A 56,709-nucleotide genomic window follows, 5' to 3' on the forward strand; every position below is an offset into this window, starting at 1 on the left:
ACGAGCAGGTCGGCGGGGAGGAGACCTTCCGTCGGCTCGTCCACCGTTTCTACGAGGGAGTCGCCGAGGACCCGCTGCTGCGGCCCATGTACCCCGAGGAGGACCTGGGCCCGGCCGAGGAGCGCCTCACGCTCTTCCTCATCCAGTACTGGGGCGGCCCCACGACGTACAGCGACAACCGCGGCCACCCGCGCCTGCGGATGCGGCACGCGCCCTTCACGGTCGACCGTGCGGCGCACGACGCCTGGCTGAAGCACATGCGGGTCGCCGTCGAGGAGCTCGGGCTGTCCGAGGAGCACGAGCAGACGCTGTGGAACTACATGACGTACGCGGCGGCGTCGATGGTGAACGCCCCGGGCTGACACGCGGGGGCGTGGTGACGGTCAGCGGACGCTGACGTCCAGCGCCCCGAGCCCGGCCTGCCGTACGGCGATCGACCCGTACGGCGTGCGCAGCCTGAGCCACGCGCCCGACGAGAACAGGCCCAGTGGCACGCCGGGCCGCAGGAAGCCGAGCGACTGCGCCGCGTGCACGGCCCGGACCGGGAGCCGGGTGTCGCCGACCGTACGGGACCAGATGTCCCGCCCGATCCGGTCCAGCTCGGCCCTCGTACGCCGCTCGTCCGGCAACTCCTGCGTACGGGAGCGGAACTCGGCGACGGCGGCGGCCACGAGGGACCGCAGCGCCTCGGGCGCCGGCAGCCCCGGCTCGGGCCGCCAGCCGCCGCGCGGCGGCAGCACGCCCGCCCACGGCGGCCCGGTCACCGCGCCCGGCACGACGGCCGTGGCGCCCCTCTCGTCCACCGACTCCAGCAGCTCACCGGCGGACACGGTCACGTCCAGCGTGACGTCGAGCCCGTCCTCGTACGGCTTCGCCAGCCGCACCGCGCGCACGGCCAGTACCTCGAAGGACGGCGGCCGCCCGAACACGGCCAGGGCGGTGCCGGCCGCCTGGAGGCGTACCGCGGCCCCGCGGTCGTAGTGGAGCAGCCGGGAGAGGAAGGCCGCGAGATCCGCCGCCTCCCCCTCGTCGGCCAGGTGGAGCACCGTCATGCGGCGACGGCCTCTTCCTCGTCGTCGTCCGTGTACTCCCGGAGGAACTCGCGTTCCTCCGAGGTGAGCCGGCGCGGGCGCTGGGCTTCGAAGTCGAACGGCACTATCACCGTCGAGGCCCGGACGTAGACCAGGTCGTCGTCCTTCACCTCGTAGGTGAGGGTGAAGGACGCCGCCCTGATCTCCGTGACCCACAGCTCGATGTCCACCGGGGTGTGCCGGTGGACCAGCTGCCGCTTGTAGTCGATCTCATGGCGTGCCACCACGGACCCCTGCTTGAAGTCCTTCTCCGGACGGAACAGGAAGTCGATACGGGCCTCCTCCAGGTAGCGGAGGAACACCACGTTGTTGACGTGGCCGTACGCGTCCATGTCCGCCCAGCGCAGCGGGCAGCGGTAGATGTGCCGCAAGATCAGCCCCGGGTCAGCTTCTTGTAGGTGGCGCGGTGCGGACGCGCGGCGTCCGGGCCGAGCCGCTCGATCTTGTTCTTCTCGTACGACTCGAAGTTGCCCTCGAACCAGAACCACTTGGACTCGCCCTCGTAGGCGAGGATGTGCGTGGCGACCCGGTCCAGGAACCACCGGTCGTGGGAGACGACCACGGCCGCACCCGGGAACTCCAGCAGCGCGTTCTCCAGGCTGGAGAGCGTCTCGACGTCGAGGTCGTTGGTCGGCTCGTCGAGGAGCAGCAGGTTGCCGCCCTGCTTGAGGGTGAGCGCGAGGTTCAGCCGGTTGCGCTCACCGCCGGAGAGCACGCCCGCCGCCTTCTGCTGGTCCGGCCCCTTGAACCCGAACGCGGAGACGTAGGCACGCGACGGCATCTCGACCTGGCCCACGTTGATGTAGTCCAGCTCGTCGGAGACGACGGCCCACAGCGACTTCTTCGGGTCGATGTTCTCGCGGCTCTGGTCGACGTAGGAGATCTTGACGGTGTCGCCGACCTTGATGGCGCCGGAGTCCGGCTCCTCGATGCCCTGGATCATCTTGAAGAGGGTGGTCTTACCGGCACCGTTCGGACCGATGATCCCGACGATCCCGTTCCGCGGCAGCGTGAAGCTGAGGTCGTCGATGAGCAGCTTGTCGCCGAAGCCCTTGCTGAGGTTGCTGACCTCGACGACGACGTTGCCCAGGCGCGGGCCCGGCGGGATCTGGATCTCCTCGAAGTCCAGCTTCCGCATCTTGTCGGCCTCGGCGGCCATCTCCTCGTAGCGGGCCAGACGCGCCTTGGACTTGGCCTGCCGCCCCTTGGCGTTGGACCGCACCCACTCCAGCTCTTCCTTGAGCCGCTTCTGCCGCTTGGCGTCCTTCTGCCCCTCGACCTTGAGGCGGGCGGCCTTGGTCTCCAGGTACTTGGAGTAGTTGCCCTCGTAGGGGTAGAGGCGACCGCGGTCGACCTCGCAGATCCACTGGGCGACGTTGTCGAGGAAGTACCGGTCGTGGGTGACCGCGACGACGGTGCCGGGGTACTTGGCCAGGTGCTGCTCCAGCCAGTTCACCGACTCGGCGTCAAGGTGGTTGGTGGGCTCGTCGAGCAGCAGCAGGTCGGGCTGTTCCAGCAGCAGCTTGCACAGCGCGACGCGGCGGCGCTCACCGCCGGACAGGTTGGTGACGGGCCAGTCGCCGGGCGGGCAGCCCAGGGCGTCCATGGCCTGCTCCAGCTGGGCGTCCAGGTCCCACGCGTTGGCGTGGTCGAGGTCCTCCTGGAGCTTGCCCATCTCGTTCATGAGCTCGTCGGTGTAGTCGGTCGCCATCTGCTCGGCGATCTCGTTGAACCGGTCGAGCTTGCCCTTGATCCCGGCGACACCCTCCTGGACGTTCTCCAGGACGGTCTTGTCCTCGGTCAGCGGCGGCTCCTGGAGCAGGATGCCGACCGTGTAACCGGGCGTGAGGAAGGCGTCACCGTTGGACGGCTGCTCGATGCCGGCCATGATCTTGAGGATGGTCGACTTGCCGGCGCCGTTCGGGCCGACGACGCCGATCTTCGCCCCCGGCAGGAAGCTGGTCGTCACGTCGTCGAGGATCACCTTGTCGCCGTGCGCCTTACGCGCCTTGCGCATGGTGTAAATGAACTCAGCCAAGAGAAACCGTCCGGCAGCTTGAATACGGCAGTGGGCAGATACACCCCATCTTGCCGTACCGCCACCCCTGGGTGGAAACGCGTATGGCCGGGTGGGCCTGACCTGCGTCTTTGTGATGGACGGCTGAGACTCGATGGCAGCGTTGTACGGGGTGGGCCGCCGTCGCCACGTGAACGGCAGGGCTGACCGCCCTCACCTCTTGACGGACGTGGACACGCCGATGCACCGCCCCAGCGCGCCCGCGAAGCCTGCCTACCGGCTGATCGGGATCTCGTAGACGATCTCGCAGTGAGCGGCGGGCACGGCGATGTCCGCCGTCTCGACGGGCCGCCCCTGGTCGCTGTAGTACTCGGCATCGATCATCAGACATCCGCCAATCGCATGAACTTACCTAGTCGCAAAGGCGTGAACATGCCGGCAATGGTGGATACGCCTAACCTGCAAGCATGAGTACAGAAGACGGCTACGTTCCTTTTCCAGGTTCCGAGTGGTTCAAAAGTGAGCCGAGTAGCCCGATCATCAGGATGATGGCAATGCGCCTGGCTGAAGAGGGATGCACCGAATTTGGTCCGGGCGGCCCACCCTCGGCCCACCCTCTCAGTGGACGTCTGTGGACGACGCACCACCGTGACTCCTACGCCAGGTGGCAGCGGAAGCTCGGATACCAGGGTGCGGACGCGGATGGCTGGCCGGGAGCAAAGTCCTGGGCCAAGCTCAGGGTGCCCTATTCGGAGTGACGGTAACTCAACGTGCGTCTGTACCCACCTCATGCCAGCCGGTCGCGCTCATGACGGCCCAGAGACGCCGGCTGGCCCAGAGACGGCCCAAGCCGCCTGAGACGGCCCCTCATCGGCAGGGAAACCGCTGGTGAGGGGCACTTTCATGCCCTCTCGACGAGGGGGCCCGAGCCTCACCACGCGCACGTGGCGGCCGGTCGTGATGCACTGGATTCATGGGAGGTGCGTCATGTCAGGTCGCGCTGGAAAAACCCGCAACATATTCCTTGTCTGGCTGATCTGGCCGCTGATCACGGTGGGCATCTACCATCTGGTCTGGTATTACAAGGTGAATCGCGAAGCCCAGGACTTCGATCGCCGCATTGAGGTCAATCCGGTGATGGCGCTCCTGGCTCTGGCCGTCGGCTGGCTGCTGATCATTCCGCCCTTCGTGTCGGTCTACAACACCGGTCTGCGTATTGCCCGTATGCAGCAGTCGGCCGGGATGGAGCGGAGCTGCAATCCGTGGATCGGCCTCGTCCTTTTCTTCGTGGCCGGCCTGTACTCGCTCTACTATCAGCACGAGTTGAACCAGATCTGGGCTCACTACCAGGTCGAGGAAGAGGGCGAGCAAGTGCCTCTGGCGGCCTGACGCGAGTTCACCGTGCCACGGTCGCGAGGACATCGTGGCCCAGCCGCTGGATGACGTCCGTGGCGAGCCGGTGCCGCACCAGTTTGCCGTCTCTCGTGGAACGCACCAGGCCCGCGTCGCGCAGGGTCCGCAGGGCGCGGGAGACCTGTGGCTCGCTGGAGCCGAGTCGGGCGGCGAGCTCCGAGGTGGTGATGGGCTCGCCCAGCAGATGGCGGCACAGTTCCATCCGGGCGGGCGAGGTCAGCGCCATCAGCCGGTGGTGCAGATCCCGCAGGGTCAGCTGTTCGGCCGTGGTGGTGCCGCGCACCGCGTACTGCACCACCACGCACGACGGGTCCTCGTTCTTGACCGTCAGATGCGGCCACACCCGGGCGGACGGGACGAGAACGAGGGGGCGCGGGGCCACCTTCACCTCGTCGGTCTGCAGTTTGTCCAGCCGGACCCGCTCTCCCGGCCCGACCCGGGCCGCGGTCGGCAGCAGCTCGGTGAGTACATCCGCCGGCGAGCGCGTCGCCAGCCGGCGACGTACTTCCCGCGCGTGGTGCTCCAGGGGCGACCGCAGGGTGTGCCAGTCCTCGGCGAAGAACGCGGTGTCGGCGGCCCGCAGTACCGCCAGCAGCCGGTCCCGCAGCTCCAGTGGTGCCGCCACCAGCTGTCGCGCCAGCTCGCCGCGGGCGTAGGAGCGGCGCAGGCAGCGGCGTGCGTAGTGTTCCGCGGCGGCGGCGCCCGCGCGCAACTCACGGGCCGGCGGCACGGGCTGCGCGTTGGTGCCGAGGACCCCGGGCGCCACCAGATCGAGGAAGTCCTCGACCGGCAGCGCAGCGATGGCCGCCAGCTCCTCGTTCAGGCTCGAAGCGAGCGGCAACGTACGAGGAAAGAACAGGCGGCAGCGGTAGCGGGCCCACAGCGGAGCGAACACGGACAACTCGTCGCGCAGGTCCGGTCCCGCCGCGGCGGCGCGGGCCGCCCAGTCGGCGGCCTCCGGGTGGTGCTCGGGTTCGGCGAGCACGTGCAGACTCGCCATCAGTTCCGACAGCGCGGAGGGCCCGGCCGCGATGTCCGCGGGGCCAAGCCCTCCGAGGTCGAGGACGATGCTCACGCCGTCAGCGTACGGCCGGGGCTCACCGCACGGGTGCGCCCGGGCCGAGCGGGATGCCCAGCAGGTACCAGGCGAAGAACAGCAGCACCCAGACGAGCAGCATGATCATGGCGAGGGGCAGGGTGAAGGAGACCAGGGTGCCGATGCCGGCCTTGCGGCGGAGGGTCTGGAGGTAGCCGACACAGAGCATGAACGAGGTGCTCATCGGGGTGATGGAGTTCGTGCAGGAGTCGGCGATGCGGTAGAGCGCCATGGTGGTGGCCGGGTTGGTGCCGAGCAGCATCAGCATCGGGACCAGCGCCGGGGCGACCAGGGTCCACAGGGCGGAGCCGGAGGTGATGACGAGGTTCATCAGCGCGACCGCGACGATCAGCAGGGTGAACAGCACCAGCGTGGGCGCACCCAGCTGCTTGAGGAAGCCGGCGCCTTCTACCGCGACGACCGTGGCGATGTTGGTCCACTTGAACAGGGCGAGGAACTGCGACACCGCGAAGAAGAGCACGAGCAGCGGCGCGATGGAGCGCACTCCGTCCGCCATGAACTCCGGTATCGCGCGGCTCCCGCTGATCCGCCCGGTGAGCCGCCCGTACACGGCGCCGATGAGCAGGAAGAAGACGGTCAGGAAGACGGCGATGGCGTTCATGAAGGTCGACTCCACGATCGCGCCCCCCTCGCCGCGCAGCGGTGACGAGGCGGGCAGCATCGCGAGCACGACCAGCGTGGCGTAGCCGAGCACGGCAAGACCGGTCAGCTTCAGGGCCCGCAGCTCGGTGGCGTCGTCGACCCCGGTGGCCGCCGCGCGCCCTGCCGCGGCGGCCTCCAGGTCCGCGTCGGGAACCAGGTGGTGCTCGCGCTTGGCGAGGATCTTGTCCACGACCAGGGCGATGGTGCCGGCCAGCACGAACGCCGAGACGGTGGTGAAGTACATGTTGTCCGTCGCGCGGACCACCACGCCCTTGTCGACGAGCTGCGCGGCCTCGGTGGCCACGGAGGCGAACAGCGCGTCACCGGGGGCGATCAGCGGGTTGGCGTCGCCCGCGGCGTTGATGGACACGAACGCGACGATCATGCCGAGCATGGGGGAGCGGCCCACGGCGCGGAAGGCCACGGCCCCGAGCGGGATGAGGACCACGTACGCGGAGTCGGACAGGAACTTCCCCAGCACGCCGCCCAGAGCCACGCCCAGGACGACCGTGCGCGGGGACAGGCCCGACAGCATGCGGCGGGCCAGTGCTTCGAAGAGCCCCGAACGCTCGGCGACCGCGACGCCGAGCATCACCATCAGCACGACGCCGAGCGGGCCGAAGGTCACGAAGGACTCCTCGGCGCCGGTGATCAGGTCCCGTACGGCGTCCGCCGACAGGGCGCTGCGTACGCCGACCAGGTCCCCCGAGGAGGGGTCCTCGACCTGCAGGCCGGAGGCGTTCAGCGCCCAGCTGACGAGGGCGACGACCCCGCACAGGATCCAGAACAGCCAGAACGGATGCGGCAGTGCGTTGCCCGCGCGCTCGACCAGGTCGAGGAGCCGGGAGCCACGGCCCCCCTCGCCGGGCTCGGTGGCCTGCACCTCCTCGGTGCGGCTGTCGGGTGTGCTCATGGCGGCCTCCTGTGAGGACTGGGAGAGGACGGGGCTGGGGAGGGGGGTGAGGGGGAGGGGGAAACGAGGGCATGGCGCGGCTGCGCCACGAGCAGTGCGAAACGGGACCCGGAGCCGCGAGGGATCACGATCCGTCGCGGTGGAACGCGGGGCGCTCTCGGGTTGCGCTGACAGTAGGTCCCGTGTGCGGTCCCGTCACCGTCCGGCGGCACAGTTGACCTGATGACGTCAAGTGATCGCCATGATCCTGGCCGTTGCCTAGCGTCACGGGAGTGACCTCGTACGACACCTCCCACGCCCGCCGGCCCGAAGCCCTCCCGGGGCTCGAGCCGCTCCAGGGCGGTGCGCTGTGGCGCCGCATCCTGCGCATCCCCGTGCGGGACGGCATCCATCTCGCCGCCGATCTGTACTCCGCCTCACCCGAGCCGGAGACGACCCCGCTCCCCGTGCTCCTCGAACGCACCCCGTACGGTCGGCGCGCGCAGCGTGGTTCGGACCAGGACCGCAGCGACGCGCCGGTGCCGCGGCCCGAGGACATCGCCCGGCATTTCACCGAGGCCCGCTACCACGTCGTACGGCAGGACTGCCGGGGACGCGGCGACTCCGAGGGAACGTTCGTGAAATACCTCGGCGAAGGCCCGGACGGGGCGGACACGATCGCCTGGCTCAGGAACCAGCCGTGGTGTGACGGCAGGGTCGTGATGACGGGGGTGTCCTACTCCGCCCACGTCCAGGCAGCCGCGGCCGCCGAAGGGGCGACGGGACTGGCCGCCATGTTCCAGGACTCGGGCGGCTTCTCCTCCGCGTACGACGCGGGGATGCGGATGGGCGGCGCCTTCGAGCTGAAGCAGGTGACGTGGGCACTGCGCCATGCGGTGCAGAGCCCGGAGGCCGCGGCGGATCCGGTCCTGGCCGAGGCGCTGCGGCGCGTGGATCTGACGGGCTGGTTCGGCGCGATGCCCTGGCGGCCGGGTTGCACGCCCCTGCGGCACCTGGCGGCGTACGAGGACTTCCTGCTGGAGCAGTGGCGGCAGGACACCTTCGGGGACTACTACCGCAACCCGGCGATCTACGGGCGAGGCTTCTACGAGCGCTTCCCGGACGCGCCGAGCCTGCACATGGGCAGTTGGTACGACCCCTACGTCCGCTCCACCATCGAGAACTTCACCGCCCTGCGGGAGCTGAAGTCGGCACCCTCCTACCTGGTCATGGGCCCGTGGACGCACGGGCACCACTGCGAGACGTACGCCGGAGACGTGGATTTCGGTCCGCGGGCGACACTGGACGGCAACCTCGCCCCGTCGTACCTGGAGTTCCGCCGCCGCTGGTTCGACCGGTCGCTCGGCCGGGAGGACGACGGTGAGGCGGTGCCCCCCGAGTACGGAGATCTCCCCGCCGTCCAGTACTTCCTGATGGGCGGCGGCGACGGCCGACGGGATGCGGCAGGGCGGATGCGGCACGGCGGCGTATGGCGCACCGACACCCGGTGGCCGCCGGCGTCGACCGCGCCCGTCGCCTTGTACCTCACCACCGACGGCGCTCTCACCACCGCCCCGCCCACCGTGGCCGCCGCGTCGGTGACCTACGACTTCGACCCGCGCCACCCGGTCCCCACCATGGGGGGCCAGGTCACCTCGGGCGAGCCGGTGATGACGGGCGGGGCATACGACCAGAACGCCCCGGACGCCCGGGTGTACGGGGCGAGCGAGCCGTTTCTGCCGCTGGACTCCCGCCCGGATGTGATCAGCCTGAGCACCCCGCCACTCGAGCGGGATGTGGTGCTGGCCGGCCCGGTGTCGGCGAAGCTCTACATCTCGACGACGGCCCCGGACACCGATTTCACCATCAAGCTGATCGACGTCCATCCGCCCAACGCCGATTATCCGCACGGTTTCGCCATGAACCTCACCGACGGCATCGTCCGCTGCCGCTTCCACCGCTCCTACGAGCGACCGGAGTTGCTCATTCCGGGCGAAGTGTACGAAATCGAGGTCACCGCCCCCGACACGGCGAACCTGTTCGCCGCCGGCCATCGCATCCGGCTCGACGTCTCCTCCAGCAACTTCCCCCGCTTCGACGTCAACACCAACACCGGCGAATCGGAGGCGGCAGCCCGCCGCACCGCCATGGCCACGAACACCGTGCACATGGATGAGGGGCGCCCCTCTCACCTGAGAGTGTGGCTGCAAGGATGAACGGTCTGACTCATGGCGGGTGCGCGTCGCCATGGAGCCGGCCGGCCTCGCGTGTCCGGGGCAGGTGGTCTAGGGGTGGGGCTGATGGCTCAGGGGAGGAGTGCGATGGATGCACGTCGGACCGGGGTGGGCGTGGTGACGGTGCTGGCGTGCCTCGCGCTGACGGCTTGCGGAGCCGAGATCGCTGTCCGGGACGCGGCACCCGGACGGGAGAAAACCGCCATCGACGTACCCGTCGGCAAGGTGCTCGACCCGGCGCGCTGGCCGGACGCCTGCTCGTTCGTCACCGACGCCGAGATCAAAGCGATACTGCCGCAGGCGAAGCAGCTCAGCCGGGAGTCGGACTGGGTCAAGCTCTCCGAGCAGGGCGCCCTCGGCGGGAAGGCGGGCGCCGGGCTCGCCTCCGACGGCAAGTGCGACTACTCGTTCGAGCTGCCGCAGAACGGCGGGTACAAGGGTCACATCGAAGGCTGGGGCGCCTTCGAGGTCGAGATCCTCGCAGTGGCCGACCCGAAACTGCTCGCCCGGTACGTCGCCGAGTCCAAAGCCGCGCACCAGAGGGATGCGGTCGTCCTCGAAACAGACGCCAGGACGTTCGGAGCCGATGAGTGTTACTCCCATGCGAGGTCCAAGAAGGAGATACCGGCCGTCGTCTGCCGCAAGGGCCCGCTCATGTTCCAGAGCAACGGCGTGAGCTTCAACTACATCGACTTCGAGGGTGCGGAAGAGGACACCGCCGCCTTCGACAAGATCGTCAAAGAACGGGTGACCCCGGCCGTCTTCCGCGCCATTACCGCGAACCTCTGACAACGGCCCCTCATCGGCGAGGAAAACCGCTGGTGAGGGGCATTTTCATGCCCCTTCGTGACAAGTTTTGGGTGTCAGTGCCGGTCGCCGTTGAGGGGCTCCGGTGCCGTCGCGCCGTCGTCCTCTCCGAAGTCCGGGGCCTGGAAGGGGTTCGTGGCCGGGGGCGGTGACGCCGTGGCCGCGGAGTGGGGCGCCCCTTCCGGGGCGGAGAAGAGCGAGGTCAGATCGATGGGAGGTCTCCTTCTGGTGCCAGGGCCCGGGAGGGACCTGGTGTGCCGTGACCGGGCACAGCGGTGTCAGAGCTTGGTCATCTTGGCGTACGGGCTCAGGATCCGGTGCTGGGCAGAGCCGAAATCCACGAGGACCGCGATGCCGTCCTCGATGCCGATGACCCGGCCGAGGCCGTACATGTCGTGGGTGACCTGGTCGCCCACAGCGAAGTGCTTGGGAGCTGGAATGACCGGGGCCCTGAAGGGGCTGGTGGGCAGATGGCGCTTCGGTGCAGCAGGCTTTGTCATTGCCCCTAGTATGCGCCCTCGCGTGTCCGGGTGCCTCAGTCCGTCCATCTCCGCTGTCCCACAGGGCTCCGGCCGGTCTTGTGAACGGGCCTCTCCCAGGGCCCGTGCTGCGCCCCTCACGCCCCGAAGTGCGCCCGCAACCGGTCCTGTGCCCCCTCCACGGCACCCACCCTGTCCAGCCCCAGCAGCGCCGCCCCGAGGACGGGGCCGGCCGTGACGACCTGCGGGGTCGCCTTCGGCGCTCTGGCGGACAGCACCTCGGCGATCCTGCCGTTGAGCTGCGCGTGCTGGGCGGCCAGGACCCCGCCGCCCAGGAGGACGGGTGTCGGCTCGTCCAGCAGGTCCAGTCGGGTCAGGGCCACCACGGCCATCGCGACCACCTCGTCCGCCTGCCGTTCGACGAGGGTGCGGGCGACCGGGTCGCCGTCCGCCGCCGTCGCGAAGAGGACCGGCGTCAGCTCGTGGCGTCGGGATTGTTCTACGGCGCCCAGGTGCAGCGCCTCGATGAGGGCGTACATGGACGGCAGGCCGAAGTGGGCGGGGAGGGTGCGGGCCAGGGCCGTGGGGCTCCCACGGCCGTCCTCCGCGCGTGCCGCGTGCCACAGGGCCTCCTCCGACAGGCCCCAGCCGCCGCCCCAGTCGCCCGAGACCCTGCCCAGTGCCGGGAAGCGGGCCGTGCGGCCGTCGGGGCGCATGCCGACGCAGTTGATGCCCGCGCCGCAGACGACCGCGACACCCCGTGGCTCCGTCACACCGGCCCGGAGGATGGCGAAGGTGTCGTTCCGGACCGTCACCGTCCGGCCCCAGCCGCGCGCCTTCAGCGCGGCCGCCAACTGGTCCTCCTCGACCGGGAAGTCGGCGTTGGCGAGACATGCCGAGACGTGGTCGACGGTGGTGAGTCCGGCGGTGGTCAGGGCCTGGGTGACCGTGTGGGTGAGCGTGGTCACCGCCGTCTCCAGGCCCACCGCGGGCGGGCGGAAGCCGCCGCCGCGTGCCGTGGACAGGACCTCTCCGGCCGCCGTCACGATCGCGACGTCCGTCTTGCTGTTGCCGGCGTCGATGGCGAGGACACGTGCGGTCAGGCCCACGCGAGGTGCTCCCGGTTGTGTGCGATCAGTCGGTCGGTGAGCGTCTCGGCGTACTCGTACTGGCCGATGAGGGGGTGCGAGAGGAGGGCCCGGAAGACACGGGTGCGGCCGCCGCGCAGAGCCGCATCCAGGGCCAGGTCCTCGTACGTCGTCACGTTCGCCATGAGGCCCGCGTAGAGGGGGTCCGCGGACGGGACCGGGAGGGGGGAGGCGCCTTGCGGGCCCACCGCCGCCTGGACCTCGATCACCGCGTCGTCGGGGAGGAAGGGGAGCGTGCCCCGGTTGTACGTGTTCACCACCTGGTACGGGCTGCCGCCACCGCCCAGGAGGGCCGCCGCCAGGTCCACCGCCGCCTCCGAGTAGTAGGCGCCGCCCCGCTCGGTGAGCAGGGCCGGCTTCTCGTCCAGGGACGGGTCGGCGTACAGGGTGAGCAGTTCGCGTTCCATGGCGGCCACTTCGGCCGCGCGGGACGGCTTCGTCCCGAGTTCCCGTACGACCTCGTCGTGCGCGTAGTAGTAGCGCAGGTAGTACGACGGGACCACGCCCAGGCGGTCGAGGAGCGGACGGGGCAGGCGCAGGTCCGCCGCGATCGTGTCGCCGTGGTCGGTCAGCAGCTTGGGCAGGACGTCCTCGCCCTCCGGGCCGCCCAGGCGTACTCCCGTCTCCCAGGTGAGGTGATTGAGGCCCACGTGGTCCAGGTGGACTTCCGGGGGCTCGACGCCCAGCAGGCCCGCGAACTTGCGCTGGAGGCCGATCGCCACGTTGCACAGGCCCACCGCCTTGTGACCGGCCTGGAGCAGGGCGCGAGTGACGATGCCGACCGGGTTCGTGAAGTCGATGATCCAGGCGTCGGGGTTCGCACGGCGTACCCGGTCCGCGATGTCCAGGACCACCGGGACCGTGCGCAGGGCCTTCGCCAGGCCGCCGGCGCCCGTCGTCTCCTGGCCCACGCAGCCGCACTCCAGGGGCCAGGTCTCGTCCTGTTCCCGGGCCGCCTGGCCGCCGACGCGGAGTTGGAGCAGCACGGCGTCCGCCCCTTCCACGCCCGCGTCGAGATTGTCGGTCGTGACGATCCGGCCGTTGTGGCCCTGGCGTGCGAAGATGCGGCGGGCCAGTCCGCCCACCAGCTCCAGCCGTTCGGCCGCCGGGTCCACCAGGACCAGTTCCTCGACGGGGAGGGTGTCCCTCAGGCGTGCGAAGCCGTCGACGAGTTCCGGTGTGTAGGTCGAGCCTCCGCCGACCACGGTGAGTTTCATACGTGCTTAACCCTTCACTCCGGTGAGCGTGACGCCCTCGACGAATGCCTTCTGGGCGAGGAAGAACACGAGGATCACGGGGGCCATCACCAGCACGGTGGCCGCCATGGTGAGGTTCCAGTCCGTGTGGTGGGCGCCCTTGAACGACTCCAGGCCGTAGGAGAGGGTCCAGGCACCCGGGTTCTCCGAGGCGTAGATCTGGGGTCCGAAGTAGTCGTTCCACGCGTAGAAGAACTGGAAGAGGGCCACTGCGGCGATGCCCGGCTTCGCCATCGGGAGGACGACCTTCAGGAGGGTGCGCAGGTCGCCGCAGCCGTCCACGCGGGCCGCGTCCAGGTACTCGTCGGGGATCGTGGTGAGGAACTGGCGCAGCAGGAAGATCGAGAACGCGTCGCCGAACGCCATGGGGATGATCAGCGGCCACAGCGTGCCGGACAGGTCCAGCTGCTTCGCCCAGAACAGGTACATCGGGATGATGACCACCTGGGGCGGCAGCATCATCATCGAGACGACCAGCATCAGGGCCAGGTTGCGGCCCCGGAAGCGGAACTTCGCGAGGGCGTAGGCCACCGGGATCGAGGAGACCACCGTGAGTGCCGTGCCCACGACCGCGTAGAACAGGGTGTTCCGCCACCAGGTGAGGAAGCCGGGGGTGTCGAAGACCCTGCGGTAGTTGTCCCATTCCCAGGTGTGCGGGATCAGGTCGCGGCTGAGCGCCTGGCTGTCGCTCATCAGTGAGGTGAGGACGACGAAGAGGAAAGGGAGGGTGAAGAACAGGGCCGCCGCGATGCCCAGGGAGTGGATCGCGATCCATTCCAGGAACGCCCTGCGGTGGGCGGTGCGCTGCGCGGGGGAGGGCGGTGCCTTCGGTTCCGCCGGCTTGTCGAGTAGTCGGGTCATCGGTCACCTGCCTGGATCAGACCGCCCTTGCGGCGCATCAGCAGTGCGGTGAAGGCCATGGAGAGGGCGAAGAGGACCAGGGCGACCACGCAGGCGGAGCCGTAGTCGAAGCGCTGGAAGCCCAGGTTGTAGACGAGTTGGGGGAGGGTGAGGGTCGACTTGTCCGGATAGCCGGGCTCGAACTGGGTGCCCGCGCCCTGGATCACGCCCGAGGCGACCTTTCCGGCGATCAGCGGCTGTGTGTAGTACTGCATGGTCTGGATCACGCCGGTGACGACCGCGAACATGACGATCGGGGAGATGTTCGGGAGCGTGACGTACCGGAAGCGCTGCCAGGGGGTCGCGCCGTCCAGTTGGGCCGCCTCGTACTGCTCCTTCGGTACGTCCAGCAGCGCGGCCATGAAGATGACCATCAGGTCGCCGATGCCCCACAGGGCCAGGAGCGTGAGGGCCGGTTTCGACCAGGTGGGGTCGTTGAACCAGCCGGGGGCGGGGAGCCCGGTCTTCTCCAGGATCGAGTTGACCGGGCCCGTGCCGGGGTTGAGGAGGAAGGCGAAGGCCATGGTGGCCGCCACGGGCGGGGCCAGGTACGGCAGGTAGAAGAGGGTGCGGAAGACACCCGTCCCCGTCTTGATCTTGGTGATCAGCAGGCCCACGCCCAGGCCGAAGGCGACCCGGAGCGTGACCATGATGACGACCAGCCACAGGGTGTTGCGCAGGGCGGGCCAGAAGAACGGGTAGTGCTCGAAGACGTACGTCCAGTTCTTCGTGCCCTCCCACACCGGCGGCTTGAAGCCGTCGTAGTGCATGAAGGAGAAGTAGACGGTGGAGAGCAGGGGGTAGGCGAAGAAGACCGAGAAGCCGATCAGCCAGGGGGAGAGGAAGGCGAGGGTGCGGAGCGTCGAGCGGCGGTGTTTCGCGCGCAACGTAGGAGTGCTCATGGGCTACTTCGCCTGCGCGATGTCCGTGTCGATCTGCCGGGCCGTCTTCTTCAGACCGGCCTCGAGGTCGGTGGCCTTGCCGCTCTCGTAGTCGTAGCCGAACTCCTGGATCGTGGTGAGGTAGACGCCGCCGTTGACGGAGGCGGGGGCCGTGGTGGAGTGCGGGTTCGCGGCGATCTCCAGGAACGTCTTGAAACGCGGGTCGTACGTCAGCTTCGGGGACTTCAGCGCCGCGAGCGTCGACGGCACGTTGTGGATGGCGTTGGAGAAGTTCACCACCGCGTCCGTGTCGGTGGTCATGTACTTCACCAGCTCCCAGGCCGCGTTCTGCTTCGTGCTGGTCGCCGCGACACCGGCGATGGTGCCGGTGATGTAGCCCTTGCCGTACTGGCCGGCCTGGTCGTCGGGGACGGGCAGCGGGGCCACGCCGATCTCGAACTTCGGCTTGGTGTCCAGGGCCATGCCCAGGCGCCACTCACCGTCGAGCTGCATGGCGACCTGCCCGGTGTGGAAGGGGTGCTTCGGGCCCCACTCGTCGCCGAGCTTGGAGCGGTACGTCTCCAGCTTGCGGTAGCCGCCAAGGGCGTCGACCAGCTTCTTCTGGACCGTGAAGGCCTTCTCGAAGGCCGGGTCCTTACCGACGTTCGACTTGCCGTCCTTGTCGAAGTACGTCGGGGAGAACTGGCCGAGGTAGTGCTCGGTGGTGGTCTCCCAGCCGTGGTAGTTCGGCATGAAGCCGAGCTGCTTGTAGGAGCCGCCCTGGGGGATCGTCAGCTTCTCGGCGACCTTCTCGAACTCGGACCAGGTCTTCGGCGGGCCGGTGATGCCCGCCTTCTCGAACGCGGTCTTGTTGTAGTAGAGGCCGTACGCGTCGCCGAGGAGCGGGACCGCGCAGCGGTTGCCCTCGAACTGGGTGTACTCGTTCATCGCCTTCGGGAAGGTCTGCTCCGGGTCGATGCCCGACTTCTCGAAGAACGGGTTCAGGTCCACCAGGGCGCCGGAGGAGCAGAACCTCCCGACGCTGTTCGTGGTGAAGGACGAGATCACGTCCGGGGCCTTGCCGCCGCCGGTGCGCAGGGCCTGGTTGATCTTGTCGTCGGTCATGTTGCCGACGACGTTCACATGGATGTGGGGGTGCGTCTTCTCGAAGCCGGCGACCAGGTCCTTGACGGCCTTCACCTCGGAGGGCGCGCTCCAGGCGTGCCAGAAGTTGAGGGTCGTCTCCTTGGACGCGTCGTCGGAGGCGCCGGAGTCCGCCTGGCCCGTACAGGCCGTGGCGAGGAGGGCGAGGGAGGCGGATACGGCGAGGGCGATAGCCGCTTTTCTGGATATTCCGGGCATGGCAGAGCTCCCTGAGGTACGGAGGAGGAAGGGAAATACCGGGGAGGGGGGTGGGGTCAGCGGGAGGTGTCGAAGACCTCGTCGCGCGTGGTCGCGAGCGCGCTCTCCAGCGCGCCGCGCAGCACGGGGTGTTCACGGACGTCGCCCACGACCAGGCGTGGGCGGGACGCGGCCAGTTCCTCCAGCTCGGCCTGGACGAGGGCGCGCAGCGTCTCGCCGCCCGAGGTGAGGGAGGCGCCGCTCAGTACGACGAGCTCCGGGTCGAGGACCGAGACCAGGGAGGCCAGACCGGTGGCGAGCCGGGTCGCGTAGGTCTGGAGGAGGCGGCGGTGCGGTTCGTCGTCGCTCTCCGCGGCCCGGGCCACCAGGTGTGCGGCGGCCTCGGCGTGCGGGCCCGCGGGGATGTCCTGGATGCCGAGTTCGCGGGCGAGCCTCGGGACGGCCTGGGAACCGGCCAGCTCCTGGTAGCCGCCGCTGTTGGCCTTGGTGACCTGGCGGACCAGGGGCGTGCCCGGCACCGGCAGGAAGCCGACCTCGCCGGCGCCGCCGGTCCAGCCGCGGTGCAGCCGGCCGCCCAGGACCAGGGCGGCGCCCAGGCCCTCCTGGTTCCACAGCAGTACGAAGTCCGTGTGGTCCCGGGCCGCGCCGAGGCGCTGTTCGGCGAGCGCGACCAGGTTGACGTCGTTCTCGTACTCGAACGGCATCGGCAGGGCGGCGGCGAGCTCGTCCAGCAGGGTGGGGGAGTGCCAGCCGGGGAGGTGGGAGGCGTAGCGCAGGCGGCCCGTGGTGGGGTCGAAGGCGCCGGGTGTGCCGATGACGAGGCGGTGGATGTCGCCCCGGGCGAGGCCCGCCGCCTTCACCGCGCCGTCCAGGGCGTCGGTGACCTGCTGGACGACGGGGGTGCCGGTGCGCCTGCCGGGGGTGGGCAGTTCGTGGCGGCCGACCGTACGGCCGGTGATGTCGGCGACCGCGGCGAGGATCCGCTGGGGGGTGACGTCGAGTCCGGCGGCGTAACCGGCCGCCGGATTGACCTCGTACAGCTGGGCGTTCGGGCCCGGCCGGCCTTCGGTGGTGCCGGTGGCCAGGACGAGGCCCGCGGCCTCCAGGCGGGCCAGGAGCTGGGAGGCGGTCGGCTTCGACAGGCCGGTGAGCTTGCCGATCCGGGTGCGCGACAGCTGTCCGTGCTCCAGCAGCAGGTCGAGGGCGGCCCGGTCGTTCATGGCGCGCAGGACGCGCGGGGTGCCCGGCGTGCCGGCGGTTCCTGCCATGCGTGTCCACACCTGCCCTTCGGCTGCTCAGCTTCTCAGTGATCAGGCGGGGAAGTCCATCGGCCGACCTGCGGCTGATCACTGTTAGGAAAGTTTCCTATCGGTGGGAGGAAGGTAAGCCCGGCGCCGCGCGGGCGTCAATAGGGGACGGTTCAGGCAACGCAGTCGTTACCCGGGCATGCGAAAAGGGCGGCACCCGAAAGCCCGGGTGCCGCCCTCTTCGTGCGGCGGGTCGGCTACTTCGTCGTGCTCGTCGGAGGTGCGACGGGCGTGAGCGGGGACGCCGCCGCCGACTGCGGGGAGGCCGAGTTCGCGTACACCGACGGGGGTGCCATCCCCGCCGTCGGGTCGGCGGGCGTCTCCTCCGCCGTGGCCGTGGCGCCGCCGACGATGCGGATGCCCGCCGCGTCGAACGCCCGCTTGATGCGCCAGCGCAGCTCGCGCTCCACGGTCAGGGACTTGCCGGGCATGGTCTTCGCCGAGACGCGCACGACCATGGAGTCCAGCAGGACGCTGTCCAGGCCGAGCACCTCGATCGGGCCCCACAGCAACTCGTTCCAGGGCTCCTCGGCGCCCATCTTCTCGGCGACCTCGTCCAGGGTGGCCTTGACCTTGTCCAGGTCCTCGCCGGAGTGGACCGTGACGTCGACGTTGGCCGTGGCCCAGCCCTGCGAGAGGTTGCCGATGCGCTTGACCTCGCCGTTGCGGACGTACCAGATCTCGCCGCCGTCGCCGCGCAGCTTGGTCACGCGCAGGCCCACCTCGATCACCTCGCCGGAGGCGACCCCCGCGTCGATCGTGTCGCCCACGCCGTACTGGTCCTCGAGAATCATGAAGACACCGGAGAGGAAGTCCGTGACCAGGTTGCGGGCGCCGAAGCCGATCGCGACACCGGCGACACCGGCCGAGGCCAGCAGCGGGGCCAGGTTGATCTGGAAGGTGCCCAGGACCATCAGCGCGGCCGTGCCCATGATCAGGAACGACGCCACCGAGCGCAGCACCGAGCCGATCGCCTGCGAGCGCTGGCGACGGCGCTCCACGTTGACCAGCAGCCCGCCGAGCCCGGAGCCGTCCACGGACTGGCCGGTGCGGTTCATGCGGTCTATGAGCTTGGTGATCGCACGCCGGACGACGACCCTCAGCACCGCCGCTATCACCACGATCAGCAGGACCCGCAGGCCGATCGCGAGCCACGTCGACCAGTTCTGCTCGACCCAGCCGGCGGCGTTCGTCGCCTTCTCCTGAGCGTCCTGGAGGGAGGGCACTCTCGGGGTCTCCGTATCCGAGGGGACCGGCGACGGCGACGGGCCGACGGCGAGCAGGACAGCGGACAGGGACACGGCAGGTACCTCCAAGTACAGCGGTCCGCCCCGGTGCGGTGGTTCAAGGGGGTCAAGGTCACGACTGGGTCACCGAAGGGGCAGAACCACCACACTAACGGGGCATTGTGTGTGCTCTCGCGGGATGTGTGAAGGAGAGACCGTGCTCACCTGGGCTTGAACAGGCCATGATCCTGGGGATGAATGAGATGTGGTCGAAAACACTCCCAGCCCGTTACGGGGACATGGTGGCGCTTTCACCAGGCATGAGGGGAGACTGGCTACGAATCGTCCCGGCGCGAGCCACGCGCCGCCGGCGTCCAAGGAGGCATCCGTGCCGCACGTCCTGGTCCTCAACGCGTCGTACGAGCCGCTAGGTGTCGTACCGCTCCGCCGCGCGCTCGTCCTCGTCCTCGAGAACAAGGCCGTCTGCCTCGAGGAGTCCGGCGCCTATCTGCACAGCGCGACCGTCACAGTCCCCGCACCCAGCGTGGTCCGGCTCAAGCGATTCGTCCGGGTCCCCTATCGGGGGCCCGTTCCACTGACCCGCCGGGCGCTGTTCGCCCGTGACGGGGGCCGGTGCATGTACTGCGGTGGCGTCGCAACCAGCGTCGACCACGTCATCCCGCGCAGCCGCGGGGGCAAGCACGTCTGGGACAACGTGGTGGCGTCCTGTCGCCGCTGCAACCACGTGAAGGCCGACCGTCACCTCTTCGAGATCGGCTGGCGGCTGCGCCACAAACCCGCTCCGCCCTCCGGCCTGGCCTGGCGCATCATCGGGACCGGCCATAGGGACCCGCGCTGGCTGCCGTACTTGCAGCCGTACGGCGCGGACGACGCCTTGGCCCGGATCGACGGCATTTCCGCCTGACGAGGATCCGGGCCTTCGTATTGCCGCGTGCGGCCGGCCGACCGGCCCGGGGGAACCCCCGTTCCCCCGGGCCGGCCCGTCATGAGGAGGGGCGCTCAGGCGTACCGCAGCTCCCCCGGGCGTACCGAGCGGCGCAGCAGGGGCAGTGAGGTGGCCGCGGCCAGGAGGCAGGCGGCGTAGACGGCGACCGGGACCAGAGCGATCGCCCAGGGCACCGGCCGGCCGACGAGCAGGGCGTACCAGATGCCGATGGCCGTCCCGCCCACGCCCGAGAGCAGCACGGCGGGGGCGAGCGGCAGCGCGGTCTCCAGCAGCAGGGCCCGGCCGAGCACCGTGCGCGGCACCCCGGCGGCGGCCTGCGCGGCCAGGCCCCGGCGGCGGGTGGCCAGGGACTCGGCGGTGCCGACGGCGAGGCCGGACAGGGTGATCGCGAAAGCGATGGCGATCGCGGCGCCGGTGAGGTCGAGGCCGGTGGTGTAGTAGGACGCGGGTGCGGAGAATCGCTGGGTGCGCACCGCGTCGCTCAGCACCTGCCGGATGCCCAGGAAGCCGGTACCCACGACCGTCACCAGCAGCACCGCCGCGTGCGCGCGGGCGGCCGACCAGGGGTCGTCGCGCAGCCGTTCCGCCGCGATCAGCGTCGCCGCCGACCGGGCCCGGACCGCGAGGACCCGCCCGGTCGCCTTCGCGGTGGCCCCGGAGAGCCACACCGCGCCCGCGCCGACCGCGAGGACCACGCCCATCAGCTGCAGCGGCGGCCCTCCGTTCGGCCGGTTGGGGGCGGTCGTGGACGTGGTGGCCACGGTCAGCAGCGCCAGCACCGCGACGAGCAGCACCCCGGCCAGGAACAGCAGCCCGGGCCCCCGTCCGCTGCGCGGCCCGACCCGGCGCACCCAGCCGAGCGGGGAGGCCACGACCCTGCGCAGCGCCAGTGCGCCCGCCGTCGCGCCCAGCACCGGTACGGCGACGGCGACCAGGGCGATCCCCACCCAGGCCAGGGCGGTCGGCCGGTCCCACTGGCGCAGCAGGACCAGCACCGACAGGACGGTGGCGACCGCCGAGCCCAGCAGACAGGCCAGCCCGGTCTCCAGCGCGGTGATCCGCCGCACTTGCCAGGGCGTCGCCCCGGCCAGCCGCAGCCCGGCCAGCCGCCGGTCGCGGTGCACGGCCCCGATCCGGGTGCACTGGCCGAGGAACCCCAGCACCGGCACGAGCAGAAGCAGCAGGCCGACGATCACACCGGACCGCGTGCCGGGCTCGTCCAGCAGGCCCGCGGCGACGGGCACCCGGTAGCTGCCCCGCAGCGAGGCCAGGGCGACGGCGCCGAGCGCGAACCCCGTCGCGAGCGCGGCACCCGTCGCCGTCAGCGCCACCCGCCACCACTCCCCGCGGTCGGAACCACGCGTCAGCTCCCAGGCGAGGCGCAGATCGGTACGCAGCGCCTTCATGCCGTCACCCCCAGCGGTGCCACGGCGCCGTCCCGCAGCTGGACCTCCCGGTCCGCGTACGCCGCCACCTGGGCGTCGTGGGTGATGAGCAGGACCGCCGTGCCCGACTCGCGGGCCGTGGTGACCAGGGCCGTCATGACCTGCTCGCCGGCGAGCGAGTCCAGAGCCCCGGTCGGCTCGTCGGCGAAGACCACCCTCGGGCCCGTGACCAGGGCCCGGGCCAGCGCGGTCCGCTGGGCCTGGCCGCCGCTCATCTCGCCCGGCCGCAGGTCCTGCTGCCCGCGCACGCCGAACCGCTCCAGCCACTCACCGGCCAGGGCCCGGGCCAGGGCGCGGCCGGTGCCGGCCAGCAGCAGCGGCAGGGCGACGTTGTCCAGGGCCGTCAGCTCGGGGATGAGCTGCCCGAACTGGAACACCAGGCCGAACTCGGTCCGCCGCAGCCGGCTCAGGTGCTTCTCGGGCAGGTCCGCCAGCCGCCGGCCGTCGTAGGACACCGAGCCCTCGTCGGGCCGGACGATCCCGGCCAGGCAGTGCAGCAGCGTCGACTTCCCGCTGCCGCTCGCGCCGGTGACGGCGAGGATCTCACCGGCGTGCAGCTCGACCGACGCCCCGCGCAGGGCGGGCGTCCTGCCGTGCGCCTTGGTGAGGCCACTGGCCGTGAGAAGAGGCACGGGTCTGTTCATGCTGCGTCGACCTCCGCGGTCAGGGTGGTGAGCCGGGCCGCCGTGGTGCTCATCCAGCGGAGGTCGGCGTCGAGGTGGTTGAGGGCGTAGTCCGCCGAGAGCACGGTCGCCAGGTCCGCGCCCTTCGCGGCCTTGAGGGCCGTGAGCTCCCGCATCCGCTCCATGTGGGCGGCGCGCTGGGCGCTCAGATACGCGGCCGGGTCGCCGCCCGAGAGGATCGCGACGACGACCTTGGCGAAGATCTCGTTCGCCACGAAGGGTGCGGGCGGCGTGATCTGCCCGGCCCAGCGGGACAGTTCGCGCGTCCCCTCGTCCGTGGCGCGGTACGTCGTCCGCTCCGGGCCGCCGTCCGAGTCGGTGCCCTCGATCTCGGCGAGGCCGTCCCGGACGAGGCGCTGGAGCGTCGTGTAGACCTGCCCGTAGGCCAGCGGGCGGGCCTGCGGGAAGCGTTCGTCGTGGCGTCGCTTGAGGTCGTAGCCGTGGCTCGGACCCGTGGCGAGCAGGCCCAGCAGAATGTGGCGGGTGCTCATGCCGATCATTATGTACTCAGTACATGTACTGAGTGAATAGTCGGCGGCCCAATTTCCCGGCCCGGGCCCGAGGGGTGGGTTCAGTCCGTGACGGCGTACGCCTCCACCGACCACAGCGAGTACCCGTACGGCGTGGCCCGCTTCTCGCCCTGCACCCGTACGAAGCGCACGTCGCGCTCGTCCATGCGGACGCTCTCCCGGCCGCCCCTGCCGTCCCGTACCGCCGCCGCCGTGCGCCAGCGGCGGCCGTCCGGCGACACCTGGACGCGGTACGCCGAGGGGTGGGCGTCCTGCCAGCGCAGCACGACCCGGCCGAGCCGCGCCGGGCGCGGCAGGTCGACCTGCCACCAGGCGCCGTCGTCGGCCGGGGACGACCAGCGGGTGTCCGGGTCGCCGTCGTTCGCCGCCGACGCGGGGAAGTCGGGCGTCTCGTCGCCCGAGGAGCGCGCCGTGCCGGCGCGGGCCAGGTCGGGTCCGCCGGTGGGCGGGAACGCCCGGACGGTGAGGGTGCGGGTCGCTCCCGCGAACCCCAGCCGGATGTCGTAGGAGCGCTTCGGCGCACCGCGTTCCACGGTCACCTCGACGGGGACCTCCACCTTCGTGCCGCGCGGCACGGACAGTTCGGTCCCGGGGACCTTCACCCGCACGCCCTCGGGCGCCTCGACCGTGAGCCTGCCGCGGGCGTCGGCGGGGCGCAGCGAGCTCAGCCCGGCCGACAGCCGCCGCGGCCTGCCGGTCTCGGCGTCCACGCGGTCCCGCGTCAGCTCGAGGGAGGTGGCGGGGGAGTCCGCGAACCACGGCACCAAGTGGCGTACGCGGGACGGGGCGGGACCGGTGACCCGTACGGCGTCCACGCGCTGCCCTGCCCGCACCTCGGTCGCGCCCGAAGCGGCCAGCCGGCCGGCCCGCTGCCAGCCCCGGCCCGGCACGTGCACCTCGACGTTCCCCTCGGTACCGGGGTCGGTGAGGGCCGTCACGGCCGTGAGGGACCGGGGGCCGGGGAAGCGCAGGGTGCGGCCGTCACCCGGGTCGCCGGGGCTCGGGGGCGGCTCGTGGTCGATGCCCGACCAGGCCGCGTACGCCTTCTGCGCCCGCCGCAGGAAGGCATCCAGGACGTCCGTGCCGACCTCGACCGGTGCCGGCTCCAGCCGGTCCCGCAGCGCGCCGAGCCTGCGGTACGCCGTCCAGGCCGCCGCCGCGTCCCCGGCGCGCTGCGCGTCCAGCATGTCGAGCGCGGCCGTGCCCGCCTCGCCGTAACGGGCCAGCTGCCGCGACCAGGGGGCGACCTCCGGGCCGAGGGCGGTGCCCGACAGCCGCCGGGGCAGCTCGCGCAGCACCGTGAACGCCTCGCGCAGCCGCCGCGCGGCGTCGTCGCCGGTGGCGGTGCCACCGGCTGTACGAGCCCGCCAGTACGCCTCGGTCAGCGGGCGCAGGTACGCCGACTCCTCCTCGCCGAGGACCGACGAGGCGTCGTTCCCGGCGAGCGCGGTCAGGGCCTCCTCGCGGCGCCGGTCCCCGCCCGCCAGGTCGGCGATCGCGGCGCGCCAGGACTCACCGGGGCGGTAGGCGCGGGGGTTCCAGGCGTAGTCGGCGGCGGTGAACAGCGGGATGCGGGACGCCTCGGGCTGCTGCATCGCATTGGCGAGCAGGGCCGCCGAACCGGTGGCGACGGCCGGCTCGCGGCCCCGGTAGGGGCCGAGGAAGAGACGGCCGGGCTCGTAGTCGTTGACCGGGTAGTTGTCCATCGTGACCAGCGGATGCCGGAACGCCTCCCGGGCGTCGGCCAGTTCACCGCCCGTGATGGTGCGCGGCACCACCCCGACGCCCGTCCACGCCACCTCGACACCCGGAGCCAGCGTGCCGGCCAGGGCCCGCCGGTAGTCGGTCGTGCCGTCCTCGTAGTACTCGGTCGGCATCAGCGACAGACCCGCCGCGCCGGGGTGCCGTTCCGCCAGGTGCCGGGCCACCGCGTTCGCCACCCGGGCCTGCGCCCGCGCGGCCGCCCGCGGGCCGGACCCGAACCGGTCGGCGTCCGCGTCGCAGTGCCACTCGCTGTAGCTGACGTCCTGGAACTGGAGCTGGAAGGCCCTGAAGCCCAGCGCCCACATCGCGTCGAGCTTGCGGGTCAGCGCGCGCACGTCGGAGTCCGACGCGAAGCACATCGCCTGGCCCGGGGCCACCGCCCAGCCGAGCGTGACGTGGTTGCCGCGGGCCCGCTCGGCCAGCTCCCGGAACCCGGCGCGCTGCTCCGCCGGGTACGGCTCACGCCAGCGTGCCTGCCGGTACAGGTCGTCCCCCGGGGCGTACAGGTAGCGGTTCTGCTTGGTGCGCCCCATGAAGTCGAGCTGCTCCAGCCGCTGCCGGTGCGTCCACGCGGTGCCGTAGAAGCCCTCGGTGATGCCCCGCACGGCGGTGCCCGGCCAGTCGCGTACGACGGCGGCCGCGATCGTGCCGTCGGGGCGCACGAGTTGCCGCAGCGTCTGCACCGCGTGGAACAGGCCGTCGTCGCCGGTGCCGGTGAGGGAGACGCCGTCCCCGCCCACGGACAGCTCGTATCCCCCGGCCGGGAGGGCGTGGCGGTCGCCCCGGCGGACGGGCTCCGTGCCCACCCGCACGACCAGCGCCCCGGGCCGGGCGGAGTCGGTGATGCGACGGGCCCCGGCCTGCCGCAGCAGCGCACGCAGGGCTTCGAGGGCGTACCCGTCCGCCGACGGGCCGGTGACCAGGGCGACCTCGTCGGTGACCGCGACCGGGGCGCCGTTCGCGCGCAGGGACTGGGGGCGCGGCCAGACGGAGAGGTTCGGCCCGGCGGTGTCGGAGGCGGGTGTCGCGGCCCGGCCCGGGACCGGCGGGGCCGCCACCGCGGCGGGCGCCGAGCCGAGGGTTCCGGCGACGACGGCGACGGCGAGAACCGCCGCCCGCTTCCCACGCCGCAGTCCCACAGGCCCCCTCCAGGTGTGTTCGACCGGGAGAACGAGCCCACCACCCGTCCGGTGAAGGTGTCAACGAGAGTGGCCGTTATCACTGGATTGCCGGAATCTGGAAGGAGTGGAGGGCAGTGGAATGTGAGCAGAAGCACGATGTCCGGCCTGGGGTGTCTGCCTTCGCGCCGACTGGGTAGGGCTGCGATAACCGTTGAACGTCGTACCCGACAAGGAGGCCCCCGTGGCTGCGATGACTTTCCTTCCGCTCCCCGCCCAGTCCAAACCCGTGGCGGACCCGTCCAAACCCGTGGCGGACACGTCCGCCGACCTCGACCCCCACTATGACGATCCCCGCTACGAAGACCCCCACTACTGCGTCTTCAGCTCCGAGAACACCTGCGCCGAGCCCCCGCTGACCAGCGAGACGCCGCTGCCCGACGCCGGGCCCCTCACCAGCGAGCCGCCGCTCGCCGAATCAGCCCCCCTCACCAGCGAACCCTTCGCCTTCACCTTCGTCCCGGACTTCTCGAGGTCGTAGATGACCGAACCCCGGCCGGCCGAACCGCCTTCCGAGGACCTGTCCCGCCTCGCCGAACTGCTCGGCGTCGCCACTTCGTACAGCCCGTCCCCGGACCGTACGGTCGCGGCCTCGGCCGCCGCGGTCACCCTCACCCTGGCCGCTCTCGGCGTGGACGCGAGCACGCCCGGCGCAGTCCGCGCCGCGCTCGCCGCCCGGGAGCGGGACCGGGGCACCAGGCTGCTGCCGCCCACGGTGGTCGGCTGGGGTACCGGCCCCCCGGCCGCCCTGGCGGCGCTCCCCGACGGAAGCCGGCTGCTCATCGAGACCGAGCAGGGCGAGACCCGCGCCTCGGCCGAGCACCTCCCGCCCGGGGTCCACCGGCTGACCGCCACCGTCCCCGACGGCCGCACGGCCACCGCCCACCTGGTCATCGCCCCGGCCCGACTGCCCACCCCGACCGGACGCTCCCACGGACTCCTCGTCCAGCTCTACTCCCTGCTGTCCCGCCGTTCCTGGGGCATGGGCGACCTGGGCGACCTCGCCGAGCTGGCCGGCTGGGCCGGACGGTCGCTCGGCGCCGGATTCGTCCAGGTCAACCCGCTGCACGCGGCCGTGCCCGGCGCCCCCACCGACCCCTCCCCGTACCGGCCCTCCTCCCGCCGCTTCCCCGACCCGGTGCACCTGCGCATCGAGGACGTCCCGGAATGCGCGTACGTCGAGGATCGTGAGCGGCTGCGCGCCCTGCTGGAGCGCTCCGGCCGACTGCGCGAAGCCGTACTGGAGAAGGGCGCGCTGATCGACCGGGACGCCGTGTGGGAGCTCAAGCGGGAGGCGCTCGAGCTGCTGTGCGAGGTGCCGCTCGGCCCCGGCAGACGCGCCGCCTACTGCGACTTCCTCGCCGAGCAGGGCCAGGCCCTGGAGGACCACGCCACCTGGTGCGCGCTCGCCGAGGTGCACGGCTCGGACTGGCACCGCTGGCCGACCGGCCTGCGCGACCCGCGCTCGGCCGAGACCGCCCGGGCCCGCAACGGCCTGATGGACCGCGTGGACTTCTGGTCCCGCCTCGCCTGGCTCACCGACACCCAGCTGACCGCCGCGCAGCGCGCCGGGCGCGAGGCCGGGATGCTGGTCGGGATCGTGCACGACCTCGCGGTCGGCGTCCACCCCGGCGGCGCCGACGCCTGGGCCCAGCAGGAGTACTTCGCCGCCGGCATGTCGGTGGGCGCCCCGCCGGACGCCTTCAACGCCCGCGGCCAGGACTGGGGCCTGCCGCCCTGGCGCCCCGACCGCCTGGCCGAGTCGGGCTACGCCCCCTTCCGCGAGCTGCTGCGCGCCCTGTTCCGCTACGCCGGAGCCCTGCGCATCGACCACGTCATGGGCCTGTCCCGCCTGTGGTGGGTGCCGCAGGGCCGGCCCCCGACCGAGGGCACCTACGTCCGCTACGACGCCGAGGCCATGCTCGCCGTCCTCGTCCTGGAGGCCTCCCGGGCCGGGGCGCTGGTCATCGGCGAGGACCTGGGCACCGTCGAACCGGGTGTGCGCGAGGCGCTGCGCGAACGCGGGGTGCTCGGCACGTCCGTGCTGTGGTTCGAACGCGACTGGGACGGCGACGGCCGACCCCTGCCCCCCGACCGCTGGCGCGCCGACTGCCTGGCCACCGCCACCACGCACGACCTGCCCTCCACGGCCGCGCGCCTCACCGGCGAGCACGTCGAACTCCGCGACCGCCTGGGCCTGCTGACCCGCCCCCTGGAGGAGGAGCGCGCCGAGGCCGCCGCCGACACCGCCGAGTGGCTGGCCCTGCTCACCCACCTCGGCCTGCTGGACGGCACCGGCGGCACCGACACCTCCTCGGAGGAGGCCGAGATCCAGGCCGTCCACCGCTTCCTGCTGCGCACCCCGGCCCGCATGGTCGGCGTCTGGCTCCCGGACGGGGTGGGCGACCGCCGCCCGCAGAACCTCCCGGGGACGTGGGACCAGTATCCGAACTGGCGGCTGCCGATCGCGGACGCTCAGGGACGTCCCGTGACCTTGGAGGATCTGGCCGCCTCGCCCCGGCTGCACGCCCTCGTCGAGGTACTGCGGCAGCCGGGTGACGGACCGGGCGGCTGAGGACGACCCTTGCGCCACCGCCTACGGCGCCTCTTACGGCACCCCGGGCGCGCGGCCCCGACCGGCGTTGGATACTTTTGGCACCGTGGACAAGAAGAACGCCCTGCGCGCCGGCGCCCTGGCCGCCGGTACGACGCTGATGATGCTGCTCATGTCGTCGCCCGCCTCCGCGCTCACGCGCGACGACGGTGACGACCCCGGCCCGGGCCTGAGCGTCATCGAGACGCTGGGCCTGTTCGTCGTGGCCCCGATCGCGCTGTACCTGGTCATCCACGCTCTGGTGATGATCGGCGACAAGTCGCACAAGAAGAAGGACCCGACCAGCTCCAACATCACGACCAAGGCTGACGGCAAGGCCGGCACCGAGGCCGACGCGAAGGCCTGATCAGGGCTCGTTCGCGAACGCCTGATCAGGGCTCTTCCCGAGTCCGCCGCGCACCTTTTCCGAGGGCGCCGTCCCCGTCGTACGTACGCCGCGCATGCGGCCGTGCGGCGACCGGGGCGGCGCCCTCGGCTTTTTCCGACGGCCGTGAGCCGGTCGTGAGCCGGTCGTGAGCCGGCCGGGAGTCAGGGATGCGCTGCCGTCAGATAGCGCTGCACCGTCGGTGCCAGCCACGCCACGATCTCCTGGCGGCTGAGCGCCACGGCCGGCGGGAGGCGCAGGACGTACCGGGCGAGAGCCATTCCGAGCAGCTGCGTGGAGGTGAGCGCGGCCCGCGCCGGGACCTGTTCGGGGTCCGGGCACACCTGGCGGGCGACCGGGAGCAGCTGGTCCTGGAAGATGCCCTGCATGCGCTCGGCCCCGGCCTGGTTGGTGGCACCGACCCTCAGCAGGGCCGTGAGGACCTCGTTCTCCTCCCACATGGCGAGGAAGTGGGTCACGAGGGCGGACCCGACCTCCTCGCGGGGCAGCGGGCCCAGGTCGGGCAGTTTGAGATCGATGGCGACGGCGGCCGCGAACAGGCCCTCCTTGCTGCCGTAGTACCGCATCACCATGGACGGGTCGATGCCCGCGTCCCGCGCGATGGTGCGGATGGTGGCGCGCTCGTAGCCGTCGGCGGCGAAACGCTCGCGGGCGGCGTCGAGGATGGCGGCGCGGGTGGTGTCCGAGCGTCTGGCGGGGGCGGTGGGAGCGGTGGGCTTGTTGTCGGGCATGCCAACGAGCGTATGCCAACATCTGTAGGCCAACAAGCGTTGACGAAGTCTGTGTGCGGCTCTACGTTGGTCGACGACCGTGGGTCAACGTGTGTTGGCAAACGTGTGTTGGCCAACGGTCGTCGACCAACTCGTGTTGGCCTACAGGGAGGCCCTGATGAGCGACACCACCCGTACCGTGATCGTCGTCGGTTCCGGCCCCACCGGCCTTCTCCTGGCCGGGGACCTGGCCACCGCCGGGATCCCCGTCACCGTCGTCGAGAAGCGCCCGCACAAGATCAGCAACCTGTCCCGCGCGTTCGTCCTGCACGCCCGCACGCTGGAGCAGCTGGACGCCCGAGGGCTGGCCGAGGAGCTGGAGGCGGTGGGCCGGCGGCTCGGCCGGTTCCGCCTCTATGGCCGCCTCAGCCTCGACCTCTCCACGCTCCCCTCCCGCTTCAACCACCTCCTCGTCCTGCCGCAGTACGAGGTGGAGAAGGCCCTGGAGCGGCGGGCGCGGCAGTCCGGGGTCGAGTTCCGGTACGAGACCGAGGTGACCGGGCTGACGCAGGACACGCAGGGCGTGACGGTCGAGGTCCGTGGGCCCGGCGGCGGCCCGGAGGCGCTGCGCGCGGCGTACGTCGTCGGTGCCGACGGGATGCGCAGCACGGTGCGGAACGCGATCGGGCTGCCGTTCCCCGGCCGTTCGGTGATTCGCTCGGTCATGCTCGCGGACGTACGGGTGACCGAGGAGCCCGGGGAGCTGCTCACCTTCAACGCCGTCGGCGACGCGTTCGCCTTCGTCGTCCCCTTCGGCGACGGTTACCACCGCGTCGTCTGCTGGGACCGCGGCCGCGAGCGCCCCGACGACGCGCCGGTCGGACTCGACGAGATCAGGGAGACCACCCGGCGGGCCCTCGGTCGTGACTTCGGCATGCACGACCCCCGCTGGATGTCCCGCTTCCACAGCGACGAGCGGCAGGCGCCCGCCTACCGGGTCGGCCGGGTCTTCCTCGCCGGGGACGCCGCGCACGTCCACACCCCGGCCGGAGCCCAGGGTATGAACACCGGCCTCCAGGACGCGGCCAACCTGAGCTGGAAGCTGGCCGCCGTCGTCGAGGGGCACGCGGCCGAGGCGCTCCTCGACACCTACCAGGCCGAACGGCACCCCGTCGGCAGGTCGGTGCTGCGCAGCAGCGGCGGTATCGTGCGCGCCGCCATGGCCAGGCGGCCCTGGACGATCGCCCTGCGGACCGCCTTCGCCGCCTTCCTCGGCACCGTCGGCCCGGCCCGCCGCAAGGCGCTCGGCCAGGTCACCGGCATCGGTTACCGCTACGCCGCGCCCCGCGGGTCCCACCGCTTCACCGGCCACCGCGTCCCGGACGTCGCCCTGGCCGGAGGCGGTCGCCTCCACGAGGCGATGCGGGGCGGCCGGTTCGTGCTGATCACCCCGGAGCCGTACAAGGCCGGGGCCGGCCGCGAGGACCGGCTGGCCGTGGAGCGCTGGGCGAGCGACCGCCGTACGACCGTGCTGGTGCGGCCCGACGGGTACGCGGCGTGGGCGGCCGACGCGGCGGACGCGCGGGCGATCGAGGCGGCCGTCACCGCCCACGTGGGGTAGTGCCTCGGCGGGCCGGCACCGCCGCAGGGGCAGGCCGGTGGACGCGCGGGCGCCGGGTCAGTCCTGCCGGCCCTCCGTCGTCCGGAGCAGCTCCCTGAGCAGTTCCGCCAGCTGTCCGGCCTGCTCGGCGTCGAGGCCGGACAGCGCCTCCGTCTGGACGGCGAGTCCGGTGCCGACCGCCTGGTCGATCAGCTCCAGGCCCTTGTCCGTGAGGGTGACGTGCAGGCCGCGCCGGTCGTGCGGATCGGGGGAGCGGCGCAGCAGGCCCGCGCGCTCCAGCTTGTCCAGGCGCCCCGTCATGCCCCCGGTCGTGAGCATCAGCGTCGCGGAGAGCTGGCGGGGCGAGAGCGTGTAGGGCTCACCGGCGCGGCGCAGTGTCGCGAGGACGTCGAACTCGCCGCGGCCGATCCCGAACTGCGCGTACGCCTTCTCCGTCCGGTCGCCCATCGCGCGTGAGAGCCGGTAGATGCGGCCGAAGACCTCCATGGCGGCGGTGTCGAGGTCGGGCCGCACCGTCGCCCACTGGTCGATGATCGCGTCGACGGGGTCCTTGCGCTGCTCGGGGCGTTCGCTCATGGCACGAGTATCCGGCCCCTCTGGGTCACCCGCAAGAAAGTAGCTTGACGGAAAGTTGCTTAGGGCTAAGCTACTTTCCATCGACCTACTTGAAGGGCGCGCTCATGGCCATCTCCCGCCCGGCTCTCATCACCCTCACCGCCCTCGCCCCCGTCTCCTGGGGCACGACCTACGCCGTCGCCACCGAGTTCCTCCCGGCCGACCGCCCCCTGTTCACCGGCCTCATGCGCGCTCTGCCGGCCGGTCTGCTGCTGCTCGCCCTGGCCCGGGTGCTGCCGCGCGGTGCCTGGTGGTGGAAGTCGGTGGTGCTGGGCGCGCTGAACATCGGCGCCTTCTTCCCGCTGCTGTTCCTCGCCGCGTACCGGCTGCCCGGCGGTATGGCGGCGGTCGTCGGCTCCGTCGGCCCGCTGTTCGTGGTCGGCCTCGCGGCGTTGCTGCTGGGGCAGCGGCCGACGCCGCGCACGCTGCTCACGGGGGTCGCGGCCGCGTTCGGTGTCAGCCTGGTCGTGCTCCAGGCGGCCGGGGCGCTGGACCTGCCGGGCGTGCTGGCGGCCCTCGCCTCCACCGCGTCCATGTCCACCGGCACCGTGCTCACCAAGCGGTGGGGACGCCCCGAGGGCGTCGGCCCGCTGGCCCTCACCGGCTGGCAGCTGACCGCGGGCGGCCTGCTGATCGCGCCCCTCGCCTTCCTCGTCGAGGGCGCGCCGCCGGCACTGGACGGCCGGGCCGTCGGCGGCTACCTCTACCTCGCCGTCGCGAACACGGCGATCGCGTACTGGCTGTGGTTCCGCGGCATCGGCCGTCTCACCGCCACCCAGGTGACCTTCCTCGGCCCGCTCTCCCCGCTGACCGCGGCCGTCGTCGGCTGGGCGGCACTCGGCCAGGCGCTGACGCCGGTGCAACTGGCGGGCATGGCGCTGGCGTTCGGGGCGACGGTGGCGGGCCAGATCGGCCCGCGGCGGAAGGTGGCGGCCCCGCGCATCCCCGCCTTCGGCCGGGCGACACGGCCTGCTGTGTCCCGGCGCGACACCAGGCCCGAGGCGTACGTCAGCGCGGACCCCGGTCCGCGGCGATGACGGCCTGGATCAGCCCGGGGAACCGGTGGTCCAGGTCGTCCTTGCGCAGGCGCATGTACAGCCGGTTGCCGGCGTCGCGCTGGTACACCAGACCCGCCTCGCGCAGCACTCGCCAGTGATGGGTACGGCTGGACTTGCTCACCGGCAGCTCGAAGGAGGCGCACAGCCGCTCCTCGTCCGGCCGTGCGGCGAGTTCGGCCACGACCCGGCGCCGGTTCTCGTCGGCGAGCGCCGGCAAAAAGAGGGGCGCCCGGCACAAAGCCGGGCGCCCCCGCAGCCGTGATGACTTGAACGGCTACTCCGCCGCCGCGTCCGCCCGCTGGGCCCGCAGCGCGCGCTCCACGCCCGCGCGGGACTCCGAGACCAGCCGCCGCAGGGCCGCGTTCGGCTCGGCGGAGGTCAGCCAGGCGTCCGTCTTGTCCAGGGTCTCCTGGGAGACCTGGACCGTCGGGTAGAGGCCGACCGCGATCTGCTGGGCCATCTCGTGGGAGCGGGACTCCCAGATGTCCTTGACCACCTCGAAGTAGCGGTCCGCGTACGGGGCGAGCAGCTCGCGCTGGTCGGTCTGGACGAAGCCGGCGATGACCGCCTCCTGCACGGCGTTCGGCAGCTTGTCGGAGTCGACGACCGACGCCCACGCCTCCGCCTTGGCCTCCGGGGTGGGCCGGGCCGCGCGGGCCGTGGTGGCGTGACGCTCACCGGCGGCCGTACGGTCACGGTCGTACTCGCCCGCGATCTCCGTCTCGTCGAACCGGCCCACCGCCGCGAGCCGCTGGACGAACGCCCAGCGCAGCTCCGTGTCGACGACCAGGCCCTCGATCGTCTGCGAGCCGTCCAGCAGGGCGTCCAGCAGGTCCAGCTGCTCGGGCGTGCGGGCCGTCGCGGCGAACGCGCGCGCCCACGCCAGCTGGTGGTCGCTGCCCGGCGCCGCCGCCCGCAGATGGGCCAACGTCGCGTCGGTCCAGCGGGCCAGCAGCGCCTCGCGGGCGGCCGGGTCGGCGTACAGGTCGACCGCCAGCTTCACCTGGCGGTGCAGCGACTGCACGACGCCGATGTCGGACTCCTTGCCGATGCCGGACAGCACCAGCGAGAGGTAGTCGCGGGCGGGCAGCTCGGCGTCACGGGTCATGTCCCAGGCCGACGCCCAGCACAGGGCGCGCGGCAGGGAGGACTCGAAGTCGCCGAGGTGTTCCGTCACGAAGGCCAGGGACTGCTCGTCCAGGCGGACCTTCGCGTAGGACAGGTCGTCGTCGTTGAGCAGGATCACGGCCGGGCGGCGCTTGCCGACCAGCTGCGGTACGGCGGTCAGCTCGCCGTCCACGTCCAGCTCGATCCGCTCCTCGCGGACCAGCTTGCCGCTCGCGTCGTCCAGTTCGTACAGGCCGACGGCGATCCGGTGCGGGCGCAGCGTCGGTTCGCCCTTGGCGCCGGAGGGCAGGGCCGGGGCCTCCTGGCGGATGGCGAAGGACGTGACGACACCGTCCGCGTCCGTCTCGATCTCCGGGCGCAGGATGTTGATCCCGGCCGCCTGGAGCCACTTCTCCGACCACGTCTTCAGATCGCGGCCGGAGGTCTCCTCCAGGGCGCCCAGCAGGTCGGACAGGCGCGTGTTGCCGTAGGCGTGGCGCTTGAAGTAGGCCTGCACGCCCCGGAAGAACTCGTCCATGCCGACGTAGGCGACGAGCTGCTTCAGGACGCTGGCGCCCTTGGCGTACGTGATGCCGTCGAAGTTGACCAGGACGTCGTCCAGGTCCCGGATCTCGGCCATGATCGGGTGCGTGGACGGCAGCTGGTCCTGCCGGTAGGCCCAGGTCTTCATGGAGTTGGCGAAGGTGGTCCACGCGTGCGGCCACCGGCTCCCGGGCGCGTGCGCCTGGCAGGCGATGGAGGTGTACGTGGCGAACGACTCGTTCAGCCACAGGTCGTTCCACCACTCCATGGTCACGAGGTCGCCGAACCACATGTGGGCCAGCTCGTGCAGGATGGTCTCCCCGCGCACCTCGTACGCCGCGTCCGTCACCTTCGACCGGAACACGTACTGGTCGCGGATGGTCACCGCGCCCGCGTTCTCCATCGCGCCCGCGTTGAACTCCGGCACGAACAGCTGGTCGTACTTCTTGAACGGGTACGCGTAGTCGAACTTCTCCTGGAACCACTCGAAGCCCTGCCGGGTCACCTCGAAGATGGCGTCCGAGTCGAGGTACTCGGCGAGCGAGGGGCGGCAGTAGATGCCGAGCGGCACGGACTGGCCGTCCTTCTCGTACACGCTGTGCACCGAGTGGTACGGGCCGACGATGAGCGCCGTGATGTACGTCGAGATGCGCGGCGTCGGCTCGAAGACCCAGACGCTGTCCTGCGGTTCGGGCGTGGGCGAGTTGGAGATGACGGTCCAGCCCTCCGGCGCCCTCACGGTGAACTGGAAGGTCGCCTTGAGGTCCGGCTGCTCGAAGCTCGCGAACACCCGGCGGGCGTCCGGCACCTCGAACTGGGTGTAGAGGTAGGCCTGGTCGTCGACCGGGTCGACGAAACGGTGCAGGCCCTCACCGGTGTTGGTGTACGCGCAGTCGGCGACCACCCGGAGGATGTTGCGGCCCTCCAGCAGGCCGCGCAGGGCGATCCGGGAGTCCGCGAAGACCTCGGCGGGGTCGAGGGAGTCCCCGTTGAGGGTCACCTCGTGCACGGTCGGGGCCACCAGGTCGATGAACGACTCGGCCCCGTTCTCCGCGACGTCGAAGCGCACCGTGGTCGCGGACCGGTAGGTGCCGCCCTCCTGCGCGCCGGAGAGGTCGAGTTCGATCTCGTACGAGTCAACGGCGAGCAGCTTCGCCCGCTGCTGCGCCTCTTCGCGGGTCAGGTTTGTGCCAGGCACGCGGTCATCTCCTCGGTATGGGTGGGTTGCGCCATCTTTCCACGGCAGCCTGTCATCAGGCGACGACCTGGGTATCTCCCAGGGATACCGTTCCGGAGACGGTGTCCTGTGTGGTGAGGTGATCGCTCGTCCGGACTGCCCCTGGCTCTCCGAGGACATCGCCATCGGCAGTCGGTTGATCCTCAGGCGGCCGTCCGCGGCCGTTCCTCCCGTGGTTGCCACAGTGCGTTGCGGTAGGCCGCGAGGCGGCTCGTCCGGCCGATGGTCAGGGCGCCGATCAGCCGGCCGGCCCGGTGGTAGGCGATGTCGAGGCGGCGGGCGGCGAGGTCGTACTCGACGACGCGGGCCTCGTCCGCCACGGCGGGCAGACCGACCGAGCGGATCTTGACGGCGTGCAGGTCCGACCAGAAGGTCGGTACGCCCTCGTAGGGCCGTGGGGCAGCCGGGTCGAGGAGCGTGTGCGCGGCGGTGGCCGCGTGTTCCACGGCGTTGGTCCAGTGGCCCAGCGCCAGTGGCTCACCGTCGGCCAACGGCTGCGGCACCTCGGCGACGTCTCCGGCGGCGACCACACCGGGCGCGACCGTCCCGTCGGAGCGCAGGGCGCGCAGATACGGATCGCAGCGCACGCCGCCCTCGGCCGCGAGACCGGAGCCGGCCAGCCAGCCCGTGGCGGGGACCGCTCCGAGGGCCAGCACGGCGGTGTCGGCAGGCAGTTCGGAGCCGTCCGAGAGCCGGACGGCGGTGATGCGGCCGTCGGCCGACGAGCAGAAGTCCGTGATCGTGGTGCCGGTCCGCAGGTCGATGCCCGCCTCTCGGTGCAACGCGGCCATGTATGCGCCGCCCTCGGTGCCGATGGCGCGTTCCAGCGGCTGGGAGCCCGCCTCGATCAGGGTGACGTCGAGGCCCCGGCCACGGGCGGCGGCCGCGATCTCGCCGCCGAGGAAACCCGCTCCCACGACGACGAGCCGGCGCCCCGGCACCAGTTCGGCCCGCAGCGCCAGCGCGTCGTCCCGGCCGCGGAGGGTGAACACACCCCGCGGCGGTGCCGGCCGGTCCGAGGGCCAGCCGCGCGCGGTGGAACCGGTCGCGATGACCAGCCCGTCGAACGGCAGGCGCGACCCGTCGGACAGGGTGACGGTCCTCGTGCGCTCGTCGAGGGCGACCGCCGGCCGGCCGAGCAGCCAGCGGGCCCCGAGATTCCCGGGCAGCGGCAGTTCGGTGCCCGGGGGCGGGCCGTCGGAGGTCAGCACCTGCTTCGACAGCGGCGGACGGTCGTAAGGCCGGTGAGGTTCCTCGCCGACGATGGTCAGCGCCCCGGTGAAACCCTGGGCGCGCAGCGCCTCGGCCGCCCGCAGGCCGGCCAGGGAGGCGCCGACGATCAGCAGTTCGCGGAAGTCGGTGCGGCTCACGAGGCGGCCGGACCGACGGTGATGGCACGCACCGGGCAGACGGCGGCGGCCTTCTCGGCCTTGTCGCGCAGGGCCTCGGACGGACCGGCGTCGTACACGAGGTAGTCCTCGTCGTCGAAGGAGAAGATCTCGGGCGCCGCGAAGACGCACTGCCCGTGGCTCTCGCAGAGCTTCATGTCCACGGTGATCTGCATGTCTGGCTCCGTTGCGGGTGCAAGGTCGGGTGAAGGGGCCGGGGCCGCTCAGGCCACCGGCGGGTTGAAGCGTGAGTAACCGGGCGCCGTCCAGCGCAGGGGTGAGGCTGCCGAGATCTCTCGTACGGCCTCGACGGAGAACTCCACCAGTCGCTGCGCGCCGGGAATCCGCGCGATCTCCTCGGCGTCCCACACGATGCGTGCGGTGCCGGTCAGCTGGAGCGTGGAGCCCGTCTCCCAGTCGGGGACGACGATGCCCGCGGCCGGGTTGAGCATCAGGTTGCCCAACGTGAGGAACATGGCGTTCCCCACGTAGTCGGGCCAGCGCAGCAGCGTCGGGGAGAGAACCCGTACGAAGCCGGGGTTTCCGCCGCGGTGTGAGGCGTCCGCGTCGCCGCGGTCGGAGGCGGTGGCGATGAAGAAGGTGTCCGCGGCGCTCACCGCCCTGCGCTGGGCTGCGCTGAGTTCCGTCCCGTCGGTGACGGTACGGGCGCCGGCCGCCTGCGCCTCCTCGCCGAGCGGCAGGGCGTGGTGTTCGCGCTTCTGTATGTACTTGGGGCAGTTGGCGATGACCTGGTCGAGGTCGACGCGCAGGCCGCCGGCGTCCCGGACGGCCGTGCCGTTCATCCGCATCCGGCGCCGGGTGGCGGGCTCGATGGCGATCATCCCGATCCGGGCCGGACCGTCGGCCCCGGCTTCCGCCAGTACCGCCGACAGCGGGTCCTCGGGGAGCGGGAGCGCGTCGATGACGAGGGTGCGGGGGTCGGGCACCCGGAGGAACCCGGGTGCCCCCGTCAGCTGGGTGGCCCAGACGCGACCCGTGCGCTCGGTGCTCCCCACGACGATCATCGGCTGTTCGGCCAGGAATGCCGCCGCGACGTCGGGAACGGAGTCGCCGATCCCGCCGAGGGAGAAGTGCGCCTGGTCAGTGAGGGCCGCACGCTTCTGCACCGCGATTTCACCGCTGTGATACGTGGCCACGGCATTCCTTTCCGATGGGTCCGACATGGGGGAGCGGCCGACGCCGGGTGTGGCGGCTTCCTAGAAGAAGCCGCAGGTCGGCGCGCCGGTGGTGGGAGCGTCGGCCGGGTTGGCTCCAGTGGGCGCGTAGACCTCCAGACGGATGCCGTCGGGGTCGGTGAAGAAAATGCCGCCGGAGGTGGCGCTCTCGCCGTGCGGCACGACGCCGTCGTAGCTGAACTCGGCGCCCAGACCGCGCAGCACCTCTTCGGTCGCCCTGACCTCCTCGATGGTGTCCACCTGGAAGGAGAGGTGGTGCAGGCCGGCCCGGTCCGCGGCGAAGCCGGTGTCGCTCTGCTGCCAGAGCGTGACGAGCAGGCTGGAGCCACGGCCGAGGAACGCCCAGCGGCGGCCTTCGTCCTTGCCTTCGGCCAGCACGTCGAAGTCGAAGACCTCGCGGTAGAAGGGCAGCGAGCGGTCCATGTCGGTGACGTTCAGTCCGACGTGACCGGTCTGCAGGTCGGGTGCCTTGCTCATCGTCGATCACATGCCTTCTGTAGGGGCCACGAGGCGTTCTCGTAACCGTTGAAAATGAAGTTAATGGTTATGTTCAGGGTCGTCAACCGGTGATCAAGGGATGACCGGTTATCGTTGGCGGGGTGATGCCCGTCTCCGCCTCGCAGGAAGGACCTGGCCCGTGTCGTCACCCATCGAGGCCGACCCCCGGCCGCTGACCGGCGAGCCCCTCTCCATCGACCTGCTCAACACCCGATGGATCGATGCCGAGGGCCGCCACGACCTGCTGGACTCCGTGGCGGGCCTGGCCGTGTGGCTGGGCAGCCCGCCCGTCCGCGCAAGCCTCGGCGACCGTCCCGTACCGGCCGACGAGAGCACGTTGGAGCGGCTCCTGCAGACGCGCGCCGCCCTGGACGAGGCCGTCACCACCGCTCTGGAGGACGGTCCGGCCCCGGCCGCGGTGACCGCCGTCAACGACGTCCTGGCGCACGGCCTGGTCCGCCACCTGCTGCGCCCCGACGGCCGGCCGGACACCCTCGTCGAGGTGGACGCGCCGTCCTGGCTGCCGGCCTGGTCGGCGGCCGAGAACTTCCTGCGGCTGCTCGCCGACCGCCCCGACCGGATACGCCCCTGCGCCAACGACGAATGCGTGCTGCACTTCTACGACGTCTCGAAGAACGGAACCCGGCGTTGGTGCTCGATGGCGGGCTGCGGCAACCGCGCCAAGGCCCGCCGCCACTACGCCCGCCACAACTCCCCGTGACCCGCGCCCACCCGGTTCCGCGATGCCATGGAGCCACCCCTCGGGCGGCGTACGACCGTGGGGCGGCCAGGGGCCGGTCCGGCGGCCGGCCGCCGGGTGCACGCCGAAGGGCCGGGGGCCTCGTGAACATCCGAGTTCCCGGCCATCGGCGCGATGGCCGCGGCCCGTACACCGCACTCGCCCGCCGCCGCCACCTCGGTCATCGTGGTCCTCACCGAGCCGCAGACCGCCCTGTTCCTGCTGCTCCTGCTGCTCGCCACGCTGGTGATCGTCGGCGTCGGGATCGTCGCAGGGCGCAGCGGCAAGACCGCTCGCTACCCCACCTACTGGTGGTAGGCCGCGCCCGATGACAAGCCGCTACGGACAGCTGCTGTTCACCGAACAGGTGCGCAGCCACCAGGAGAGGCACGGCAGCCGCCTCAACTACGCGCACATGACGGCGGGCCCCGAGACCGCCGACCGCCTGACCGAGCACGAGGCCGAGTTCGCCGCCACCAGGACCAGCTTCTATCTCGCCACGACGGGCTCCACGGGCTGGCCCTATGTCCAGCACCGTGGCGGCCCCCCGGGCTTCCTGCGGGCCCTCGACGACCGGACGCTGGGCCTCGCCGACTACCGGGGAAACAAGCAGTACATCACCGCCGGGAACCTCGACACCGACGACCGTGTCTCGCTGCTCCTCATGGACTATCCGTCCCGGAGCCGGCTGAAGATCCTCGGCCGTGCCCGCACCGCCGGCATCGACCAGTGGCCGCAGTCGGCCGGCGACCTGCTGCCCGGCGGCTACCGGGCGAAGGTCGAGCGGATCGTCCTCATCCAGGTCGAGGCGTACGACTGGAACTGCCCCCAGCACATCGAACCGCGCTACACCGAGGCCGAGTTGGAGGACGCGCTCGCCCCGGTCCAGCAGCGGATCGCGTATCTGGAAGAGGAGAACGCCCGGCTGAAGCAGGCCCTCCGGTCACACTCCGAATCCCATGCGTGCTGAGCCCGTCGCGGTCTGTCCGTCACGGTCGGCCGCGCCCCCGGGGATGGCACGCGCCTTCCCCGGGGGCCGGGCCACCCTCGGGCTGATCACGCCCCTGGAGTCGTTCGTCGGCGACCTCCCCACCATGGCGGACCATCTGGAGCTCGCCCGCACCGCCGAGGACCTGGGCTTCGCGTCGCTCTGGCTGCGCGACGTCCCGCTCCTCGTGCCCGGCCAGGGGGACGGCGGACAGCTCTACGACCCCTGGGTGTACCTGGGGGCCCTGGCCACCGTCACCCGGCGCATCACCCTCGGCACGGCCAGCACCGTGCTCCCGCTGCGCCACCCCGCTCACGTCGCCAAGGCCGCGGTCTCGGTCGACCACCTCTCGGGCGGACGAATGCTGCTCGGCCTCGCCGCCGGGGACCGCTCCGCCGAAGTTCCCGCGTTCGGCCTCACCACAGCGGACATCGGGACCCGGCTGCGCGACGGCTGGGACTATCTCCGGCACCTCACCGGACCGTCCACCGCCGGCTACGCGTCGCCGCTCGGAGAACTGGACCCTGGCATGGAAGTCGTACCAAAACCGCTCCACGGCCGACTGCCGATGCTGATGACCGGCCGCGGCGGGCAGCCACTGGAATGGACCGCCGAACACGCCGACGGCTGGCTCTACACCGCCCTCACTCCCGAACAGCAACGCATGAACACCACCCGCTGGCGCCGCCTCACCGGTGAGCCGGGCAGCCCCGGCTTCAAGCCGTACGGCCAGGCCGGCTACCTCGTCCTCCACGACAACCCCCGCGCGGCGCCCCGGCCCCTTCCCCAGGGCTGGTCCATGGGACGCGAACCGCTCATCGAGCTCTTCGAGACATACCAGGCGGGCGGCGTCGACCAGCTCCTGCTGAACCTCCGTCACAGCACGCGTCCGGCGGTGGAGGTGATGGCCGAACTCGCGGAACACGTGCTGCCGTATTTCCCGACGGAGGCGGGCGCACGAACGGTCGGATGACCCGGCGAGGGGCCCGGCATGCAGGCACAACACGACGTCCGTATTCCGCCGGTACGGAGGTCCCGGGCGCGCCAGCCTGAGGAGCATGACGACGACGTACACCGCACAACCCATCGCCCCGCGCGTCCTGAAGGAACTGCGCACGACGGACGACGCGGGCCGTCCCACGGCCCCCTTCACCGACGCCGAGGGCGGGGCACCCCTCCGCTGCTGTCTGGACCGCAGTGAGCCCGGCGAGCGCATCGCCCTGGTGTCGTACGCCCCCCTGCGCCGCTGGGCGGCGGAACAGGGCGTCGACCCCGGCGCGTACGACGAAGTGGGCCCGGTCTTCATCCACGCCGACGACTGCCCGGGACCGGACGCCGACGCCGCCCTGCCCTTCACCAACGCCCACCGCACGGTCCGCCGCTACTCCGCCGAGGGGCACATCCTGGGCGGGCGGCTGGTCGAGGAGCCTGGCGACTTCGACGAGGCCCTCACGGAAGCGTTCGACGACCCGGCCGTGGCGCTCGTCCACGTCCGGGCCGTCGAGTACGGGTGCTTCCTCTATGAGGTGCGCAGGGGCTACGAGGTGCGCAGGGCCTAGCCCTTCAGCTCGGCCGCCACCAGCTCCGCGATCTGGACCGCGTTGAGGGCCGCGCCCTTGCGGAGGTTGTCGTTGGAGACGAAGAGGGCCAGGCCGTTGTCCACCGTCTCGTCGCGGCGGATGCGGCCGACGTAGGACGGGTCGTTGCCGGCGGCCTGGAGGGGGGTGGGGATGTCGGAGAGCTCGACGCCCGGGGCGTCCTTCAGCAGCTCCGTCGCGCGCTCCGGGGAGATCGGGCGGGCGAAGCGGGCGTTGATCTGCAGCGAGTGGCCGGAGAAGACCGGGACGCGCACGCAGGTGCCGGAGACCTTCAGCCCGGGGATCTCCAGGATCTTGCGGGACTCGTTGCGGAGCTTCTGCTCCTCGTCGGTCTCGTTCAGACCGTCGTCGACGATGTTGCCCGCGAGCGGCAGCACGTTGAAGGCGATGGGGCGCTTGTAGACGCCCGGCTCGGGGAAGTCGACCGCCGCGCCGTCGTGCGTCAGCTTGTCCGCTTCGGCGACGACCTTCTGCGTCTGGCCGTGCAGCTCGGCGACACCCGCGAGGCCGGAGCCGGAGACCGCCTGGTAGGTGGCCACGACCAGGGCTTCCAGGCCGGCCTCGGCGTGCAGCGGACGGAGCACCGGCATCGCGGCCATCGTCGTGCAGTTCGGGTTGGCGATGATGCCCTTGGGGCGGTCCGCGATCGCGTGAGGGTTCACCTCGGAGACGACCAGCGGTACCTCCGGGTGCCTGCGCCACGCGGAGGAGTTGTCGATCACGACGGCGCCCTGGGAGGCGACCTTTTCGGCCAGCGCCTTGGAGGTGGTACCGCCCGCGGAGAACAGCACGATGTCCAGGCCGGTGTAGTCGGCGGTCGAGGCGTCCTCCACCGTCACGCCGTCCAGCTGCGTGCCCGCCGAGCGGGCGGAGGCGAACAGACGCAGTTCCGTGACCGGGAAGTTCCGTTCCGTGAGGATCCTGCGCATGACCGTGCCCACCTGTCCGGTGGCTCCGACGATTCCGACCCTCACGGTGACTCCCTCTCCTGCGTCTCTTCACGTGCTCGTTGCTTGGCCGAGGCTTTTCCATCATGCGGCCGACCAAGGCCCACCTGTCCACTTCTTTCCCCGGTCTGCCCGGAGAGTGGGACGACGTGTCCCGTTCCATGGTTGCGGACGTCCGGCGCCCGCCCCCGCTGAGCTGGAGAAATTCATCTGCCGGGGGGCATACGCCGCAAGGTCGCCTGCCCCTGTTGCTCTCGGCCACACGGGAGTGTGACGTACGCCTCTGTCGTCCTGTCACGCCTTCCGGGAAAAGGACCGAACGTTCCGGGCCGTGTCGGCGTCATAGGAGAAACACGGCGAGGGGGGTGGCTTGTGCTGCTGCGCGGGAGGGCCCGGCGGGGCCGGGAGGCGCACGCCGGGACCGGTGACGATCCGCTGGACGCGGCACAGGAGCGCCGGGTGCGGGCGGTGCTCGCGCTCGGCGGAGTGCCGCAGGCGGACCTGCCGGACGGGGTGCAGCAGGTCCGCCTGCGGTTGCTGGAGCGGGCCGCGAGCGGCCAGGAGGCGCCGCGGGACGTCTCGGCGTGGGCGGCGGTCGTCGCCTCCAACCTCGCCATGGACTGGCACCGGGCCAAGCGCCGCCAGGAGCGGCTCGGGGAGCGGCTGGCCGCCCTGCGGCAACTGGAGCATCCCTCCGGCGAGGACACCAGCGTGCTGTCCGTCGCCGTCGCCCAGGGCCTGGACGAGCTGCCCGACGCCCAGCGGCAGGTCGTCGTGCTGCGTTTCTACGCCGACCTGCCGGTGCGGTCCATCGCCGAGCAGCTCGGCGTCCCGGAGGGCACGGTCAAGAGCAGGCTGCACACGGCGGTACGGGCTCTGCGCGCCCGCCTGCACGAGGACGAGGTGGTGTGACGTGACCGCCCGGAACGACGACGACCGGCGCGACGCCGACTACGACGGCGTGGACGCGCTGATGGCGGCGCTCATCGACGACCCGCTGCCGGAGGGGGCCCGGCGGGACGCGTCCTTCGTGGCAGCCCACCGTGCGGCGGCCGCGGACGTGACACTGCTGCGGGAACATCTCCTGCTGATCGGGGACACGCTGGCGCGCGACACCGGGACGGCGGCCGGGGCAGCCGGTGCCGAGCGGGAGGCTGCCGCGCAGGTCCGGGGTGAAGCCGGGGGCGCGGCGGAGCGGACCCCGGCCGTGGGGTCGGCGGTCGACGCCGAGCCGGAGGCCGGCGGGCAGGCCCGGGCGGAAGCCGGGGATTCGGCGGGGCCGGCTCCCGTCGTGGGGTCGGCAGACGGTCTGTCGCCCACGCGTGCTGCCGCCGACCCGACCGCGTCCCGGGCCGGGCAGGAAGGGGAAGCCGGGGCGGGTGTGGTCTCCCTGGCCGGGCGGCGGAGCCGTCCGCGGCCCCTCGTCGTGGCCCTGCGGGGACTCGCCGCGGCCGTGGCCGCCGGTGTCGTGGTGGGCATGGGCTGGCTCGTCGTGCAGAGCGATTACGGGTCGGGGGACGACACGGCGGGCAGCTCGGCCGCCGACTCCGCGGCCGGTCCGCACCGCGGCGACCAGGAATCCGGGCTCAGCCACGCCGGCTATCTCGCCTGCGCCCGGCTCGTGGCCGAGGGCACCGTCGCCGAGGTCGAACGCGTCCCCGGCACCGGCCAGGACCGCGTCACCGTGGACGTGGACCGCTACTACAAGCCCGCCAAGGGCCAGGACCGGATCGTCTTCCCCATGGACGCGGACGCCGAACCCCAGCCGCGCCCGGGCGACCGCGTGCTCGTCGGGATCACGCGCGGGCAGGCCCAGCCTGACCTGTGGAGCGTCGGGGAGAAGGCGATCGCCCCCGAAAGGGCCTGGATCACCGCCTCCCCGGCCGAGTCGGGGACCCGTCCCTGCGCGTGAGCACAGGGCGGAAACGCCGAGGGCGGGCGCCCGTACGGACGCCCGCCCTCTTGATGCCGTCGAACCGCTACGGCAGAACCTTCTCGATCTTCACGCTGCCCACGCCCGCGGCCGTCCCGCGCGCGTTGACCAGCTGGACCTCGCCGAAGAACACACGCCCCTCGGGCGCGGCCGCCGCGGCGGTGACGCTGCCCGAGACCGTCGCGGAGTCACCCGTGCCGAGCTTCACCGGCGCCGAACCGTCGACGGTGACGCTGCCGAGGGAGGGAGCGAAGAACACGTCCTGGTAGTCGTACTCGGTCGTGCCGGCCGGCACCGAGTAGCCGACGACCTGGACGGTGTACTTCCCGGCGGCCGGGGAGGGCACGGAGACCGACTCCACCGAGTCACCGTCCGCGGAGCTGCCGACCAGCTTGCCGGCGGCGTCGTAGACCGCGAGGTCCAGGTCCGCGGCCGCGTCCGAGACACCGCCGATGGCGACGTCCAGCGTCTTCGCGCCCGCGGGCACCTCGACCGTGGTGCTCTGCGTCTCGCCCTGCTTGATCGACGGCCGGGTCGTCTTGGACGAGCCGAGCGAACCGCCCACCAGCTTGCCGTCGATCGGAGCGAAGCCGTTCGTCACCTTCCAGGAGGCGGCGGCCGGGGTGCCGACCTTCACCTCGGGCACGGTCACGGTCTCCGGCTCGAAGGCCGCGCCGAGCACGGCGACATCCAGCTTGTACGGGTTGTCGAGCAGCGGCGACGTACGGCGCGACTCGACCTCGATCTCCCACACGCCGGGCTGCGGGTTCGCGTAGGAACGCAGGTCCGGGCGGCAGGTGTTGGCCGGGTTCGCGTAGTTCGGGTAGCAGTTGACCGTCGACGTCGGGTCGGACGGGACGCCGTACGGGTGGATGGAGATGAACCGGGTCTGGCTCTTGTCCTTCAGCCCGCCCAGCGCGACCTCGAGGGTCTTCGCGCCCTCGGGCACGGTGACGTAGTAGTGCTTCGAGCTGTTGCGCTGCACCGAACCGGACGCGGAGAACGTGTACTTCAGCGGCGCCGCGACCACGACCGTGGTCAGGACCTGCCGGTCGATGCCCTCGGTCTTCGGGTCGTCGACCTCGAGGATGGCGCTCTTGATGCCCGCGGACTTGGGCGCGGCCTGGACCTTGACCGTGACCGGCTTGTTCAGCGGCAGCTTCACCTCGTCGGAGCCGACGATCCGGAACGTGCCGCCCGCGTTGTTCTCGAAGTGCAGCTCGTGCCGGACCGCCTTGGCGGCGCCGGACGTACGCGTGACGGTGATCTCGTACGTCTTCTTCTTGCCGGCCTTCAGGCCGCCCTCACGGTCGTACAGGCCCGTGCCGTAGCCGGGCGTCTTGAGCTTGTCGTCCATCGCGGTGTCGACCGGAGCCTTCACCGTGTACGCGTGGGAGGTCGCGCCGTCACGGATCGAGTCCCAGGCGTCCTCGATGTTCATCAGGCCCGCGCCCTCCTCGTACGCCTGCACACCCTTGATGTGGTCGGCGGTCGAGGTGAGGGCCGTGCGCAGCGTCGCCGGCGTGAGCTCGATCTTCTTCTGCTCGGCGGCCGACAGCAGCAGCGCGGCGGCGCCGGCGGCCTGCGGGGAGGCCATCGAGGTGCCCTGGAGCATGCCGTAGCCGGCCGGCAGGGAGTAGCCCGCCTCGGCGACCGGCTGGCCCGGCATCCAGGTCTGGATGGTGTTGATCGCCGCGCCCGGGGCGACCAGGGTCGGGGTAAAACCGCCGTCCTCACGCGGGCCGCGCGAGGAGAACGGCATCAGCGCGTACTTCTTCTCCACGACCGAGCCGTAGTTGGCGGCCCAGGTCTGCTTGGAGACGGACGCGCCGACCGAGATGACCTTGTCGGCCAGGGACGGGTCGCCGATGGTGTTGGTGCCGGGGCCGGAGTTGCCCGCGGAGATCACCAGCTGGACGCCGTAGGTGTCGATGAGGCGCGTGTACAGCTCGGCGCGCGCGTTGTTGCCGTCGTTCAGCGCCGGCAGGCCGCCGATCGACATGTTGACGATGTCGACGCCGCGCTTGGTGACGAGGTCGATCATGCCCTCGGTGAGCGCGACGTTGGTGCAGCCGCCGGACCAGGTGCAGGCGCGCGAGGAGACCAGCTTGGCGCCCGGGGCGGCGCCGTCCATCTTGCCGCCGAACAGGCCGTTCGCGGCGGTGATGCCCGCGACGTGCGTGCCGTGCTCGGACTCGATGACGCCGATGTTGACGAAGTCGGCCTTCGCGCCGGCGCCGTTGTAGACGACGTCCTTGCGGATCTCGACGACGAACGGCTGCCGCTCGGCGATGTCGGTCTTCGGGTCGTCGGTGCCGAAGTACCCGATGTGGAAGCCGTCCTTGTACGGCTTCATCGCGGTGTCGTCGGCGAAGTCGAAGTTGTTGTTCAGGTCGACGCGGACCGTACCGGCGGCCGGGTCGTACAGCACGCCCCAGGAGTCCGTGGTGTCGCCGTCGCGGTTGGCGTCACCCGCGGCGTCACCGCCGGTGGTGTACGACTCCTTGAAGGTGCTCACCCGGTACGCGCCCGACGGCGCCTTCCAGGTCCTGCCGTCGTGCGTGAACGTGGGGCCCGCGACGGAGGTGTCCATCCGGCGCCAGGTGTTGTCGTTGTCGACGACCGGGTCCGTCGCCGTCACCCAGTCGACGATCTTCCGCTCGCCCGTGGTGGTCTTCTGCAGCGCCGGGTGGCCCAGGTCGACGCCGGAGTCCAGGATGCCGATGGTGATGCCGCGGCCGTCCGCCTTCGGGTGGTCCTCGACGAAGTCGACCGCGCCCGTCTCGAAGGACGGGTTGTACGGGTTCTCCGCGGGGGTCTTCTTCCCCGGCGGCGGGTACGTCCCCGCGGCGGCCTTCGCGCCCTTGGCGGCGTCCGCGGCCGGCGTCGGGTCGTCCAGCGGGATCTCCTCGCGCAGGTCGATGCCGTGCACGGAGGAGAGCTTGACGGCGGCGGCGATGGCCGAGTCCGCCCGGGACGTCGGGACGGTGGCCCGGACGTAGCCCAGCTTGTCGTCGGCCCGGCCCACCGAGCCGCCCTTGACCGCGTCCAGCTGCCCGGCGACCTGCTCGGTCTGCCCGGGCGCGGTGGCGACCATCATCGTGACGGTCTTGTCGCCGTCCGCCTTCGCCTCGGCGAGCAGGTCCGCGTCTGTCGAACCGAGCTTGTCGTGCGCCGACTTGACGTCGGTGTCGGCCGGGACGGACGCGCCCGGATCGTCGGCGGCGAAGGCCAGGGGGACCGGCCCGGCCGCACAGAGCGCGGCGACGAGGCCGGCGGCCACGGCGACGCGCGCCACACGTCTCCGGGACGATATCGGGTCACGCTCGGGGGTGTTGGTCATCGGCATCCCTTGTAGGTAAAGGAACGAGCGGGAGCGACCGGGAACCGATCGGCCCTGGTCGCGACCGTCCGGATCGCAGGCCCGGACGATCGCACAGCTTTACGCAAGGGGAGGTTCTTTGGGGACGGTTGACCGAAACGAAATGGATGTATGGGGAAAACCCGCGATGCGTTTTGCGGGCATGAGTCCCGAAGGCGGCGAAATCGGTTAACGTCCCGGAGTGCGACAGAAGTTGAGGGTGGCGGCCTACGCCATATGCGTCCGTGACGGACAGATCCTGCTCGCCCGCTCCCCGGCCGCCGACGGCACCCCCGAGTGGGTCGTGCCCGGCGGCGGCATGGAGCACGGCGAGGACCCCTACGACACCGTGCGCAGAGAAGTCGAGGAAGAGACCGGGTACCGCATCGAGGTCACCGGACTGCTCGGCGTGGACTCCTCCCGCCGCGTCTTCCGCGAAGGCCTCGGACGCGCCGTCGACCACCACGCCGTCCGCTTCGTCTACGAGGGCCGGATCACCGGCGGCGAACTGCGCTACGAGGTGGGCGGCTCCACCGACCTCGCCGCCTGGCACGACCTGGACGCGGTGCCCGGCCTCGTCCGGGTGGGGATGGTCGACATCGCACTGCGCCTGTGGCGGGAACGGCCGCCCACCGGACGGCTCGCCGAGGTCCTGGAGGACGCCGAATAGGGCCTGTCCACCAGCTGAATAGGGCCTGTCTCCTAGGTGCAGTACCCAGGAAGATGAACACGGCGTGACCGGCTCCCGGCCGTTCCCGGAGCGGCCGACGACGCGCAAGGTGGTCGAAGATCCACGTACGGTGATCGGCGCTGCGCGTTGCCGCCCCGTTTACGCGCAGGTCATTCCCGGTGCCAACGATCCAGTATGAGCGGGAAGTTCGCGTGTCGAGTCTCCCGCGACCACTGCCGACGCGTTCGCACTCGGGGAGAGAAGCGCATGTCGCGCACACGCTCAGTCGCCGGCTCCGGCCAGGGCATCCACCGTCGTTCCGTCCTCGCCGCCACCGGAGCGGTCGCCCTGTCCGCGGGTGTCGGCTACGCCCTGCGGCCCAGCGACAGCCAGGCCGCCACCGCCACGGAGACCACCGAGGCCGTCGCCGCCTCCTCGCGCCGGGCACCCGCCGCGCCGCTGGCCCCCTACACCAAGGGCACGACCGTGGCGTCCGTGTCCACCCCGCGCGGCTCCGGCTACCGGCGCCTCGGCGACGGACCCGGCTGGCAGCGGGTCGTGCGCTCCGACCTGGCCGCGCCCAAGTCCGGCCGCGCCGGGCGCCGTACCGCGCTCGCGGCGTTCGTGCAGCTCACCGACCTGCACATCATCGACGCCCAGCACCCGCTGCGCCTGGAGTACCTGCGCTCGGCCGACATCCACGCCTGGCGGCCGCACGAGGCGCTGACCGTGCAGGGCGCGATCGCGCTCGTGGAACGGATCAACGCGCTCCGCGGCGCGCCCGTCACCGGAAGCCCGCTGCACTTCGCCATGACCACCGGCGACAACACGGACAACAACGCCAAGTCCGAGCTGGAGTGGTTCCTGAAGATCATGAGCGGCGGGCGCATCACCCCCAACTCCGGAGATCCGCGCCGGTACGAGGGCGTCCAGAACAGCGGCCTCAAGCAGTACTGGCAACCCGATGCCGCGGTCCGCGACAGCGACAAGCAGGCCGGCTTCCCGCACCTCGACGGCTTCCTGAAGGCAGCCATCCGCGAGGTCCGCAGCCCCGGCCTCAACCTGCCCTGGTACTCCACCGTCGGCAACCACGACTCCCTGCCGATGGGCTGCTACGCCTCGCACGGCGACACCTACCTCACCGAACTCGCCGTCGGCGGCAAGAAACTGATGGACGTGTCCGCGGCCGAGGCGCAGCGGCTGCAGACCCTCATCAAGAAGGCCCGGGACCCCGAAGGCGTCCGCTACGAGGAGTTCCTGAAGTCCCACGCCCGCGCCATGCGTTCGGTCACCCCCGACGAGAGCCGCGCCCCCTTCACCCCCACCGAGTACCTCCGGGCCCACCTGGACCCGGCCTACCGCGGCCTCGGCCCGGCCGGACACGGCTACTCCTCCGCCAACCTCGACGCGGGCACCCAGTACTACGCCTTCCGCGTCTCCGACGACGTCATCGGCATCAGCCTGGACACCACCGACGCGGGCGGCCACTACGAGGGCTCCCTCGGCACGGCCCAGCTGAAGTGGCTCGACCGGACCCTGCGGGAGAACAAGGACTCCCACGCGGTGATCTTCAGCCATCACACCAGCAAGACGATGACGAACACCCGCATCGACCCGGCCCGCCCCCAGGAGCGCCGCCACAACGGCCAGGAGGTCCTCGCCCTCCTCGGCGGTCACCGCAACGTGCTCGCCTGGGTGAACGGCCACATCCACAAGAACGTCATCACCCCGCACGCGATGTCCTCCGGCGGCTCCTTCTGGGAGATCTCCACGGCCTCCCACGTCGACTACCCCCAGCTCGCCCGCATCATCGAGCTGACCGACAACAAGGACGGCACGGTCTCCCTGTTCACCACGCTGGTGGAGTCCTCGGCCCCGCACCGCACGGACTTCTCCGACCTTTCCCAGACCGGCCTCGCCGCGCTCTACCGCGAGCTGTCCCTCAACGCCCCCGGCGCGAGCACGACCCTCAGCGGCGACCCGGCGGACCGCAACACGGAGCTGGTGCTCAAGAAGGGCTGAATCCCGCCCAACCCGCCAGGGACGGTCAACTCCGGCCCGCCGACTCGCGGTCCCACCCCCCGACACCGCTCGACATGACGGGGGTACGGGACATGAACAGACGCGCACGCACGATCCTTACGGCGGCGACGGCCGTGGCACTGTCGGCGGCCCTGGCGGGCCCCGCGGTCGCGGCCCCGCCCGCAGGCCACCACCACGACGCGACGCGGCAGGCGATGCGGGCCGCGGTCGCCGACGGCGTCCCGGGCGTGACCGTGAGAGTGCAGCAGGGGCACGGCGCCTGGGCGGCCACGGCCGGAGTCGGCGACCTCAAGACGGGCCAGCCGCGTTCGGCGCGCGACCACTACCGCGTCGCCAGCATCTCCAAGACGTTCGTCGCCACCGTCGTCCTGCAGCTGGAGGCGGAGGGGCGGCTGTCGCTGGACGACACGGTGGAGAAGTGGCTGCCGGGCGTGGTCCGGGGGCACGGACACGACGGCCGCGAGATCACCCTCCGCCAGCTCCTGAACCACACCAGCGGCATCTTCGACTACCTGGGGGACGCCGGCTTCCAGCGGACGTACATGACCGCGGACGGCTTCATGAAGCACCGGTTCGACGAGGCGGCCCCGGAGGAACTGCTCGCCTACGCCCTGGCGAACGAGCCGTACTTCGCGCCGGGCACGTTGTTCGAGTACTCCAACACGAACTACCTCCTGGCCGCGCGGGTGATCGAGAAGGCCACGGGCAACGACGACTACGGCGCCGAGATCGACCGGCGCATCATCGCCCCGCTGCGTCTGACCTCCACGTCCGTCCCCACCACCCGCGTCACCCTGCCCCGGCCCAGCAGCCGCGCCTACTCCAAGCTGGCCGAGACCGACACGGGCCCGACCTACGACGTCACGGAACTGAACGCGCGTCTGGCCTACGGCTCGGGCCAGATGGTCTCCAGCTCGGCCGACCTGAACCGCTTCTACTCGGCGCTGCTCCGCGGCAGGCTGCTCCCGCCCGAGCAGCTGAAGGAGATGAAGACCACGGTCCCCTCCAGCCGGGAGACCAGCCGCTACGGCCTGGGGCTCGTCGACCGCAAGCTCAGCTGCGGCGTCCACGTCTGGGGCCACGACGGCGGCATCAGCGGCTCCAACTCGGACGCCGTGACGACCGAGGACGGCCGCCACACGCTCGCCGTCAACCTCAACGGCGACTGGTCGGGCAGCACCCGCGCGATCATCGAGGCGGAGTTCTGCGGCACGTAGGACGGTGCCGCCTGTCCGCTGGGTGAGAGGCCCGCTCATCATCCGAGAAGAACAGCCGGACCCTCCATCCCTCGGCTGCCCGGCTCCGAATCCCTAGCGAGGAAGGGCACGCGACCGTCGCAGCCGAGGGGGTCCTCCTCATGAAGGGACAGCAACTGCAGGAGGCGGCCAGGGGCGTCATGGAGGGAGTCCGGCCCCGTGAAGCGCCGCCACATCCGGCGGTATCCGCCGCCGCGGAGCGGCTCGCCGCGCTGCTGGCGGATGTCGCCCACCTGGACGAGGTGCCGCTCGACAGCAACTTCTTCGATGATCTCGGCGCCGACTCCCTGGTGATGGCGCACTTCTGCGCGCGGGTGAGGAACCGGCCGGACCTGCCGGCGGTGTCGATGCGCGACGTCTACCGGCATCCGACCGCCCGCGGCCTCGCGGTCGCACTGCTCGACAGCACCCCGCCCTCACCCGGATCCGAGCTGCCCGGCCCGCCGGCACTGCCCAGGGCACAGGCCGAGGCCCCGGCACCGGTGCCACCGACGGGCCGCCCCCACCGCGTGCTCTGCGGGGCACTCCAGCTTCTGGCCTTCCTCGGCTACGCCTTCCTCGTCGCCGCCGTCTCCGCCCAGGGCTACGAATGGATCTCCGCGTATACGCACCTGCTCGACGCCTACCTGCGGAGCGTCGTGTTCGGCGCCGCGCTGCTCCTGGTGCTGTGCGCCCTGCCGGTGATCGCCAAGTGGCTGCTGTTCGGCCGGTTCACACCACGCCGGTTCCACGTCTGGAGCCTCACCTACTTCCGGTTCTGGCTGGTCAAGACGCTGATCCGGTCGAGCCCGCTGGTGCTGTTCGCCGGGTCGCCGCTCTACCCCCTCTTCCTGAGGGCCCTGGGCGCGCGGATCGGCAGAGGAGTGACGATCCTTTCCCGCTCCGCCCCCGTCTGCACCGATCTGCTCACCGTGGGTGACGGCACGCTCGTCCGCAAGGACGCGCTGATGAGCTGCTACAACGCGGCCGACGGGGTCATCGAGACAGGGCCGGTCACGCTGGGCCGGGGCGCGGTCGTCGGTGAGGTGACCGTGCTGGACATCGGGACCCGGCTCGGCGACGCCTCCCGGCTCGGGCACGCGTCCTCCCTGCACACCGGCCAGGCGGTCCCCGACGGCGAGCACTGGCAGGGCTCTCCGGCCCAGCCCGCGGACGGCGACTTCCAGGAGGTGGAGCCCGCCCGGTGCGGCACCGTACGGCGAGCGGCCCACGGCACCCTGCTGTTGCTCACGGTGCTGCTGGTGTACCTGCCGCTGGCGGTGGGCTGCCTGGACGTGCTGCTCTCCCGCCTGCTGGAGGGATCCGCGGTCGTGAAGGGCGGGGCGACGGTGCTCTACGCCGACCTGCTGGTGGTCACGGCCGTGGTCTTCTTCGGCGGCCTGATCGCCGCCCTGCTGATCCTGGCCACCGTCCCTCGGCTGCTGGGCCTGCTCGTCCGGCCCGGCCGGACGTACCCGCTCTTCGGCTTCCACCACTCCGTGCACCGGACGATCGCCCTGATGACGAACAGGAAATCCCTGACGCGTCTGTTCGGCGACAGCTCCTGCATCGTGCACTACCTGCGCTGGATCGGCTATCGCCTGACTCCCGTGGAGCAGACCGGCTCGAACTTCGGGACAGCGGTCAAGCACGAGAGCCCCTACCTGAGCAGGGTCGGCACCGGGACCATGGTCGCGGACGGACTGTCCCTGATGAACGCCGAGTACTCCAGCACCTCCTTCCGTTTGTCGCCGACCGTGATCGGGGCGCACAACTTCCTCGGGAACCGGATCGCCTACCCCGCCGGCGGCCGGACCGGCGACAACTGCCTCCTCGCCACCAAGGTGGCGGTCCCCGTCAGCGGACCGCTCCGGCACGACGTGGGACTTCTCGGCTCCCCCTGCTTCGAGATCCCGCGTTCGGTGGCGCGGGACAGCACCTTCGACGAGCTGAAGGACGGGAACGTCCTGCGCCGCCGCCTCGCGGCCAAGAACCGGCACAACGCCGTCACCATGGCATGCCATCTGCTCACGGGATGGCTGTACTTCTTCTGCGTCACCCTGCTCTTCGCGTTCGCCGCGAGCCGGTACCCCGCGTGGGGCACCGTGGCCCTCGCGCTCGCCAACGCCGCCCTGCTGCCGTTCACCTTCCTGTACTACGTCCTTCTCGAGCGGGCCGTCATCGCCGCGTACCCACCGGAGCCGTTGTTCTGCTCGATCTACGACCGCCGCTTCTGGCGCCGTGAGCGGTACTGGAAGGTCCCGTCCGAGACCTATCTGCACATCCTCGACGGCACCCCGTTCAAGACCGTCGTATGGCGCCTGCTGGGTGTCCGGATCGGGGCACGGGTCTTCGACGACGGCTGCCACATGACGGAGCGCCCCATGGTCGCCATCGGGGACGACTGCACCCTCAACTCGGGCAGTGTCCTGCAGTGCCACTCCCAGGAGGACGGCACGTTCAAGTCGGACCGCAGCGCGCTCGGCGCCGGCTGCACCGTCGGCGTCGGAGCGCTCGTGCACTACGGGGTGACGGTCGGCGACGGCGCCGTGCTGGCGGCGGACTCCTTCCTCATGAAGGGCGAGACGGTTCCCGGGAACGCCCGCTGGGCGGGGAATCCGGCCCGTCCCCTCGACGAAAACGGAGGTGCGCGGTGATGACAGCGACAGCGACCGACGCCCGCGTCCCCGGAAGCGACAGCAGGGCCGAGGGCGGCTTCACGGCCCTGCTTCGATGGGCGAAGGAGCCGGTGCCCGGCACCGGGGAGCACCTCAGGAGCGTCCCCCGCGACGTGACGGCGGCCCTGCGCGGGCGGGCCCGTGAACTCGGCGTGCCGCTCACCGCGATCCTCCTCGCGGCACACGCGAAGGTGCTCGCCCTGCTCTCCGGCGACCCCGAGGTGCGCAGCGGCTGCCTGCTCCCGGACCGGACCGGGCCGCTGCCCTTCGAGCTGACGGTCGCGCCTGGCACCTGGCGCGGGCTCGTGCTTCAAGCCCGGCGGGCCGAGGCGGCGGTGCCGTCGCCCGGGACCGGCTCACCGTCCGCGGCCGGAGCCGAGGCGGTGTTCGCCCCGGCCGGGCAGGAGGTCACCGTCCCGGCGGACGGCAGCGTGCTCCTCGGCGTCTCGGCGGGCGAGGAGGACGGCCGGTTCGTCCTGCGCGTGCGTCACCGGACGGACCTGCTGGACGCGGACTGTGCCGCGCGGATCGGGGGGTACCACCTCGCCGCGCTGGAGGCGATCGCCGCCGATCCCGACGCCCCCCATGACCGTCGCAGCCTGCTGTCCGCGGAGGAACTCCGGTTCCAGCTCGACGGGCTGGCCGGGCCGCGCCGTGAGCTGCCGGACCGCCGGTTCCACGAGCTGTTCGAGGAGCGGGTGCGCAAGGCTCCGGACGCCGTCGCGGTGGTCCACCAGGGCCGCAGCCTGACGTACGCGGACCTCGACGTACGGGCCAACCGGCTGGCCCGCGCCCTGCTGGCCGAGGGGCTCGGACCCGAGGACCCGGTCGCCGTGGTGACCGAGCGCGACCTCCACTGGGCGGCCGCCGTGCTCGGCGTCCTCAAGGCCGGCGCCGTGTACCTGCCCGTCGACCCGCATCACCCGCCCGGCCGCATCGCCACGATGCTCACCCGCGCCGGCTGCTCGTACGTCCTCACCGAACCGGACAGCACCGGGCAGCTGGACCGGGCGCTCGCGACGCTGCCCGGGACCCGGCGGCTGCTCGTCCCGGACGTCACCGACCGGGCCGCCGACGGCACGGACCTCGGCCTGGCCATACCGGCGGACGGGCTGGCGTACGTCTTCTTCACCTCCGGCTCCACCGGTGAGCCGAAGGGCGCGATGTGCGAGCACGCCGGCCTGCTCAACCACCTGTACGCCAAGATCGACGATCTGGGCATCGGCGAGGGCACCGTGGTGGCGCAGACGGCCTCGCAGTGCTTCGACATCTCGCTGTGGCAGCTGCTCGCGGGGCTGCTGACGGGCGGGCGGACCCTGCTGGTCGAGCAGGAGGCCATCCTCGACGCGGACCGGTTCCTGGACACGATCACCGAGGGCCGCGTCAACGTCCTGCAACTGGTGCCGTCCTACCTCGACGTCATCCTGTCCGCCCTGGAACGCCGCCCCCGGGACCTGCCGGACCTGCGGTGCGTGTCCGTCACCGGCGAGGCGCTGAAGGGGGAGCTGGTCCAGCGGTGGTTCGCCACCGGTCCGGCCGTGCGGCTGGTCAACGCCTACGGACTGACCGAGACGTCCGACGACACCAACCACGAGGTGATGGACCGGGCGCCCGCCACCGACCGGATCCCGCTCGGCCGGCCCATCGCCAACGTGTACCAGTACGTCGTCGACGACAACCTGCTCCCGGTTCCGCTCGGGGCGCCCGGAGCCATCGTCTTCTCCGGGGTGTGCGTCGGGCGCGGCTACGTCAACGACGCCGAACGCACCCGGCTCGCCTACCTGCCCGACCCCCACCGCCCCGGCCGGCGGCTCTACCGCGGAGGAGACTTCGGCCGCTGGCGGCCCGACGGGAAACTGGAGTTCCTCGGCCGCCGGGACGCGCAGGTGAAGATCCGGGGGTTCCGGGTCGAGATCGGCGAGGTCGAGAACGCGCTGCTGCGCGTGCCCGGCGTCACGGACTGCGCGGTCGTGGTGACCGGCGCGGAAGGGCACGGCCGCCAGTTGGCAGCCTTCTGCACGAGCGCGGGCGCGGTGACCGCCGAGGACCTGCGGGAACGGCTCGCGGACCTGCTCCCCGAGTACATGATCCCGTCGTCCTTCCACCGGCTGGACCGCCTGCCGCTCACGGCCAACGGCAAGACCGACCGCAAGGCGCTCGCGGCGCTCGCCGAGGACCTCGGTCCGGCCCGGGAGGCCCAGGGCGC

Annotated in this window: 50 protein-coding genes and 1 pseudogene (2 of these 51 running past the window's edge); 23 read left to right on the plus strand and 28 right to left on the minus strand. The window is 71.6% G+C overall.

What is annotated here, in order from left to right; genetic code table 11:
• Nucleotides 1–362, plus strand: the 3' portion of a protein-coding gene (locus tag ACZ3I3_RS26825; protein WP_467369321.1) for a globin. The gene continues 52 nt to the left of window position 1, outside the view; 362 of the gene's 414 nt are visible here — the last part of the coding sequence; its start codon lies beyond the left edge, outside the window; the stop codon is at nucleotides 360–362.
• Between the two features lie 21 nt (nucleotides 363–383).
• On the opposite strand, the gene ACZ3I3_RS26830 is transcribed toward ACZ3I3_RS26825, so the two are convergent.
• From ACZ3I3_RS26830 to ACZ3I3_RS26845, 4 genes and pseudogenes are all read right to left on the minus strand, one after another.
• Nucleotides 384–1,052, minus strand: a complete 669-nt coding sequence (locus tag ACZ3I3_RS26830) for a DUF8185 domain-containing protein (protein ID WP_467369176.1) — start codon at nucleotides 1,050–1,052, stop codon at nucleotides 384–386.
• Nucleotides 1,049–1,462: an acyl-CoA thioesterase gene (locus ACZ3I3_RS26835; RefSeq protein WP_279544661.1), complete on the minus strand. Its 414-nt coding sequence runs from the start codon at nucleotides 1,460–1,462 to the stop codon at nucleotides 1,049–1,051. The genes ACZ3I3_RS26830 and ACZ3I3_RS26835 overlap by 4 nt, the downstream gene beginning before the upstream one ends.
• A gap of 2 nt (nucleotides 1,463–1,464) precedes the next feature.
• On the minus strand, nucleotides 1,465–3,129 hold the full coding sequence (ettA, locus tag ACZ3I3_RS26840; protein WP_356092184.1) for an energy-dependent translational throttle protein EttA: 1,665 nt from the start codon (nucleotides 3,127–3,129) through the stop codon (nucleotides 1,465–1,467).
• 252 nt (nucleotides 3,130–3,381) lie between these two features.
• Nucleotides 3,382–3,477 (minus strand): annotated as a pseudogene (locus ACZ3I3_RS26845) (GntR family transcriptional regulator); the annotation flags it as partial.
• Between the two features lie 98 nt (nucleotides 3,478–3,575).
• Here ACZ3I3_RS26845 and ACZ3I3_RS26850 point away from each other — a divergent pair.
• Nucleotides 3,576–3,866, plus strand: a complete 291-nt coding sequence (locus tag ACZ3I3_RS26850) for a peptidoglycan-binding protein (protein ID WP_467369179.1) — start codon at nucleotides 3,576–3,578, stop codon at nucleotides 3,864–3,866.
• 229 nt (nucleotides 3,867–4,095) lie between these two features.
• On the plus strand, nucleotides 4,096–4,497 hold the full coding sequence (locus ACZ3I3_RS26855) for a DUF4234 domain-containing protein (RefSeq protein WP_467369181.1): 402 nt from the start codon (nucleotides 4,096–4,098) through the stop codon (nucleotides 4,495–4,497).
• A 7-nt stretch (nucleotides 4,498–4,504) separates the two neighbouring features.
• On the opposite strand, the gene ACZ3I3_RS26860 is transcribed toward ACZ3I3_RS26855, so the two are convergent.
• Nucleotides 4,505–5,596, minus strand: a complete 1,092-nt coding sequence (locus ACZ3I3_RS26860) for an ArsR/SmtB family transcription factor (RefSeq protein WP_467369183.1) — start codon at nucleotides 5,594–5,596, stop codon at nucleotides 4,505–4,507.
• Nucleotides 5,597–5,618: 22 nt separating this feature from the next.
• Entirely contained in the window at nucleotides 5,619–7,193 is a 1,575-nt protein-coding gene (locus ACZ3I3_RS26865; RefSeq protein WP_467369185.1) for an AbgT family transporter, read from the minus strand.
• Nucleotides 7,194–7,465: 272 nt separating this feature from the next.
• Between ACZ3I3_RS26865 and ACZ3I3_RS26870 the strand changes: the two genes are divergently transcribed.
• Nucleotides 7,466–9,388: a CocE/NonD family hydrolase gene (locus tag ACZ3I3_RS26870; RefSeq protein ID WP_467369187.1), complete on the plus strand. Its 1,923-nt coding sequence runs from the start codon at nucleotides 7,466–7,468 to the stop codon at nucleotides 9,386–9,388.
• Between the two features lie 105 nt (nucleotides 9,389–9,493).
• Complete coding sequence (locus ACZ3I3_RS26875) at nucleotides 9,494–10,195, plus strand: hypothetical protein (RefSeq protein WP_467369189.1); 702 nt, start codon at nucleotides 9,494–9,496, stop codon at nucleotides 10,193–10,195.
• 296 nt (nucleotides 10,196–10,491) lie between these two features.
• Here ACZ3I3_RS26875 and ACZ3I3_RS26880 read toward each other — a convergent pair whose 3' ends face one another.
• The 8 genes from ACZ3I3_RS26880 to ACZ3I3_RS26915 form a co-directional block, all read right to left on the minus strand.
• Entirely contained in the window at nucleotides 10,492–10,713 is a 222-nt protein-coding gene (locus ACZ3I3_RS26880; RefSeq protein ID WP_029181646.1) for a hypothetical protein, read from the minus strand.
• A 116-nt stretch (nucleotides 10,714–10,829) separates the two neighbouring features.
• Complete coding sequence (locus ACZ3I3_RS26885) at nucleotides 10,830–11,801, minus strand: N-acetylglucosamine kinase (protein ID WP_467369191.1); 972 nt, start codon at nucleotides 11,799–11,801, stop codon at nucleotides 10,830–10,832.
• Nucleotides 11,792–13,057: a 6-phospho-beta-glucosidase gene (locus tag ACZ3I3_RS26890; RefSeq protein WP_467369193.1), complete on the minus strand. Its 1,266-nt coding sequence runs from the start codon at nucleotides 13,055–13,057 to the stop codon at nucleotides 11,792–11,794. Before ACZ3I3_RS26890 ends, ACZ3I3_RS26885 begins: the two co-directional genes overlap by 10 nt.
• A gap of 6 nt (nucleotides 13,058–13,063) precedes the next feature.
• Nucleotides 13,064–13,957, minus strand: coding sequence for a carbohydrate ABC transporter permease (locus ACZ3I3_RS26895; protein WP_467369195.1), 894 nt, complete (start codon nucleotides 13,955–13,957; stop codon nucleotides 13,064–13,066).
• Nucleotides 13,954–14,898 (minus strand): carbohydrate ABC transporter permease, encoded by a 945-nt coding sequence (locus ACZ3I3_RS26900; protein ID WP_467369197.1) that lies wholly within the window; start codon nucleotides 14,896–14,898, stop codon nucleotides 13,954–13,956. The genes ACZ3I3_RS26895 and ACZ3I3_RS26900 overlap by 4 nt, the downstream gene beginning before the upstream one ends.
• Before the next feature lie 3 nt (nucleotides 14,899–14,901).
• A complete protein-coding gene (locus ACZ3I3_RS26905; RefSeq protein WP_467369199.1) occupies nucleotides 14,902–16,239 on the minus strand; it encodes an ABC transporter substrate-binding protein in 1,338 nt (445 codons plus the stop codon).
• Between the two features lie 56 nt (nucleotides 16,240–16,295).
• Nucleotides 16,296–17,507: an ROK family transcriptional regulator gene (locus ACZ3I3_RS26910; RefSeq protein ID WP_467369200.1), complete on the minus strand. Its 1,212-nt coding sequence runs from the start codon at nucleotides 17,505–17,507 to the stop codon at nucleotides 16,296–16,298.
• Between the two features lie 236 nt (nucleotides 17,508–17,743).
• Nucleotides 17,744–18,847 carry a mechanosensitive ion channel family protein gene (locus tag ACZ3I3_RS26915; RefSeq protein WP_467369202.1) on the minus strand — a complete coding sequence of 368 codons (1,104 nt, stop codon included), beginning with the start codon at nucleotides 18,845–18,847 and terminating at the stop codon, nucleotides 17,744–17,746.
• A gap of 313 nt (nucleotides 18,848–19,160) precedes the next feature.
• Here ACZ3I3_RS26915 and ACZ3I3_RS26920 point away from each other — a divergent pair, with 313 nt between their 5' ends.
• Entirely contained in the window at nucleotides 19,161–19,697 is a 537-nt protein-coding gene (locus ACZ3I3_RS26920) for an HNH endonuclease (RefSeq protein ID WP_010046718.1), read from the plus strand.
• 95 nt (nucleotides 19,698–19,792) lie between these two features.
• On the opposite strand, the gene ACZ3I3_RS26925 is transcribed toward ACZ3I3_RS26920, so the two are convergent.
• From ACZ3I3_RS26925 to ACZ3I3_RS26940, 4 genes are all read right to left on the minus strand, one after another.
• On the minus strand, nucleotides 19,793–21,145 hold the full coding sequence (locus ACZ3I3_RS26925; RefSeq protein ID WP_467369204.1) for an FtsX-like permease family protein: 1,353 nt from the start codon (nucleotides 21,143–21,145) through the stop codon (nucleotides 19,793–19,795).
• Nucleotides 21,142–21,828, minus strand: coding sequence for an ABC transporter ATP-binding protein (locus tag ACZ3I3_RS26930; RefSeq protein WP_467369205.1), 687 nt, complete (start codon nucleotides 21,826–21,828; stop codon nucleotides 21,142–21,144). The genes ACZ3I3_RS26925 and ACZ3I3_RS26930 overlap by 4 nt, the downstream gene beginning before the upstream one ends.
• Nucleotides 21,825–22,358: a PadR family transcriptional regulator gene (locus ACZ3I3_RS26935; protein WP_467369207.1), complete on the minus strand. Its 534-nt coding sequence runs from the start codon at nucleotides 22,356–22,358 to the stop codon at nucleotides 21,825–21,827. The genes ACZ3I3_RS26930 and ACZ3I3_RS26935 overlap by 4 nt, the downstream gene beginning before the upstream one ends.
• Nucleotides 22,359–22,438: 80 nt before the next feature.
• Entirely contained in the window at nucleotides 22,439–25,300 is a 2,862-nt protein-coding gene (locus ACZ3I3_RS26940; protein ID WP_467369209.1) for a beta-N-acetylglucosaminidase domain-containing protein, read from the minus strand.
• Nucleotides 25,301–25,523: 223 nt separating this feature from the next.
• Here ACZ3I3_RS26940 and ACZ3I3_RS26945 point away from each other — a divergent pair, with 223 nt between their 5' ends.
• The 3 genes from ACZ3I3_RS26945 (at nucleotide 25,524) to ACZ3I3_RS26955 (ending at nucleotide 28,299) form a co-directional block, all read left to right on the plus strand.
• Nucleotides 25,524–25,820, plus strand: a complete 297-nt coding sequence (locus ACZ3I3_RS26945) for a hypothetical protein (protein WP_467369211.1) — start codon at nucleotides 25,524–25,526, stop codon at nucleotides 25,818–25,820.
• On the plus strand, nucleotides 25,821–27,914 hold the full coding sequence (malQ, locus tag ACZ3I3_RS26950) for a 4-alpha-glucanotransferase (RefSeq protein WP_467369213.1): 2,094 nt from the start codon (nucleotides 25,821–25,823) through the stop codon (nucleotides 27,912–27,914). It begins immediately after the preceding gene.
• An 85-nt stretch (nucleotides 27,915–27,999) separates the two neighbouring features.
• Nucleotides 28,000–28,299 carry a hypothetical protein gene (locus ACZ3I3_RS26955; RefSeq protein WP_467369215.1) on the plus strand — a complete coding sequence of 100 codons (300 nt, stop codon included), beginning with the start codon at nucleotides 28,000–28,002 and terminating at the stop codon, nucleotides 28,297–28,299.
• 182 nt (nucleotides 28,300–28,481) lie between these two features.
• On the opposite strand, the gene ACZ3I3_RS26960 is transcribed toward ACZ3I3_RS26955, so the two are convergent.
• Nucleotides 28,482–29,069, minus strand: a complete 588-nt coding sequence (locus ACZ3I3_RS26960; RefSeq protein ID WP_467369217.1) for a TetR/AcrR family transcriptional regulator — start codon at nucleotides 29,067–29,069, stop codon at nucleotides 28,482–28,484.
• Nucleotides 29,070–29,226: 157 nt separating this feature from the next.
• On the opposite strand from ACZ3I3_RS26960, the gene ACZ3I3_RS26965 reads away from it, so the two are divergent.
• Complete coding sequence (locus tag ACZ3I3_RS26965; RefSeq protein ID WP_467369219.1) at nucleotides 29,227–30,669, plus strand: FAD-dependent monooxygenase; 1,443 nt, start codon at nucleotides 29,227–29,229, stop codon at nucleotides 30,667–30,669.
• 57 nt (nucleotides 30,670–30,726) lie between these two features.
• On the opposite strand, the gene ACZ3I3_RS26970 is transcribed toward ACZ3I3_RS26965, so the two are convergent.
• Nucleotides 30,727–31,245 (minus strand): MarR family winged helix-turn-helix transcriptional regulator, encoded by a 519-nt coding sequence (locus ACZ3I3_RS26970; RefSeq protein WP_467369221.1) that lies wholly within the window; start codon nucleotides 31,243–31,245, stop codon nucleotides 30,727–30,729.
• Between the two features lie 104 nt (nucleotides 31,246–31,349).
• On the opposite strand from ACZ3I3_RS26970, the gene ACZ3I3_RS26975 reads away from it, so the two are divergent.
• Nucleotides 31,350–32,321, plus strand: coding sequence for an EamA family transporter (locus ACZ3I3_RS26975; RefSeq protein WP_467369222.1), 972 nt, complete (start codon nucleotides 31,350–31,352; stop codon nucleotides 32,319–32,321).
• On the opposite strand, the gene ACZ3I3_RS26980 is transcribed toward ACZ3I3_RS26975, so the two are convergent.
• The 6 genes from ACZ3I3_RS26980 to ACZ3I3_RS27005 all read right to left on the minus strand — a co-directional run bounded on the left by ACZ3I3_RS26980 (nucleotide 32,293) and on the right by ACZ3I3_RS27005 (nucleotide 38,290).
• On the minus strand, nucleotides 32,293–32,559 hold the full coding sequence (locus tag ACZ3I3_RS26980) for an ArsR/SmtB family transcription factor (protein WP_467369224.1): 267 nt from the start codon (nucleotides 32,557–32,559) through the stop codon (nucleotides 32,293–32,295). The genes ACZ3I3_RS26975 and ACZ3I3_RS26980 overlap by 29 nt on opposite strands.
• A 57-nt stretch (nucleotides 32,560–32,616) precedes the next feature.
• Nucleotides 32,617–35,190 carry an aminopeptidase N gene (gene pepN / locus ACZ3I3_RS26985; protein ID WP_467369226.1) on the minus strand — a complete coding sequence of 858 codons (2,574 nt, stop codon included), beginning with the start codon at nucleotides 35,188–35,190 and terminating at the stop codon, nucleotides 32,617–32,619.
• 182 nt (nucleotides 35,191–35,372) lie between these two features.
• Entirely contained in the window at nucleotides 35,373–36,599 is a 1,227-nt protein-coding gene (locus tag ACZ3I3_RS26990) for an NAD(P)/FAD-dependent oxidoreductase (protein ID WP_467369228.1), read from the minus strand.
• Nucleotides 36,596–36,793 carry a ferredoxin gene (locus ACZ3I3_RS26995; RefSeq protein ID WP_467369230.1) on the minus strand — a complete coding sequence of 66 codons (198 nt, stop codon included), beginning with the start codon at nucleotides 36,791–36,793 and terminating at the stop codon, nucleotides 36,596–36,598. Before ACZ3I3_RS26995 ends, ACZ3I3_RS26990 begins: the two co-directional genes overlap by 4 nt.
• A gap of 48 nt (nucleotides 36,794–36,841) precedes the next feature.
• Nucleotides 36,842–37,774: a pyridoxamine 5'-phosphate oxidase family protein gene (locus tag ACZ3I3_RS27000; protein WP_467369232.1), complete on the minus strand. Its 933-nt coding sequence runs from the start codon at nucleotides 37,772–37,774 to the stop codon at nucleotides 36,842–36,844.
• Between the two features lie 60 nt (nucleotides 37,775–37,834).
• On the minus strand, nucleotides 37,835–38,290 hold the full coding sequence (locus ACZ3I3_RS27005; protein ID WP_467369234.1) for a VOC family protein: 456 nt from the start codon (nucleotides 38,288–38,290) through the stop codon (nucleotides 37,835–37,837).
• Nucleotides 38,291–38,450: 160 nt separating this feature from the next.
• On the opposite strand from ACZ3I3_RS27005, the gene ACZ3I3_RS27010 reads away from it, so the two are divergent.
• The 5 genes from ACZ3I3_RS27010 (at nucleotide 38,451) to ACZ3I3_RS27030 (ending at nucleotide 41,597) form a co-directional block, all read left to right on the plus strand.
• Nucleotides 38,451–39,032 (plus strand): CGNR zinc finger domain-containing protein, encoded by a 582-nt coding sequence (locus tag ACZ3I3_RS27010; RefSeq protein WP_467369236.1) that lies wholly within the window; start codon nucleotides 38,451–38,453, stop codon nucleotides 39,030–39,032.
• A gap of 153 nt (nucleotides 39,033–39,185) precedes the next feature.
• Nucleotides 39,186–39,368 (plus strand): HPP family protein, encoded by a 183-nt coding sequence (locus ACZ3I3_RS27015; RefSeq protein ID WP_467369238.1) that lies wholly within the window; start codon nucleotides 39,186–39,188, stop codon nucleotides 39,366–39,368.
• 10 nt (nucleotides 39,369–39,378) lie between these two features.
• Nucleotides 39,379–40,020: a pyridoxamine 5'-phosphate oxidase family protein gene (locus ACZ3I3_RS27020; protein WP_467369240.1), complete on the plus strand. Its 642-nt coding sequence runs from the start codon at nucleotides 39,379–39,381 to the stop codon at nucleotides 40,018–40,020.
• A complete protein-coding gene (locus tag ACZ3I3_RS27025; RefSeq protein WP_467369242.1) occupies nucleotides 40,010–41,011 on the plus strand; it encodes a TIGR03571 family LLM class oxidoreductase in 1,002 nt (333 codons plus the stop codon). The genes ACZ3I3_RS27020 and ACZ3I3_RS27025 overlap by 11 nt, the downstream gene beginning before the upstream one ends.
• 85 nt (nucleotides 41,012–41,096) lie before the next feature.
• Nucleotides 41,097–41,597 carry a DUF1203 domain-containing protein gene (locus ACZ3I3_RS27030; protein WP_467369244.1) on the plus strand — a complete coding sequence of 167 codons (501 nt, stop codon included), beginning with the start codon at nucleotides 41,097–41,099 and terminating at the stop codon, nucleotides 41,595–41,597.
• Here the strand turns inward: ACZ3I3_RS27030 and ACZ3I3_RS27035 are convergent.
• Nucleotides 41,594–42,610 (minus strand): aspartate-semialdehyde dehydrogenase, encoded by a 1,017-nt coding sequence (locus tag ACZ3I3_RS27035; protein ID WP_467369245.1) that lies wholly within the window; start codon nucleotides 42,608–42,610, stop codon nucleotides 41,594–41,596. The genes ACZ3I3_RS27030 and ACZ3I3_RS27035 overlap by 4 nt on opposite strands.
• A 348-nt stretch (nucleotides 42,611–42,958) precedes the next feature.
• Between ACZ3I3_RS27035 and ACZ3I3_RS27040 the strand changes: the two genes are divergently transcribed.
• Nucleotides 42,959–43,495, plus strand: a complete 537-nt coding sequence (locus ACZ3I3_RS27040) for an RNA polymerase sigma factor (protein ID WP_399409327.1) — start codon at nucleotides 42,959–42,961, stop codon at nucleotides 43,493–43,495.
• A gap of 1 nt (nucleotide 43,496) precedes the next feature.
• On the plus strand, nucleotides 43,497–44,495 hold the full coding sequence (locus ACZ3I3_RS27045; RefSeq protein ID WP_467369247.1) for a hypothetical protein: 999 nt from the start codon (nucleotides 43,497–43,499) through the stop codon (nucleotides 44,493–44,495).
• Nucleotides 44,496–44,562: 67 nt separating this feature from the next.
• On the opposite strand, the gene ACZ3I3_RS27050 is transcribed toward ACZ3I3_RS27045, so the two are convergent.
• On the minus strand, nucleotides 44,563–47,859 hold the full coding sequence (locus ACZ3I3_RS27050) for a S8 family serine peptidase (protein WP_467369249.1): 3,297 nt from the start codon (nucleotides 47,857–47,859) through the stop codon (nucleotides 44,563–44,565).
• A 220-nt stretch (nucleotides 47,860–48,079) separates the two neighbouring features.
• On the opposite strand from ACZ3I3_RS27050, the gene ACZ3I3_RS27055 reads away from it, so the two are divergent.
• The 5 genes from ACZ3I3_RS27055 to ACZ3I3_RS27075 form a co-directional block, all read left to right on the plus strand.
• Complete coding sequence (locus ACZ3I3_RS27055) at nucleotides 48,080–48,547, plus strand: NUDIX hydrolase (protein ID WP_467369251.1); 468 nt, start codon at nucleotides 48,080–48,082, stop codon at nucleotides 48,545–48,547.
• A 267-nt stretch (nucleotides 48,548–48,814) separates the two neighbouring features.
• Nucleotides 48,815–50,569: a TIGR03767 family metallophosphoesterase gene (locus tag ACZ3I3_RS27060; RefSeq protein ID WP_467369253.1), complete on the plus strand. Its 1,755-nt coding sequence runs from the start codon at nucleotides 48,815–48,817 to the stop codon at nucleotides 50,567–50,569.
• 92 nt (nucleotides 50,570–50,661) lie between these two features.
• A complete protein-coding gene (locus tag ACZ3I3_RS27065; RefSeq protein WP_467369255.1) occupies nucleotides 50,662–51,807 on the plus strand; it encodes a serine hydrolase domain-containing protein in 1,146 nt (381 codons plus the stop codon).
• A gap of 140 nt (nucleotides 51,808–51,947) precedes the next feature.
• Nucleotides 51,948–54,482, plus strand: coding sequence for a Pls/PosA family non-ribosomal peptide synthetase (locus tag ACZ3I3_RS27070; RefSeq protein ID WP_467369257.1), 2,535 nt, complete (start codon nucleotides 51,948–51,950; stop codon nucleotides 54,480–54,482).
• On the plus strand, nucleotides 54,482–56,709 hold the 5' portion of the coding sequence (locus ACZ3I3_RS27075; RefSeq protein WP_467369259.1) for a non-ribosomal peptide synthetase. It continues 235 nt past the right edge of the window; the window shows 2,228 of its 2,463 coding nt (coding positions 1–2,228); its start codon is at nucleotides 54,482–54,484; the stop codon falls past the right edge of the window. The genes ACZ3I3_RS27070 and ACZ3I3_RS27075 overlap by 1 nt, the downstream gene beginning before the upstream one ends.

It is taken from the genome of Streptomyces sp. NPDC016851, assembly GCF_055562795.1.

Coding starts and splice junctions, on each gene's coding strand:
- ACZ3I3_RS26855 (WP_467369181.1), top strand. CDS start 4,096: ATGTCAGGTCGCGCTGGAAAAACCCGCAACATATTCCTTGTCTGGCTG.
- ACZ3I3_RS26895 (WP_467369195.1), bottom strand. CDS start 13,957: ATGACCCGACTACTCGACAAGCCGGCGGAACCGAAGGCACCGCCCTCC.
- ACZ3I3_RS26995 (WP_467369230.1), bottom strand. CDS start 36,793: ATGCAGATCACCGTGGACATGAAGCTCTGCGAGAGCCACGGGCAGTGC.
- ACZ3I3_RS26925 (WP_467369204.1), bottom strand. CDS start 21,145: ATGAAGGCGCTGCGTACCGATCTGCGCCTCGCCTGGGAGCTGACGCGT.
- ACZ3I3_RS26880 (WP_029181646.1), bottom strand. CDS start 10,713: ATGACAAAGCCTGCTGCACCGAAGCGCCATCTGCCCACCAGCCCCTTC.
- ACZ3I3_RS26930 (WP_467369205.1), bottom strand. CDS start 21,828: ATGAACAGACCCGTGCCTCTTCTCACGGCCAGTGGCCTCACCAAGGCG.
- ACZ3I3_RS26875 (WP_467369189.1), top strand. CDS start 9,494: ATGGATGCACGTCGGACCGGGGTGGGCGTGGTGACGGTGCTGGCGTGC.
- ACZ3I3_RS27015 (WP_467369238.1), top strand. CDS start 39,186: ATGGCCGCGGCCCGTACACCGCACTCGCCCGCCGCCGCCACCTCGGTC.
- ACZ3I3_RS26890 (WP_467369193.1), bottom strand. CDS start 13,057: ATGAAACTCACCGTGGTCGGCGGAGGCTCGACCTACACACCGGAACTC.
- ACZ3I3_RS26900 (WP_467369197.1), bottom strand. CDS start 14,898: ATGAGCACTCCTACGTTGCGCGCGAAACACCGCCGCTCGACGCTCCGC.
- ACZ3I3_RS27005 (WP_467369234.1), bottom strand. CDS start 38,290: ATGAGCAAGGCACCCGACCTGCAGACCGGTCACGTCGGACTGAACGTC.
- ACZ3I3_RS26865 (WP_467369185.1), bottom strand. CDS start 7,193: ATGAGCACACCCGACAGCCGCACCGAGGAGGTGCAGGCCACCGAGCCC.
- ACZ3I3_RS27070 (WP_467369257.1), top strand. CDS start 51,948: ATGAAGGGACAGCAACTGCAGGAGGCGGCCAGGGGCGTCATGGAGGGA.
- ACZ3I3_RS27025 (WP_467369242.1), top strand. CDS start 40,010: ATGCGTGCTGAGCCCGTCGCGGTCTGTCCGTCACGGTCGGCCGCGCCC.
- ACZ3I3_RS26905 (WP_467369199.1), bottom strand. CDS start 16,239: ATGCCCGGAATATCCAGAAAAGCGGCTATCGCCCTCGCCGTATCCGCC.
- ACZ3I3_RS26975 (WP_467369222.1), top strand. CDS start 31,350: ATGGCCATCTCCCGCCCGGCTCTCATCACCCTCACCGCCCTCGCCCCC.
- ACZ3I3_RS26910 (WP_467369200.1), bottom strand. CDS start 17,507: ATGGCAGGAACCGCCGGCACGCCGGGCACCCCGCGCGTCCTGCGCGCC.
- ACZ3I3_RS27065 (WP_467369255.1), top strand. CDS start 50,662: ATGAACAGACGCGCACGCACGATCCTTACGGCGGCGACGGCCGTGGCA.
- ACZ3I3_RS26965 (WP_467369219.1), top strand. CDS start 29,227: ATGAGCGACACCACCCGTACCGTGATCGTCGTCGGTTCCGGCCCCACC.
- ACZ3I3_RS27050 (WP_467369249.1), bottom strand. CDS start 47,859: ATGACCAACACCCCCGAGCGTGACCCGATATCGTCCCGGAGACGTGTG.
- malQ (WP_467369213.1), top strand. CDS start 25,821: ATGACCGAACCCCGGCCGGCCGAACCGCCTTCCGAGGACCTGTCCCGC.
- ACZ3I3_RS26960 (WP_467369217.1), bottom strand. CDS start 29,069: ATGCCCGACAACAAGCCCACCGCTCCCACCGCCCCCGCCAGACGCTCG.
- ACZ3I3_RS26970 (WP_467369221.1), bottom strand. CDS start 31,245: ATGAGCGAACGCCCCGAGCAGCGCAAGGACCCCGTCGACGCGATCATC.
- ACZ3I3_RS26830 (WP_467369176.1), bottom strand. CDS start 1,052: ATGACGGTGCTCCACCTGGCCGACGAGGGGGAGGCGGCGGATCTCGCG.
- ACZ3I3_RS27030 (WP_467369244.1), top strand. CDS start 41,097: ATGACGACGACGTACACCGCACAACCCATCGCCCCGCGCGTCCTGAAG.
- ACZ3I3_RS26850 (WP_467369179.1), top strand. CDS start 3,576: ATGAGTACAGAAGACGGCTACGTTCCTTTTCCAGGTTCCGAGTGGTTC.
- ACZ3I3_RS27020 (WP_467369240.1), top strand. CDS start 39,379: ATGACAAGCCGCTACGGACAGCTGCTGTTCACCGAACAGGTGCGCAGC.
- ACZ3I3_RS26935 (WP_467369207.1), bottom strand. CDS start 22,358: ATGAGCACCCGCCACATTCTGCTGGGCCTGCTCGCCACGGGTCCGAGC.
- ACZ3I3_RS27060 (WP_467369253.1), top strand. CDS start 48,815: ATGTCGCGCACACGCTCAGTCGCCGGCTCCGGCCAGGGCATCCACCGT.